54 protein-coding genes (1 of these 54 only partly in view) are annotated in these 55,170 nt (G+C 73.8%); 26 read left to right on the top strand and 28 right to left on the bottom strand.

The genetic code is table 11. The annotated features are described in order from the left end of the window. The 4 genes from AB4039_RS29405 to AB4039_RS29420 form a co-directional block, all read right to left on the bottom strand. On the bottom strand, positions 1–242 hold a 242-nt coding region (locus tag AB4039_RS29405), incomplete at its 3' end, for a hypothetical protein (RefSeq protein WP_442272214.1). A gap of 187 nt (positions 243–429) precedes the next feature. After that, positions 430–1,824 (bottom strand): pentapeptide repeat-containing protein, encoded by a 1,395-nt coding sequence (locus tag AB4039_RS29410; RefSeq protein WP_442272215.1) that lies wholly within the window; start codon positions 1,822–1,824, stop codon positions 430–432. Positions 1,825–1,849: 25 nt separating this feature from the next. Next, a complete protein-coding gene (locus AB4039_RS29415; protein WP_442272216.1) occupies positions 1,850–2,110 on the bottom strand; it encodes a hypothetical protein in 261 nt (86 codons plus the stop codon). 340 nt (positions 2,111–2,450) lie between these two features. Further along, on the bottom strand, positions 2,451–2,996 hold the full coding sequence (locus AB4039_RS29420; RefSeq protein ID WP_442272217.1) for a hypothetical protein: 546 nt from the start codon (positions 2,994–2,996) through the stop codon (positions 2,451–2,453). Between the two features lie 352 nt (positions 2,997–3,348). Here AB4039_RS29420 and AB4039_RS29425 point away from each other — a divergent pair, with 352 nt between their 5' ends. After that, positions 3,349–3,549: a hypothetical protein gene (locus AB4039_RS29425; RefSeq protein WP_266840911.1), complete on the top strand. Its 201-nt coding sequence runs from the start codon at positions 3,349–3,351 to the stop codon at positions 3,547–3,549. A gap of 14 nt (positions 3,550–3,563) precedes the next feature. On the opposite strand, the gene AB4039_RS29430 is transcribed toward AB4039_RS29425, so the two are convergent. Together AB4039_RS29430 and AB4039_RS29435 are read right to left on the bottom strand one after the other, a co-directional pair. Continuing rightward, the gene (locus tag AB4039_RS29430) at positions 3,564–4,355 is read right to left on the bottom strand and encodes a DUF2785 domain-containing protein (protein WP_442272218.1); all 792 of its coding nucleotides are present in this window, start codon (positions 4,353–4,355) and stop codon (positions 3,564–3,566) included. Positions 4,356–4,422: 67 nt separating this feature from the next. Next, complete coding sequence (locus AB4039_RS29435; RefSeq protein ID WP_442272219.1) at positions 4,423–5,352, bottom strand: cyclase family protein; 930 nt, start codon at positions 5,350–5,352, stop codon at positions 4,423–4,425. 108 nt (positions 5,353–5,460) lie between these two features. Between AB4039_RS29435 and AB4039_RS29440 the strand changes: the two genes are divergently transcribed. From AB4039_RS29440 to AB4039_RS29450, 3 genes are read left to right on the top strand one after another with little or no spacing between them, the layout of a single operon-like run. Further along, a complete protein-coding gene (locus AB4039_RS29440) occupies positions 5,461–6,372 on the top strand; it encodes an SDR family NAD(P)-dependent oxidoreductase (RefSeq protein ID WP_266840913.1) in 912 nt (303 codons plus the stop codon). Positions 6,373–6,382: 10 nt separating this feature from the next. Further along, the gene (locus AB4039_RS29445; protein WP_442272220.1) at positions 6,383–7,582 is read left to right on the top strand and encodes an acyl-CoA dehydrogenase family protein; all 1,200 of its coding nucleotides are present in this window, start codon (positions 6,383–6,385) and stop codon (positions 7,580–7,582) included. Continuing rightward, complete coding sequence (locus tag AB4039_RS29450; protein WP_266840915.1) at positions 7,579–8,646, top strand: Zn-dependent alcohol dehydrogenase; 1,068 nt, start codon at positions 7,579–7,581, stop codon at positions 8,644–8,646. The genes AB4039_RS29445 and AB4039_RS29450 overlap by 4 nt, the downstream gene beginning before the upstream one ends. Positions 8,647–8,887: 241 nt before the next feature. Here the strand turns inward: AB4039_RS29450 and AB4039_RS29455 are convergent, their stop codons facing one another. Continuing rightward, complete coding sequence (locus AB4039_RS29455; RefSeq protein ID WP_442272221.1) at positions 8,888–9,514, bottom strand: flavin reductase family protein; 627 nt, start codon at positions 9,512–9,514, stop codon at positions 8,888–8,890. Between the two features lie 163 nt (positions 9,515–9,677). Between AB4039_RS29455 and AB4039_RS29460 the strand changes: the two genes are divergently transcribed. Then, positions 9,678–10,472, top strand: coding sequence for a VOC family protein (locus tag AB4039_RS29460; protein WP_442272222.1), 795 nt, complete (start codon positions 9,678–9,680; stop codon positions 10,470–10,472). An 8-nt stretch (positions 10,473–10,480) separates the two neighbouring features. Here the strand turns inward: AB4039_RS29460 and AB4039_RS29465 are convergent, their stop codons facing one another. The 3 genes from AB4039_RS29465 to AB4039_RS29475 all read right to left on the bottom strand — a co-directional run bounded on the left by AB4039_RS29465 (position 10,481) and on the right by AB4039_RS29475 (position 15,011). Next, a complete protein-coding gene (locus AB4039_RS29465; protein ID WP_442272243.1) occupies positions 10,481–11,218 on the bottom strand; it encodes an enoyl-CoA hydratase/isomerase family protein in 738 nt (245 codons plus the stop codon). 213 nt (positions 11,219–11,431) lie between these two features. After that, entirely contained in the window at positions 11,432–13,666 is a 2,235-nt protein-coding gene (locus AB4039_RS29470) for an acetate--CoA ligase family protein (RefSeq protein ID WP_266840920.1), read from the bottom strand. Between the two features lie 169 nt (positions 13,667–13,835). Beyond that, the gene (locus AB4039_RS29475; protein WP_266840921.1) at positions 13,836–15,011 is read right to left on the bottom strand and encodes a flavin-containing monooxygenase; all 1,176 of its coding nucleotides are present in this window, start codon (positions 15,009–15,011) and stop codon (positions 13,836–13,838) included. A 169-nt stretch (positions 15,012–15,180) separates the two neighbouring features. Here AB4039_RS29475 and AB4039_RS29480 point away from each other — a divergent pair, with 169 nt between their 5' ends. The 3 genes from AB4039_RS29480 (at position 15,181) to AB4039_RS29490 (ending at position 16,931) form a co-directional block, all read left to right on the top strand. Beyond that, a complete protein-coding gene (locus AB4039_RS29480) occupies positions 15,181–15,951 on the top strand; it encodes a maleate cis-trans isomerase family protein (RefSeq protein WP_442272223.1) in 771 nt (256 codons plus the stop codon). A 117-nt stretch (positions 15,952–16,068) separates the two neighbouring features. Continuing rightward, complete coding sequence (locus tag AB4039_RS29485; protein WP_266840924.1) at positions 16,069–16,521, top strand: DoxX family membrane protein; 453 nt, start codon at positions 16,069–16,071, stop codon at positions 16,519–16,521. Next, a complete protein-coding gene (locus tag AB4039_RS29490) occupies positions 16,518–16,931 on the top strand; it encodes a Zn-ribbon domain-containing OB-fold protein (RefSeq protein WP_266840925.1) in 414 nt (137 codons plus the stop codon). Before AB4039_RS29485 ends, AB4039_RS29490 begins: the two co-directional genes overlap by 4 nt. Positions 16,932–16,952: 21 nt before the next feature. On the opposite strand, the gene AB4039_RS29495 is transcribed toward AB4039_RS29490, so the two are convergent. After that, positions 16,953–17,612 (bottom strand): pyridoxal 5'-phosphate synthase, encoded by a 660-nt coding sequence (locus tag AB4039_RS29495; RefSeq protein ID WP_266840926.1) that lies wholly within the window; start codon positions 17,610–17,612, stop codon positions 16,953–16,955. A gap of 62 nt (positions 17,613–17,674) precedes the next feature. Between AB4039_RS29495 and AB4039_RS29500 the strand changes: the two genes are divergently transcribed. Together AB4039_RS29500 and AB4039_RS29505 are read left to right on the top strand one after the other, a co-directional pair. Next, positions 17,675–18,250 (top strand): hypothetical protein, encoded by a 576-nt coding sequence (locus tag AB4039_RS29500; RefSeq protein ID WP_266840928.1) that lies wholly within the window; start codon positions 17,675–17,677, stop codon positions 18,248–18,250. 138 nt (positions 18,251–18,388) lie between these two features. Continuing rightward, a complete protein-coding gene (locus AB4039_RS29505; protein WP_266840929.1) occupies positions 18,389–18,871 on the top strand; it encodes a RidA family protein in 483 nt (160 codons plus the stop codon). A gap of 53 nt (positions 18,872–18,924) precedes the next feature. Here AB4039_RS29505 and AB4039_RS29510 read toward each other — a convergent pair whose 3' ends face one another. From AB4039_RS29510 to AB4039_RS29530, 5 genes are all read right to left on the bottom strand, one after another. Beyond that, the gene (locus AB4039_RS29510; RefSeq protein ID WP_266840930.1) at positions 18,925–19,764 is read right to left on the bottom strand and encodes a PhzF family phenazine biosynthesis isomerase; all 840 of its coding nucleotides are present in this window, start codon (positions 19,762–19,764) and stop codon (positions 18,925–18,927) included. A gap of 89 nt (positions 19,765–19,853) precedes the next feature. Continuing rightward, entirely contained in the window at positions 19,854–20,687 is an 834-nt protein-coding gene (locus AB4039_RS29515) for a 2OG-Fe(II)-dependent halogenase WelO5 family protein (RefSeq protein ID WP_266840932.1), read from the bottom strand. A gap of 104 nt (positions 20,688–20,791) precedes the next feature. After that, the gene (locus AB4039_RS29520) at positions 20,792–20,983 is read right to left on the bottom strand and encodes a hypothetical protein (RefSeq protein ID WP_266840933.1); all 192 of its coding nucleotides are present in this window, start codon (positions 20,981–20,983) and stop codon (positions 20,792–20,794) included. A gap of 121 nt (positions 20,984–21,104) precedes the next feature. Further along, positions 21,105–24,092 carry an alpha/beta fold hydrolase gene (locus AB4039_RS29525; protein ID WP_442272224.1) on the bottom strand — a complete coding sequence of 996 codons (2,988 nt, stop codon included), beginning with the start codon at positions 24,090–24,092 and terminating at the stop codon, positions 21,105–21,107. Between the two features lie 746 nt (positions 24,093–24,838). After that, positions 24,839–26,062: a thiolase C-terminal domain-containing protein gene (locus tag AB4039_RS29530; protein ID WP_266840936.1), complete on the bottom strand. Its 1,224-nt coding sequence runs from the start codon at positions 26,060–26,062 to the stop codon at positions 24,839–24,841. Positions 26,063–26,234: 172 nt separating this feature from the next. Between AB4039_RS29530 and AB4039_RS29535 the strand changes: the two genes are divergently transcribed. Beyond that, positions 26,235–27,509: an acyl-CoA dehydrogenase family protein gene (locus AB4039_RS29535; protein ID WP_442272225.1), complete on the top strand. Its 1,275-nt coding sequence runs from the start codon at positions 26,235–26,237 to the stop codon at positions 27,507–27,509. Then, a complete protein-coding gene (locus tag AB4039_RS29540) occupies positions 27,509–27,982 on the top strand; it encodes a nitroreductase family deazaflavin-dependent oxidoreductase (protein WP_266840939.1) in 474 nt (157 codons plus the stop codon). Before AB4039_RS29535 ends, AB4039_RS29540 begins: the two co-directional genes overlap by 1 nt. Positions 27,983–28,066: 84 nt before the next feature. Here the strand turns inward: AB4039_RS29540 and AB4039_RS29545 are convergent, their stop codons facing one another. After that, positions 28,067–28,714: a TetR family transcriptional regulator gene (locus AB4039_RS29545; RefSeq protein WP_030236522.1), complete on the bottom strand. Its 648-nt coding sequence runs from the start codon at positions 28,712–28,714 to the stop codon at positions 28,067–28,069. Positions 28,715–29,008: 294 nt separating this feature from the next. Between AB4039_RS29545 and AB4039_RS29550 the strand changes: the two genes are divergently transcribed. The 4 genes from AB4039_RS29550 (at position 29,009) to AB4039_RS29565 (ending at position 33,408) form a co-directional block, all read left to right on the top strand. Further along, positions 29,009–29,809, top strand: coding sequence for a VOC family protein (locus AB4039_RS29550; protein ID WP_266840943.1), 801 nt, complete (start codon positions 29,009–29,011; stop codon positions 29,807–29,809). A gap of 131 nt (positions 29,810–29,940) precedes the next feature. Further along, the gene (locus tag AB4039_RS29555; RefSeq protein WP_442272226.1) at positions 29,941–32,406 is read left to right on the top strand and encodes an outer membrane protein assembly factor BamB family protein; all 2,466 of its coding nucleotides are present in this window, start codon (positions 29,941–29,943) and stop codon (positions 32,404–32,406) included. A 48-nt stretch (positions 32,407–32,454) separates the two neighbouring features. Next, positions 32,455–32,952, top strand: coding sequence for a peptidylprolyl isomerase (locus tag AB4039_RS29560; protein ID WP_442272227.1), 498 nt, complete (start codon positions 32,455–32,457; stop codon positions 32,950–32,952). Between the two features lie 276 nt (positions 32,953–33,228). After that, positions 33,229–33,408 (top strand): hypothetical protein, encoded by a 180-nt coding sequence (locus tag AB4039_RS29565; RefSeq protein ID WP_442272228.1) that lies wholly within the window; start codon positions 33,229–33,231, stop codon positions 33,406–33,408. Between the two features lie 11 nt (positions 33,409–33,419). Here the strand turns inward: AB4039_RS29565 and AB4039_RS29570 are convergent, their stop codons facing one another. Continuing rightward, positions 33,420–33,863 carry an SRPBCC domain-containing protein gene (locus AB4039_RS29570; RefSeq protein ID WP_266840949.1) on the bottom strand — a complete coding sequence of 148 codons (444 nt, stop codon included), beginning with the start codon at positions 33,861–33,863 and terminating at the stop codon, positions 33,420–33,422. Between the two features lie 271 nt (positions 33,864–34,134). On the opposite strand from AB4039_RS29570, the gene AB4039_RS29575 reads away from it, so the two are divergent. Continuing rightward, positions 34,135–34,761, top strand: coding sequence for a hypothetical protein (locus tag AB4039_RS29575; protein WP_442272229.1), 627 nt, complete (start codon positions 34,135–34,137; stop codon positions 34,759–34,761). On the opposite strand, the gene AB4039_RS29580 is transcribed toward AB4039_RS29575, so the two are convergent. The 3 genes from AB4039_RS29580 to AB4039_RS29590 are packed head-to-tail and all read right to left on the bottom strand — an operon-like array spanning position 34,762 to position 37,149. Continuing rightward, on the bottom strand, positions 34,762–35,538 hold the full coding sequence (locus tag AB4039_RS29580) for an enoyl-CoA hydratase/isomerase family protein (RefSeq protein ID WP_442272230.1): 777 nt from the start codon (positions 35,536–35,538) through the stop codon (positions 34,762–34,764). It abuts the gene before it with no gap. After that, positions 35,535–35,987 (bottom strand): OB-fold domain-containing protein, encoded by a 453-nt coding sequence (locus AB4039_RS29585; RefSeq protein ID WP_266840953.1) that lies wholly within the window; start codon positions 35,985–35,987, stop codon positions 35,535–35,537. Before AB4039_RS29585 ends, AB4039_RS29580 begins: the two co-directional genes overlap by 4 nt. A gap of 10 nt (positions 35,988–35,997) precedes the next feature. Then, positions 35,998–37,149, bottom strand: a complete 1,152-nt coding sequence (locus AB4039_RS29590; RefSeq protein ID WP_266840954.1) for a lipid-transfer protein — start codon at positions 37,147–37,149, stop codon at positions 35,998–36,000. A gap of 94 nt (positions 37,150–37,243) precedes the next feature. On the opposite strand from AB4039_RS29590, the gene AB4039_RS29595 reads away from it, so the two are divergent. After that, complete coding sequence (locus AB4039_RS29595) at positions 37,244–38,998, top strand: FadD3 family acyl-CoA ligase (RefSeq protein ID WP_442272231.1); 1,755 nt, start codon at positions 37,244–37,246, stop codon at positions 38,996–38,998. A 150-nt stretch (positions 38,999–39,148) separates the two neighbouring features. Here the strand turns inward: AB4039_RS29595 and AB4039_RS29600 are convergent, their stop codons facing one another. Beyond that, the gene (locus AB4039_RS29600; protein WP_442272232.1) at positions 39,149–40,294 is read right to left on the bottom strand and encodes an alpha/beta hydrolase family protein; all 1,146 of its coding nucleotides are present in this window, start codon (positions 40,292–40,294) and stop codon (positions 39,149–39,151) included. A gap of 176 nt (positions 40,295–40,470) precedes the next feature. Here AB4039_RS29600 and AB4039_RS29605 point away from each other — a divergent pair, with 176 nt between their 5' ends. Further along, positions 40,471–42,429, top strand: a complete 1,959-nt coding sequence (locus AB4039_RS29605) for an exo-alpha-sialidase (protein WP_442272233.1) — start codon at positions 40,471–40,473, stop codon at positions 42,427–42,429. Here the strand turns inward: AB4039_RS29605 and AB4039_RS29610 are convergent, their stop codons facing one another. The 3 genes from AB4039_RS29610 to AB4039_RS29620 form a co-directional block, all read right to left on the bottom strand. Next, positions 42,430–43,164, bottom strand: coding sequence for a class I SAM-dependent methyltransferase (locus tag AB4039_RS29610; protein WP_442272234.1), 735 nt, complete (start codon positions 43,162–43,164; stop codon positions 42,430–42,432). A 416-nt stretch (positions 43,165–43,580) separates the two neighbouring features. After that, a complete protein-coding gene (locus AB4039_RS29615) occupies positions 43,581–43,781 on the bottom strand; it encodes a hypothetical protein (RefSeq protein WP_266840959.1) in 201 nt (66 codons plus the stop codon). A gap of 228 nt (positions 43,782–44,009) precedes the next feature. Beyond that, positions 44,010–47,099, bottom strand: coding sequence for a BTAD domain-containing putative transcriptional regulator (locus AB4039_RS29620; RefSeq protein WP_442272235.1), 3,090 nt, complete (start codon positions 47,097–47,099; stop codon positions 44,010–44,012). Between the two features lie 155 nt (positions 47,100–47,254). Between AB4039_RS29620 and AB4039_RS29625 the strand changes: the two genes are divergently transcribed. From AB4039_RS29625 to AB4039_RS29635, 3 genes are all read left to right on the top strand, one after another. Next, complete coding sequence (locus AB4039_RS29625; protein ID WP_442272236.1) at positions 47,255–48,475, top strand: amidohydrolase family protein; 1,221 nt, start codon at positions 47,255–47,257, stop codon at positions 48,473–48,475. A 108-nt stretch (positions 48,476–48,583) separates the two neighbouring features. Further along, positions 48,584–48,814, top strand: a complete 231-nt coding sequence (locus AB4039_RS29630; RefSeq protein WP_266840962.1) for a type II toxin-antitoxin system VapB family antitoxin — start codon at positions 48,584–48,586, stop codon at positions 48,812–48,814. Next, a complete protein-coding gene (locus AB4039_RS29635; protein WP_266840963.1) occupies positions 48,811–49,227 on the top strand; it encodes a PIN domain nuclease in 417 nt (138 codons plus the stop codon). The genes AB4039_RS29630 and AB4039_RS29635 overlap by 4 nt, the downstream gene beginning before the upstream one ends. 16 nt (positions 49,228–49,243) lie before the next feature. Here AB4039_RS29635 and AB4039_RS29640 read toward each other — a convergent pair whose 3' ends face one another. Continuing rightward, positions 49,244–50,251, bottom strand: coding sequence for an alpha/beta fold hydrolase (locus AB4039_RS29640; protein WP_442272237.1), 1,008 nt, complete (start codon positions 50,249–50,251; stop codon positions 49,244–49,246). A 129-nt stretch (positions 50,252–50,380) separates the two neighbouring features. Here AB4039_RS29640 and AB4039_RS29645 point away from each other — a divergent pair, with 129 nt between their 5' ends. The 3 genes from AB4039_RS29645 to AB4039_RS29655 all read left to right on the top strand — a co-directional run bounded on the left by AB4039_RS29645 (position 50,381) and on the right by AB4039_RS29655 (position 53,722). Beyond that, a complete protein-coding gene (locus tag AB4039_RS29645) occupies positions 50,381–51,616 on the top strand; it encodes a glycosyltransferase (protein ID WP_266840965.1) in 1,236 nt (411 codons plus the stop codon). A 406-nt stretch (positions 51,617–52,022) separates the two neighbouring features. Further along, the gene (locus AB4039_RS29650) at positions 52,023–52,865 is read left to right on the top strand and encodes a trypsin-like peptidase domain-containing protein (RefSeq protein ID WP_266840966.1); all 843 of its coding nucleotides are present in this window, start codon (positions 52,023–52,025) and stop codon (positions 52,863–52,865) included. Between the two features lie 176 nt (positions 52,866–53,041). Continuing rightward, entirely contained in the window at positions 53,042–53,722 is a 681-nt protein-coding gene (locus AB4039_RS29655; protein ID WP_442272238.1) for a hypothetical protein, read from the top strand. A 19-nt stretch (positions 53,723–53,741) separates the two neighbouring features. Here AB4039_RS29655 and AB4039_RS29660 read toward each other — a convergent pair whose 3' ends face one another. Then, a complete protein-coding gene (locus AB4039_RS29660) occupies positions 53,742–54,182 on the bottom strand; it encodes an NUDIX hydrolase (RefSeq protein ID WP_442272239.1) in 441 nt (146 codons plus the stop codon). A 130-nt stretch (positions 54,183–54,312) separates the two neighbouring features. Continuing rightward, positions 54,313–54,642 (bottom strand): hypothetical protein, encoded by a 330-nt coding sequence (locus tag AB4039_RS29665; protein WP_266840969.1) that lies wholly within the window; start codon positions 54,640–54,642, stop codon positions 54,313–54,315. 352 nt (positions 54,643–54,994) lie between these two features. On the opposite strand from AB4039_RS29665, the gene AB4039_RS29670 reads away from it, so the two are divergent. Then, positions 54,995–55,170 carry the 5' end (the start) of a L,D-transpeptidase family protein gene (locus tag AB4039_RS29670; RefSeq protein WP_442272240.1) on the top strand. 649 nt of this gene lie beyond the right edge of the window, so 176 of the gene's 825 nt are visible here — the first part of the coding sequence; its start codon is at positions 54,995–54,997; its stop codon lies beyond the right edge, outside the window.

Here is a 55,170-nt window from a genome sequence, read left to right on the forward strand (position 1 = left end):
TCCAGCTGATCCGCGAAGAAATCGCTGTCCGTCTTCACCGGCTTGGTCGTCGCGAACAACTGCGCCGCCTCCGGCGCCGAGTAGAACGCCGACAGGCCCTGGAACTCGGAGTCCACGTTCGACCCCGCGTCACGGAAGGTCCCCGCCGCGGTCGTGATCGCGTTCTTGTCCTGCTCCAACGCGTCCAGGTCACCCGTGAACTGCGGAATCGTGCACGGATTGATCGGTACGTGATCCGTCACTTCTGCCCCGCCCCCGGAAGATCGATCCTATTGCCGCACTCTCATGTTTACCTCCCGGACCCGGCGAACGCCAAAGGGGAAACGGGTCGGTGGCAACGTGCGGCCGAAAGCTCGGGGCGACGACCGAGGCCGTGGGGCCCGATGGTGCTCACCCTCACCTACGCATACCACCGTCGCCGTCGGGCGGTCAACAGGGGGTGATGGCCCGTACGTCGGCGCCGCGGGCGCGGAGCCAGTTCTCCAAGTCCCGTCCGGCCAGAGGGTGTCGGGTGCCGTCCGGGGTTAMGAGGGTGGCCGGGCCGAACACCGTTCCCGTCAGGCCCGTCACGTGGGTGGAGTCGTCCAGGATCACGTGGAAGGAGTTCTCCCGTAGCTCCGCGCCACTGAGGTCCGCCCCACGCAGGTCGGTGTCCAGCAGCGAGGCGCCGAGGATGCGGGCGCCGCGCAGGCGGGCCCCGCGGGCGTCGGTGCCGTAGAGCTCCGCCCGGACGAGGTCGGCCCCGTCGAGGACGGCTCCGCGCAGGTCGGCCCCGTCCAGGTCGGCCCGTACGAAACAGGCCCCGGTGGCGTCGGCGCCGCTGAGGTCGGCCCCGGCGAGGTGGGCGCGGTAGAACTCGGTGCCGACCAGCCGCGCGCCGGCGAGTCGGGTCCCGGCGAACCAGGACTCCGCGAAGTCGGCGCCGTCCAGGACCGCCCCGCCGAGGTCGAGCCCCGCCATGTCGGTGCCGCCGTGGGCCCCGGCGCCCTCCCGCACCCACTCCCACAGCCGGTCGGCGGCCTCCGGGTCGGCGGGCGGCAGCACCCGCCAGGGCAGGACGGCGGGGCGCCGGTGCCAGTACCAGCCGCCGGCCGCCGGCCCGGGGCCGATCTCCTCACCGCCGTCCGCCACGGTCACGGCCCGGAACCGCGCGTCGAGCGCTCCCAGCTCCGGATCCCCTTCGAGATCCGCCAGCCCGTCCCGGCCCGCGAGGTCCTCGCGGTACTCGTCCAGCCCGTACCAGCGCAGGGGCGGCCAGTCGGCCTCCATGCGGCAGATCAGGTCGGCCCAGCCCCACAGCCGCCGGTCGGTAGCGGCCGGGGCGGCCGGCGCCGCCCGGACCAGCTCGGGCAGCCCGCGCACCTCGGCGCGCGGGAAGGCGTCGACCCGGGCCTGCGTGGCCGTCACCCGCAGACCCGCCCAGTCCTCCCCGGGGTGGTCGGGCTCCTCGACGCGGGCGAACGTCGCCCCGCCGGTGGGGGTCAGCACCCGGGCGATCCAGGGCAGGACGTCCCCGAAGTCGATCAGTACGGTCATGCCCAGTCCGTGCGCCAGGGCCCGGCCCACCTCGGCGGTGCCGGGCGCCCGGGGGACGGCGGGGCCCGCGTACACCTCCAGGGAGCACGGGACGTCGCCCCGCGCGTGCCACCGGACCCCGCACTGGACGGGGGTGTCCCACCGCCAGCCGTCGCTTTCCCCCTCGGGCCCGACCTCCACACCGGCGGCGCCCACCCCGAGCGCCGCTCCGAGCACCCGGGCCAACTCCTCGGCCTCCGGCCGCCCGGCGACCAGGAACCCGTACGCGGTCCCTCTCAGCTCTGCCATGGGGCCACGTTAGACGGGCCCGGTGTCAGCGGGCCGGGCGGTGTGCGGCGTCCAGGGTGAGGTGCCTGACGGGGCGGACGCGCCATTCGGGGCGGGTGCCGTCGCGCAGGACGATGCTGAAGCCGGCGGGTTCGCCGCGGTGGAGGGCGGCCAGGGCGTGGATCCGGCCGCCGCCGTCGGCCCAGGCGAGGGCGCGRGTCACCTCGTCGGGGTTCAGGGCGAAGGGGTGCGTGGCCCGGATCTGGTGGCCGATCAGCCGGATGGCGCGCTCAGGGGTGTCCAGCATGACCCGGTAGAGCAGTTCAGGGGGCGCGTCGTACGCGTCGTGGCGGCACCGACAGCCCCGAGATCGCCGTCGAGGTCGTGCTGGGGGACCGGCGGGTCACCGTCCACGTCTACGACTGCGCGCCCGAGCGGCGGCCGCAGAGCGGCAGGCCCGGGCTCCTCGGCACCCGTGGTCGCGGGCTCGGGCTCGTCGCCGCCTGTGCCGACGACTGGGCGGCGGTGTCCCAGGGGAGTGCGTCAAGGTCGTCTGGTTCGGCTTCGTGGCCGGGGCGCGGGAGTGAGGCCCGCGCGGGGAGGCGCCCCGGCCCGGGGTGGGGCGGGGGCGCCGGGGAGGGGACGGGTCAGCAGGGGCGGATGTGGAAGACGGGGGTCCAGGAGGCCGTGCCGGTGGACTTGGCCACGTTCGACCAGCGCTCGCTGCCGTCGGAGTTGTAGAAGCGGGCCCGGGTGCCGGAGGTCTGGTTGTTGTTGAAGGTGCCGTTGCCGACGCCGTCGAAGTCGTAGTAGCCGCACCGGTAGTAGTCGTAGGAGTAGCCGCGCCCGTCGACGATGCACAGGTGGCCGTTGTCGCAGGCCAGGGCGGTTTCGGGAGAGGCGAGGTCGCGGGTTTCGGCGCGGCCGGGGACGGCGACGGTCACGGTGCCGCCTGCGGTGGCGAGTGTGTTCGCGGAGACCTGGCGGGCCTGCGGGTCCTTCGCGAGGACGGCGTCGACCCGCTGCTGGAGCTGCCCGGCCTGCCGGCCGGAGAGTCCGGCGGCCCGTGCCTGCCCGGCGTAGACGGTCTGCTGGTCGGTCGGGGTGGTGGTCGAGGCGTGGGCGGACAGGACGGGCCCCGCGAACAGGGCCGCGGTGGCGGTCATGATCGCCAAGGTCTTGCGCGCTGACATGGTGGTTCCCCTCTGCATCGGCGACCGGAGGGCGGCCTCTGGGTGAGGGGCGGCCCGGTGTCGAGGCCCATCCTTTCGAAGGCAGAGCGGCCCAAGAAGGGTGGAATCGGTCTTGATGGGGTTCTCCTACGCCTAACACCCATAACGGCCGGTACCGTCGACCTCAGGCGTCTCGCACGTGCGTACGCGCATGTCGGTGTAACGGGCAACGGGTTTGCCCTTCTGGCGTGCGCGTTCCTCCGGACCCGGCCCTCCCCCCGGGGCCGGCCCGGCCGGGTGGCGTGAAAAAGGCGCTGGTGCCGTGAGTACGGGTACTCATGCGGGAAGGGTGAGCGCCGCCTAGGTTCGCGGGGTGTCCACCGACCCGACGGCGGAGCCGTCCCCTTCCACCCGCGGCGGTTGGTGCTGCCTGCTTTTCGCCGCCCTGCCCCTCGTCTGGTTCGTCGCCGTCCTGATCCAGCCGGAGTGGGCGTTCTGGTATCCGGTCTGGGTGGGGGCCGTGGTCTGGAACGGCGCGGACGGACACGGCGGCATCAGCCACCTGTTCGGCTGACGGCCGCCAAGGGCTCAGCGTTTGACGATGCGGTCGAGGGTGTCGGCGAGCCGGTCCTTGAGCGCCTCGCGGTGGCGCAGGGGGGTCCGGGGGGACGTCTGGTCCGGGCGTGCCCCGCGGTCCGCGAGGACGTAGAGCAGGCGCAGGGTGCGCAGGCAGTTGCTGATGTGGGCGGGGACCGGGGTGCTGATGCCGTCGGCGCCGAACGCGGCGGCGATCGGGTCCAGCCATGCCGTCGCGGCGTCCTCGTCCAGGTCCGGCCGGGTGAGGACGCGGGCGACGCCCCGCGCCAGCCGGTCGTCCTCCAGCTGGTCGTACACGTGGGCGGTGGGGGCCGTCAGCCGGGCGGCGGCCAGGCGCAGCATCCGCGCCGGGTCCACCTCGGGGTGACCTCCGAGCGTGCCCAGCAGGTCGGCCCCGTGCGCGACGGCGTGGAGCCAGCCCAGCTCCGCGTCGTGGCCGCGCAGGTCCTCCTCCGCGGGGTACCAGCGCTCGAAGGCGTCCACCCAGCCGGCCCTGAGGTCCCCCCTGGTCACGAGCATGTCGAGGACGAGGGGGGCGAAGGTGCGGGCCTGGACCTGCGGGTGGCGGAAGCGGGCGGCCATCTCGTCGCCCAGCTCCAGCCGCCGGGGCGCGCCGATCACCCCGCCCGCTATCCAGGACGCGAGGACGGAGTACGGGGCGCCGTCCCGGATCCGCGGATCGGGGTCCGCCAGGGCCTCGGAGAGCTCTCGTACCAGTTCTTCCAGGGGGCGGTCGGCGGGCGCGGCGCAGCCGGCGGCTTCGATCTCTGTCCAGTCGGTCACGTGCCGGGACGATAGGGCCCGCCGCCGCCGTGCACCACGGAATATCGGCCGCGGGCGGGAGGAGCGGTCAGAGGATCGCCACCGGGGCGACCGGTGTGCCGGTGCCGCCGACGAAGGGTTCCGGCATCGCGGACAGGAGGAAGGAGTGGCGGCCCGCTTCCGCACAGGCTGTGGACAGTTCCTCCAGGTTCCAGTTCTGGCCCTGGTGCATGCCCATCTCGACCAGGTGGAGGGCGTGCACCGGCAGCCACAGGTTCTCGATCTCCGGCGGGAAGATCTCGAAGGTCAGGGTGTCGTTCGCGACCGCCGCCACGTCGCGGGCGTGGAACCACTGCGGGGTGCGCACCGAGAGCCCGGGGGACGGGAAGCCGTAGCCGTGCCTGTCGCCCGCCAGGTAGGCCTGGATCTGGCCGGTGCGGACGAGGACGACGTCGCCCGCTCGGACCTCCACCCCCGCGAACTCCTCCGCCTCCGCCAGGTCCTCCGGGGTGACGGCGTGGTCCCCGGGCAGCCGGTCCAGGCCCTTCGCGCGGGCGACGTCGAGGAGGACCCCGCGCGAGACGATGGGGGTGGCCTTGTCGATGCCGCTGAACTCGGCGCGCGCGTGCGCGGTGATCGTGGACGCCGGGCGGCCGTTGTAGATCCGCCCGGAGTGGGAGACGTGCGTCAGGGCGTCCCAGTGGGTGGCCGACTGGAGCCCCATCGTCACGGCGTCGTCGCTGCACGCCACCGTGCCCGGCCCGAACAGCTCCTGGTTGATCTGGACCATCGTGTGCAGCGGGTTGATCCGGCCGGGGATCATCCCGGCCTGCACCCCGTCCTCCTTGAGCGGCAGGGCGAGCGGGACGCGGCGGCCCGTGCGGACCTCGGCGGCGGCCGCCCGGACGACCTCCCCGGTGATCAGGTTCAGGGTGCCGATCTCGTCGTCGGCGCCCCAGCGGCCCCAGTTGTTGACGCGCTTGGCGATCTCGTGGAACTCGGCGGGCAGGCTGCTCATGGTTTTCATCAGCTCCTGGAGGTGCGGGGGCAACGGGGGCTTGTGCGAAGGGATCTGACTGGTCATAGAATCTAACGGACCGTCAGAAATCGCGGGAAGGGGCCGGACGTGGGGAACTTCTTGGCAGGCAAGGTCGTCGCCGTCACCGGCGCGGGCCGGGGCATCGGGCGGGCCGTGGCACTCGCCGCCGCCGCCGAGGGCGCCCGGGTCGTCGTCAACGACTACGGCGTCGGGATCGAGGGCGGCGAGCCCACCAGCGAGGTCGCCGAGGCCGTGGTCAAGGAGATCACCGCCGCCGGAGGGCAGGCCGTCGCCGTCGCGGACGACATCTCCACCATGGAGGGCGGACAGCGCATCGTCGACACCGCCCTCGCCGAGTACGGGCGCATCGACGGCGTCGTCTGCGTCGCCGGCATCCTGCGCGAACGGATGCTGTTCAACATGTCCGAAGCCGAATGGGACCCGGTCGTCGCCACCCACCTCAAGGGCACCTTCACCGTCTTCCGGGCCGCCTCCGCCGTCATGCGCAGGCAGGGCACCGGCACCCTCATCGGCTTCACCAGCGGCAACCACCAGGGCTCCGTCGCCCAGGCGAACTACAGCGCCGCCAAGGGCGGCATCATCTCCCTCGTCCGCAGCGCCGCCCTCGGCCTCAACAAGTACGGGGTCACCGCCAACGCCGTCGCCCCCGTCGCCCGCACCCGCATGTCCGCGAACGTCCCCATGGAACTCAAGGAGATCGGCGAGCCCGAGGACGTCGCCGCCCTCGTCACCTACCTCCTCAGCGACCGCGCCAAGGACGAGGGCATCACCGGGCAGGTCTACACGATCGCCGGACCCAAGATCGCCGTCTGGGCGCAGCCCCGCGAACTGCGCGCCGGCTACGCCGAAGGCTCCTGGACCCCCGAGAAGATCGCCGACTTCCTGCCCGGCACCGTCGGCACCGACCCGATGCCGATGCTCGCGCAACTGGAGGCCATGGCACGGGCGGCGGCCGCCAAGGACCGCCCCAACGCGTGAAGGGAAGCCGGTGGACTTCAGCTTCGGGACCGAGGACGGGGAGCTGCGACCCCGCGCCCGCGCCTGGCTCGCACAGCACCTCACGGGCCCCTACGAACGGGCCGTCGGTCTCGGCGGGCCCGGCAGCGAGCACCAGGAGGTGGCCACCCGCCGCGCCTGGGAACGGGAACTCGGCCGCGGCGGCTGGATCGGTACCGGCTGGGACCTGCCCGCCGGGACCTACGGACAGCAGCGGCTCTCCCTCACCGGCCAGGTCGTCTGGGCCGAGGAGTACGCGGCGCTGCGCGCACCCGGCCGGGTCGGCCACATCGGCGAGAACCTCCTCGCCCCCACCCTGATCGCCTACGGCACCCCCGAACAGCAGGCCCGCCACCTCCCCGCCATCGCCCGCGGCGAGGAACTGTGGTGCCAGGGCTACAGCGAACCCGGCGCCGGATCCGACCTGGCCGCGGTGCGCACCACCGCCGTGCGCGACCCGGCCGACGGGCTGCTGCGCGTCACCGGGCAGAAGATCTGGACCTCCCTCGCCCACGACGCCGACCGGTGCTTCGTCCTGGCCCGCACCGAAGCCGGCTCGCGCCGCCACAGGGGCCTGTCCTTCCTCCTCGTGCCCATGGACCAGCCCGGCCGGATCGAGGTCCGGCCCATCCGCCAGATGTCCGGCACCGCCGAGTTCAACGAGGTCTTCTTCGACGGCGCCGTCGCCACCGACGTCGTCGGCGGGGAGGGCAACGGCTGGACCGTCGCCATGGGCCTGCTCGCCCTCGAACGGGGCGTGTCCACCCTCGTCCAGCAGATCGGCTTCGCGGCCGAACTGGAACGGGTGATCGACGCCTACGCGGCCTCCGCCGCCCCCGACCCCGCCCTGCGCGACGACCTCGTACGCCAGTGGGCCGAGCTGCGGACCATGCGGTGGAACGCCCTGCGCACCCTCGGGACCGCCGGGGATGGGGGCGCGCCGAGCGTGGCGAAGCTGCTGTGGGGCCGCTGGCACCGGCGCCTCGGCGAACTGGCCGTGGCCGTACGGGGCGCGGCGGCGACCGCCGGCCCCGGCCCGTGGTCGCCGCAGGTCCCGTACGGGACGGGGCTCGACGAGGAACAGCGCCTGTTCCTGTTCACCCGCGCCGACACCATCTACGGCGGCTCGGACGAGATCCAGCGGAACATCATCGCCGAGCGGGTGCTCGGCCTGCCTAAGGAGCCCAGGTGAGAGGCGTCGTGTTCGACGGCAAGCAGGCCCAGGTGGTCGCGGACCTGGAGATCCGGGATCCGGGGCCGGGGGAGGTGCTCGTCGCGATCGGTGCGGCGGGGCTGTGCCACAGCGACCTGTCGGTGATCGACGGGACGATCCCGTTCCCGCCGCCGGTGGTGCTCGGGCACGAGGGCGCGGGGGTGGTGGAGGCGGTCGGCGCGGGGGTCACGCACGTGGCGCCCGGCGACCACGTGGCCCTGTCGACGCTCGCGAACTGCGGGGCGTGCGCCGACTGCGACCGGGGCCGGCCCACCATGTGCCGCAAGGCGATCGGGATGCCGCGGCAGCCGTTCTCCCGCGGCGGGAAGCCGCTCTACCAGTTCGCCTCCAACTCGGCCTTCGCGGAGCGCACGATCGTCAAGGCCGTCCAGGCGGTGAAGATCCCCCAAGACATCCCGCCGGCCTCGGCCGCGCTGATCGGCTGCGGGGTGCTCACGGGCGTCGGGGCCGTCCTGAACCGGGCGAAGGTGGACCGGGGCGAGTCGGTGGTCGTCATCGGCACCGGCGGCATCGGGCTCAACGTGCTCCAGGGCGCGCGGATCGCGGGGGCCGGCACCATCGTGGCGGTGGACGCGAACCCGGCCAAGGAGGCGGTGGCCCGGCAGTTCGGCGCCACCCACTTCATCGACGCCTCGGCGGCGGCGGACACCACGGCCGCCGTCCGCGAGATCCTGCCGACGGGCGCGGACCACGCCTTCGAGTGCGTGGGCAGCGTCAAGCTGATCCGGCAGGCGATCGACCTGCTGGACCGGCACGGGCAGGCCGTCCTGCTCGGCGTGCCGGGCTTCAAGGAGGAGGCGTCCTTCCTCGTGTCGTCCATGTACCTGGACAAGACGATCATGGGCTGCCGTTACGGGTCCTCCCGCCCCCAGCGCGACATCGCCCTGTACGCCGAGCTGTACCGGCAGGGGAAGCTGCTGCTGGACGAACTGGTGACGGAGACCTACCCGGTGGAGGACTTCGCGAAGGCCGTCGACGACGCCCGCCACGGGCGGGTGGCGCGCGGGGTGCTCACCTTCTAGGCGCGCCGTACGGGGTGGCGGAGAGCAGCGGGGAGCCGGTCACGCCCTGCGGCGGCGCAGCCCTCGGCGAGGAACGCGGCCGGCCCGCCCAGGGCGTCGAGAAACCATTCGGCGAGCCCGCCCGTCACCACGATCCGGTGCCGGGCGGGCCCGCCCCACAGCGCGTCGACGGGCGCAGCGCCTCTGCGTCAATGGCCCTGTGGTTGGAGGGACCTGAGGCGGCGGGCGGGGCGGGGTCCGGTCAGTCGGCCAGGCGGCCGAAGCGGCCCTTGTGGAAGAGGAGCGGGTCGCCCTCGCCGGCCGCGCCCATGGCCTCGACCCGGCCCACCACGATCAGGTGGTCCCCGCCGGTGTGGACGGCGTGGATCCGGCAGTCGATCCAGGCGGGCACGTCGTCGAGCTGGGGCGATCCGGTGACGGGTGCGGGCCGGTGGGCGACCCCCGCGAACTTGTCGGCGCCGCTCACCGCGAACGACCGGCACAGCTCGCCCTGTTCGGCCCCGAGGATGTTGACGCAGAACACCCCGGCGCGGGCGATCCGCGGCCAGGTGGTCGACGTACGGGCCACCATGAAGGTGACCAGGGGCGGGTCCAGGGAGAGCGAGGCGAAGGACTGGCAGGCGAAGCCGGCCGGGCCCTCCTCGCCCTCCGCCGCCGGGGCGGTGATGACGGTGACCCCGCTCGCGAAGTTCCCGAGGACGGCACGGAACTCGGCGGGGCTGACGGGCGCGCGCTCGTCGGCCCCGACGGCCCGCAGGTCGGGGCGGGGCAGGGCGTCGACGCGGTCGGGCTCCGCCCCCGTGGAGGTGGGGGAGCCGACCGACCTGAGGTATCGGACGACGGTGGCCGCCATCCCTGCGTGTCCCATCACACGGACGATTGAACCTGACGGCACGTCAGATAGGAAGAGGGGCACCCGAACGGGTGAAACCCCCCGGCCCTCGTGCCCCGTACGGGCCACCGCGGGCGGGGGCTCGGCATGGTGGCGGGTGGACTCGTACCGGCGTTCCCGTACTCCAGGAGGAGAAGCCATGCTCGGCACCGACTTCCGCACCGGATCCCCCAACTGGCTCGACCTCGGGAGCCCCGACACCGCGGCCGCCGCCGCCTTCTACGCCCGGGTCTTCGGCTGGAAGTTCGTCTCCGCCGGGCCCGAGGCCGGCGGGTACGGCTTCTTCCAGCTCCAGGGCAAGACCGTCGCCGCGCTCGGCCCGCTCACCGAGGAGGGGGCCCGGTCCGCCTGGATGGTGCACTTCCAGACCTCCGACGCCCGCGCCACCGCCGAAGCCGTCCGGGCCGGGGGCGGGAGCGTACGGATGGAACCCATGGACGTCATGGGGGAGGGCTGGCTGGCCCAGTTCACCGACCCGCAGGGTGTGGAGTTCGCCTGCTGGCAGCCCGGCAAGACCGGCGGTCTGGGCCTGGCCTCCGACGTGAACTCCCTGGTGTGGGTGGAGCTGCACGTGCCCGACCCGGTCGCGGCCATCGCCTTCTACCGCGGCCTGTTCGGGTGGCGGGCCGCGGAGATGCAGACCCCCGGCATGCTGTACCGGGTGCTCAGCGTCGCCGACGGCGACCAGCAGGAGGGCTCCTTCGGCGGCGTCGCCCCGCAGGGCGAGGGCGCGGGCGGGGGATCGTCCATCGTGCCGCGCTGGGTGCCCTACTTCCACGTCGCCGACGTGGACGCCACCGTCACGGCCGTCGAGGGCGGGGGCGGCGAGGTCCTGATGCCGCCCGTGGACGTGCCGGCGGTCGGGCGGATCGCGTGGGCCTCCGACCCGGCCGGGGCGGTGTTCGCCCTGCTGAGGCCGGACCCGCAGATGTAGGCGGGGACTCAGCGGCCCCGGTACTCGGGCGTGCGGCGCTCCTTGAAGGCGGCCACGCCCTCGTTCGCGTCGGCCGTGGTCATGTTCAGCTCCTGGGCGGTGGCCTCGGCGGCCAGGGCGGTCGCCCGGTCGCTGTCCAGGGAGGCGTTGACCAGCTGCTTGGTCAGCGCCAGGGCGCGGGTCGGGCCCTGGGCGAGGCGCTCGGCCCAGGCGCGGGCGGCGGCCTCCAGCCCGTCGGCGGGGACCACCTTGTTGACGAGGCCGAGGCGGGCCGCCTCCTCGGCGGGGACGGCGTCGCCGAAGAACAGCAGCTCCTTGGCCTTCTGCGGGCCGAGGAGGCGGGGCAGGAGGTAGGCGCCGCCACCGTCGGGGACGAGGCCGCGGCGGACGAACACCTCGATGAAGCGGGCGCCTTCGGCGGCGATCACCAGGTCGCAGGCGAGCGCGAGGTGGGCGCCGATGCCGGCGGCGGTGCCGTTGACCGCGGCGATGACGGGCTTCTCGCAGTCCAGCACCGCCGTGATCAGGCGCTGTGCGCCGAGGCGGATCATGCGGGATACGTCGCCGGCCATGCGGGGGGCCTGCGGCGGGGTGGGGGTGGCGGGGGGCGGGCTGCGGAGGTCGGCGCCCGCGCAGAAGCCGTTGCCGGTGGCGGTGAGGACGACGGCCCGTACGGCCGGGTCGGCGGAGGCTTCGGCGAGCAGGGCGATGACGTGCTCGCGCTGCTCCCAGGTGACGGCGTTCATGGCCTCGGGGCGGTTGAGGGTGATCCAGGAGACGCCGCCCTCCAGGCGGTGCAGGACCTCGTCCACGGGGGCTCCGTTCGGGGGGTTGGCGGGGGTCGGGGGTGGCCGGGGTCGGGACCGGCCGAAATCCAGCCCCGCCGGCGTTTGAGGCGCGGGGGTCCGGGGGCGGAGCCCCAGGGGTCGGGGTGGGGCCCCGGGGAGCGACCGGCCAGGTCAGCGGCATGCGGCCAGGGCGTCCAGGGCCACCGCCCCCTGGCCCCGGGGGAGGACCATCAGGGGGTTGATGTCCAGCTCGGACAGGACGTCACCCAGTTCCAGCGCCATCCGCTGGACCCGGAGGATGACCTCCACCAGCGCGTCCACGTCGGCCGGGGGTGCGCCCCTGACCCCCTCCAGGAGCGGGTGGCCGCGCAGTTCGGTCAGCATGTGGCGGGCCTGGTCCTCGCCGAAGGGCGGTACGCGTACCGCCGCGTCGTGCAGGACCTCGACCAGGACGCCCCCGAGGCCCACGGTGACGGTGGGGCCGAAGAGGTCGTCCTGGGTGACGCCGACGACCATCTCGACGCCCCGCTCGACCATCTGGCAGACGAGGACGCCGTCCAGGGGGATGTTCTCGTAGCGGGCGATGTCGGTGAGTTCCCGGTACGCGTCGCGGATCTGGCTCGCCGAGGTGAGGCCGATCTTGACGAGTCCCAGCTCGGTCTTGTGCCCCAGCTGGGGGCCCGAGGCCTTCATGACGACCGGGTAGCCGACCAGGCCGGCGGCCCGGACGGCCGCCGCCGCGCTGGTGACGAGCTGCTCGCGGGGGACCCGGATCCCGTAGGCGCGCAGGAGCTGCTTGGCCGCGTGTTCGCTGAGCTGCTGGCCGGGCCGCATCAGGGCCTGGGCCTTGCGGAAGGACGGGGAGGGGGTGCGGGGGGCGTCGTCGAAGGGGGAGCGGTAGGAGGCGGTGAAGCGGTGGTGGCCGAGGTAGGCGCGGACGGCGGTGATGCAGTTGCCGAAGGTGCGGAAGGTGGCCACGCGGGAGGAGCCGAGCAGGGTGGTGCGGTAGGCCTCCTCGGTGCCTATGGGGGAGCCCCAGATGACGCAGACGAGTTTGTCCGTCTGTTCGGCCGCGTCCACCAGGTCCTGGGCGAGCCTGTCGCTCATCGGGGGGAAGGGGCCGGTGATCGGGCAGATCAGGACGCCGACGGAGGGGTCGGCGAGGATCGCGTCGATGATCTTGCGGCCGCGCCAGTCGCCGACGGGGTGGCCGCCGTTGTCGACGGGGTTGGCGACGCCCAGGTAGTCGGGGATCCACTGGTGGAGTTCCCGCTGCTTGGCCTCGGAGAGGGTGGGCAGGGTGAGGCCCGCCTCCGTGGCGAGGTCGGAGAAGTGGGCGCCGGTGCCGCCGGAGATGGAGTAGACGACCACTCCGTCGGCCCGGGGCGCACGGGCCCGTGCGAGGAGGGCGGCGGTGTCCTGGAGTTCGTCGAGCCCGTCGACGCGGATCACGCCGAACTGCCGCATGGCGGCGTCCACGACGGTGTCGGCCCCGGTGAGCTTGCCGGTGTGGGAGGCGGCCGTACGGGCGCCGGTCTCGGTGCGGCCCACCTTGACGGCCACGACGGGGACGCCGTTGCGGGCGGCCCGGTCGGCGGCCAGGAGGAACTGGCGGCCGTCCTTGAGGCCCTCGACGTAACAGGCGATGGCCCCCACCTCGGGCTGCTCGGCGAAGTACGAGATGAAGTCGGAGGTCTCCAGATCGGCCTCGTTGCCCGTCGGCGCCCAGTGGGACAGGCGGATGCCGAGCTCCTGGAGGGTGTAGACGGGGCGGCCCTGGTGGCCGGACTGGGTGATGAGGGCGATGGCGGGGCCTTCGAGGTCCTCGCGGAACTCCTCGAAGGCGTTGAGGTTGGTGTTCGGGCCCAGCAGCCGCAGCCCCGAGCGCCGCACGGCGGCGCTCAGGCGGGCCTGCGCGGCGGCGCCCGCTTCGCCGGTCTCGGCGAAGCCGGAGGCGAAGGCCACCGCGAACTTCACCTTGGTGTCCGCGAGTTGCTCGATGACGGGGACCGGGTCCGAGACGAGGAGGACGGCGAGGTCCACCTCTTCGGGCAGGTCGGCCACGGAGGCGTGGCAGGGCAGCCCGAAGACGGTGGCGCGGGTGGGGTGCACGGGGTGGATGCGGGCGCCGACGCGGCCGGCCCAGGCGATGAGCTGGCGCGTGATGCCGGTGTTGGGTCTGCCGTCGGCGTCGGAGGCGCCGATGACCGCCACGGACTCGGGCCGGAAGAACCGGTCCAGGTCGGGCACATCGGAGTGCAGGGGCCGGCCGCTGACGTCCAGTTCGGCCGCGTCCCCGTCGGAAGGCGCCGCCGTGGAGTGGACGGCCGTCCTGGGGGTCTCCCCGCAGGCCTCGACACGTGCGCGGAAGTCGGTGGTGAGGGTGCCGTGAGTAGATCCAAGCATCGTTCCGCCCGCTCCTGCTCGATGAACCTCGATGAAATCCATAGCTGACGCGTTGTCAGATTACTGAACTGACGCGCCGTCAGGAACAGGGATGCGCAGGAAAGGTGGTGGAGGTGGTGTGCCTGAACGGTGACAGAGGTGCTCGGGTGCGGTCCAGGCCCGTTTCGGCCTAGACGGAGGGCCGCCGCCCCTGGCGCCGGGACAGGGCCCTGGCGATCCGCTCCGCGTCCCGGGCGAGCTCGCGGAGCATGCCGCTGATGGGGTTCGTGAACCCGGTGAAGTACAGGCCGGGGGCCCCGGCCGGGGTGCGGGGCCCGTGGACGAGGGGGCGCCCGCGCCCGTCCAGTACGCCGAGGTGGCCCACCAGGCCCTCCAGGGCGCGCCCGTAACCCGTCGCCGCGATCACCGCGTCCGGGGTGATCCGCGCACCGTCCGCCAGTACCACCCCGGCCCCGTCGAAGGAGGCGACGGCCGCCACCGGCTCCACCCTGCCCCGGCGCACCGCGTCGATCAGCCCCACGTCCTGCACCGGGATCGCCCCCTGCCGCACCCTGCTGTACAGGCCGGTCGAGGGCCGCGGCAGCCCGTACGCCGACAGGTCCGGGACCGAGGCGCGCGCCACGAGCGCCCCCAGCCGGTCCACGAACCGCACCGGCAGCCTCCGTACGAGGATCCCCGTGCGCTGCGCCGGCCACCCGGCCGTCGAGCGGCGCACGATGTGCGGGGCGGTGCGCACCGCGAGCCGCACCCGGGCGGCCCCGCCCTCCACGAGGTCCACCGCTATCTCGGCGCCGGTGTTCCCGGCCCCGACGACGAGCACGTCCTGCCCGGCGTACGGCCCCGGCTCCCGGTAGGCGGCGGCGTGCAGCAGCCGCCCCGTGTACTCCTCGCGACCCGGCCAGTCGGGGAGCGCCGGCGTGTGGTTGAAGCCGGTGGCCACGACCACGGCCCCGGCGGCCAGCATCCGCCCGCCCGAGGCGTGCAGGGTCCAGCCGTCCCCGTCGGCGGCCCGTTCGATCCGGGTCACCTCGACGCCCGTGACCAGCTCCAGGGCGTGGAACTCCGCGTACTTCTCCAGGTAGCGCACCACGTCCGCCCGCGCGACCCAGCGCCCGAACCGCCTCGGTATCGCCAGTCCCGGCAGGGCCGACAGGCGCCGGGTGGTGTGCAGGCGCAGCCGCTCGTAGTGCCCCCGCCAGGAGGCGCCGACGGAGCCGGACTTCTCGACGACCACCGCGCGCACCCCCCGGGCGCGCAGCGCGGCGGCGACGGCGAGGCCGCCGGGGCCCGCGCCGATCACGTACACGGGGCGGGGCTCGGTGGTGGTCAGGTCGGGCTCGGACATGAGCAGTGATCGTATCGACACACAGCGTTGATGGGTCTCGGACGAGGAGGGAATCGATTGCGGATCGATCACGGCCGCCCGGACGCCCCTCCCGGCGTTGCTGCGCGACCGCCGGGCCGCCGCACTGCCACAGTGGAGGGCCCCGGCCCGTCCCCGAGAGGAACGCGCGATGTGGCAGCCCGACGGGTGGGACGTGCGCGTCCGCCTCGGAATCCTCACCCCGCACGCCGACGTCGGCCCCGAGTCGGAGCTGCGCGCCATGGCACCGGCCGACGTGGGCCTGCACGCCGCCCGGGTGCCGTTCGCGGCGATGGGGCGCGGGGGTGCGATGGACCCGGTCCTTCCGCTGGCCCCCGTGCGCGCCTTCGCCGAGCCCCCGGGCGTGGACGAGGCCACCGGGCTGCTCGCCGCGGCGCCGGTGGCGGCGATCGCCTTCGCCTTCACCTCCTCCGCCTACGTCATCGGGCCGCGCGGCGAGGGGCACATGCTGGCCCGGCTGGGGGAGCGGGCCCGCGGCCTGCCGGTGGTCGCCACCTGCGCCGCCGCGGTCGAGGCCCTGCGGGCGCTGGGGGTCGGGCGGATCGCCCTCGTGGACCCGCCGTGGTTCGACGACACCCTCACCGACCTGGGGCGCGGCTACTACGAGGACTGCGGGTTCGAGGTCGCGTACGCCGCCCCGTGCGGGCTCCCCAGCGGCCAGACGCTGATCGGCCCCGCGGCCCTGCACGACTGGGTGGCGGCGCGCGTGCCCGACGCCGCCGAGGCGGTGGTGATCGGCGGGAACGGCTTCCGCGCCGTCGGGGCGATCGGGGCCCTGGAGGCCACCCTCGGCCGGCCCGTCCTGAGCGCGAACCAGGTCCTGCTGTGGGCCGCGCTGCGCGCGGCCGGCGCGCAGGCGGGCGGTATCGCCGGGTACGGGCGGCTGTTCGCCCACCCCTGAGCACGGTCCGCCGCGCACGGTCCGCCGCCCCGCCCCGCAGCCCCCTTGCGGGATCGCCGCCGATCCGCTGAACTGACGTACCGTCAGATCAGTGGGTCGAGTGGGGGTGGGTGAGGGATGCAGACCATCTGGCTCAGCGGCGCCGAATGGCTCGCCGTGCTGCGCATCGGGCTCGGCCTGTGGTGGCTGGAGAGCTGGCGCCACAAGGACAAGAAGGGCTGGTTCGAGCGCGGCACCGGCATCGCCTGGGCCGCCGACGTCGCCGGGAAGCACCGCTGGCCCTTCGTCAGGAGCGGCTTCGCCACGGTCGTCCGGCCCCGCCCGAAACTGATGGCGTACATCGTCGTCTACGCCGAACTCGCCCTGGGTCTGGGCCTGGTGCTCGGCTTCCTGACCCCGGTGGCCCTGATCGGCGGACTGCTGCTGAACCTGCTCTACCTGGTGCTGATGATCCACGACTGGGCCGAGCAGGGCCAGAACGCGATGATGGCGCTCATCTCGCTCGTCGCCCTCTTCGCCATGGCCTGGCAGACCTGGTCCCTCGACGCGACGATCGGAATCCTCCTGTGAGCACCCCGCGCCACGACCTCCCGGAGCCGGACGAGTTCACCCGCCCCTACTGGGACGCCGCCGCGGCCGACCGGCTCCTGCTGCGCCGCTGCGCCGACTGCGGGCGCGCCCACCACTACCCGCGCGAGTTCTGCCCCTTCTGCTGGGCCGGCGAGGACCGGGTCGCGTGGGAGGAGGCGAGCGGCCGGGCGAGCCTCTACACCTGGTCGGTGGTCCACCGCAACGACCTCCCGCCCTTCGGCGGGCGCGTCCCGTACGTGGCCGCCGTCGTCGACCTCGCGGAAGGGCCCCGGATGATGACGGAGGTCGTCGACTGCCCGCACGACGCCCTCCGCATCGGCATGCCCCTGGAGGTCACCTTCCGGGAGGCGGCGGAAGGCGTCCGCGTGGCCGTCTTCCGCGCGGCCTGACCCCGTAGCGCGGGAAGGCGTCTACGGCCAGAGCAGCTCGCGCTCCCACGTCCCGCCGGCGGTGCGCCGGTAGCGCAGGCGGACGTGGCGCCGGGCGGCGTCCCCCTGGAAGAACTCCACCTCGGCGGGATCGAGTACGTACCGGGTCCAGGTCGGCGCGGGCGCGTCCGGCTCGGCTCCGGCCCGCTCCCACGCCGCCGCCGAGGCCCGCGCCAGCTCCTGGGCCGAGTCCAGCACCTCGCTCTGCCGCCCGGTCAGCGCGGCCGCCAGCGCCCCGCGCGAGCGCACCGCCAGGTCCGCCCTGCTCTCCTCGGGCCCGCACGCCCCGACCCGGCCCCGGATCCGGACCTGCCGGCCCACCGCGGGCCAGTAGAAGCAGAGCGCCGCCTGCGGGTGCCGCGCCAGCTGGCGCCCCTTGGCGCTGGTGGCGTGCGAGGCGAAGTGCCAGCCGCGCTCGTCTGCGTCGTGCAGCATCAGGATCCGGACGTCGGGCCGCCCCTCGGCGTCCACCGTCGCCAGGCTCATGGTGTGCGGCTCGGTCTGCCCCGACCGGGCGGCCTGGACGAACCACTCCCGGAACAGGGCCAGCGGCCCGTCGGGAGCGGCCGCCGGGTCGAAGGCGGGGAGCTCGGTGTCCCATACCCGCAGGGAGTGCAGGGTGGTGTGGAAGTCGCTGGTCATGCGGCCAGGCTAAGGCCGTGACCCGGTGGCCCGTCCGGGTCCCGGCGGTAGGGTGCTCGGCCATGGACATGCACAGAGTTGCGGCGCGGGCGCTGGTGGCCCTCGCCGTGACGGCGGGCGCCGCGGCGGCCGTCGTCCCCTTCTGCGACCGGCCCGGAGGCCTGGCCCTGCTGGCCGAGACGGACCACCCGGCACTGCTCGCCCTCCTGGCCGCCGCCTTCCTCGCCGGAGCGGCCCTCCTCGCCTCCCGCCGGCCCGGCGTGCGCAAGGGCGCCGCCCTCGCCCTGGCCGGGACGGCCGTCCTGGGCGTGCTCGCCGTCCCCGCCTACGCGGTGGTCGCCGATCCCTTCCCGGACCGGGAGTGGGACGTCCCCGCCCCCGACGGGTCCGGCCGCCGCCTGGTCGTGGAACGGGGCATCGGCCTGACCGACCCGGTCTGGCGGATCTACGTGGACGCGGGCCGCTTCCCGACGACCCGCCGGCACCCCGTCGCCGAGTACGCCGGCACCTCCTCCCGGGGCGTCCTGGAGGCCACCTGGACGGACCCCTCCCACATCAGGCTGATCGACCTCGACCACACCCACCACGACCTCCGCGTCACCCCCGACGGCCGCCCGCTGGACCCACTGACCTGGTAGCGGGGCCGAGCGGCGGGCGTGGTCCGCGGGGGTACGCAGCAGACCGGGCCCCCGGCGTCAGCGCAAGGGCCGAGACCGTCCGGTGCGGCCGCGGCGGTGGGAGCATGGGCCGGCTGGACGAGGCCACCAGGGGGTGCCATGAGCGACGACGTACGCAAGAGGCTTGCCGGACTCGGGCTGCGGCTGCCGGAGGTGAGTCCGCCCAAAGGGGCGTACGTGCCGGCCGTGCGCAGCGGGAGGTACGTCTTCGTCGCGGGGCAGATCCCCCTGACGGACGGCGAGTTGACGCAGACCGGCCGGGTCGGCGCCGAGGTGTCGCCCGAGCGGGCCAGGGAGCTCAGCCGGCAATGCGCGCTGGCGGCCCTGGCGGCCGTGGACTCGGTGGCCCCGCTGGAATCGGTGACGCGGGTGGTGAAGGTGGTCGGGTACGTGTCCTCGGCGCCCGGGTTCACCCGGCAGGCCGGGGTGGTGGACGGGGCGAGCGAACTGTTCGTGGAGGTGTTCGGCGACGCCGGCCGGCACGCGCGCAGCGCGGTCGGGGTGGACATCCTGCCGCTGGACTCGCCCGTGGAGATCGAGATCGTCGTGGAGATCGCGCCCGGAGACGGGGACCCCGCGTAGGGGCGCGTGCGGCCGGGGCGCCCGCGGGGGCGCCCCGCCGGTCCGGCGTCCCGTCAGGGGATGGGGACCGCCGTGCCGGTGACCTCGATGCCCGCCGCGGGGTCCGTCGGCACGCCCACCGTGATCAGGCTCGGGCGCCCCATGTCCACGCCCTGGTGGACGGTCAGGCGGGCCGGCGTGGCGATCAGGCCGAGGGCGCGCAGGTAGCCGCCGAGGGCGGCGGCGGCCGCGCCCGTCGCGGGGTCCTCGACCACGCCGCCGGGCGGGAACGGGTTGCGGGCGTGGAAGACGGACTCCGACTCGCGCCGCACGAGGGTGATCGTCGTCCAGTTTCGCCGCGCCATCAGCTCGGCGAGCGCGGCCCGGTCGTAGTCCAGGTCGGCGAGCCGCTCCCGGCTCGCGGCCGCGATCACCGGATGCCAGGCACCCGCGTACGCGGCCCGCGGCGGCAGGGCCGGGTCGAGATCGGCGGGGGACCAGCGCAGCGCGGCCAGCAGCTCGGTCAGGTCGGCCTCCGCGAGGGCCTCCGTACGCGGCTCCACACTCACCAGCGTGGCCGTGACGGCGCCGTCCGGACCGACCGAGGTGGTCACCGGGACCGGTCCCGCCTGGGTGTGCAGCAGCAGGTCACCGGCGCCGTGCCGACGGGCGTGGGCGACGGCGGTGGCGATGGTGGCGTGCCCGCAGAAGGGCACCTCGGCCTTGGGGCTGAAGTAGCGGATGTCGAACGCGCCGTCCTGGCGCGGAACGACGAACGCGGTCTCCGAGTACCCGACTTCCGCCGCGGTGGCTGCCATCGTCGCCTCGTCGAGGCCGGTGGCGTCCAGCACCACCCCCGCCGGGTTGCCGCCCCGCGGGTCGGTGCTGAAGGCCACGTAGCGCAAGAGGTCCATCCCCCGAACGTAGCCGCCTGGCCACGGACCGTCAAAATCCGGTGTACACGATGACGTTGCCGGTCGGTCCGCCGGCCCGGCGGCCCGTTTCAGGCCCAGGTGAGCAGCCGGCCCGACGCGGAGACCCCCACCGCGAACCCCAGTGCGATCCTGCGGTCCCCGTGGCTGGGCCGTACCGCGTGGAAGAAGCGCGGGTCGATCAGCAGGCCCTCGCCGACCTCCGGGGTCAGCTCGATGGACTCGGTGCCGCGCACCACCGCCTCGTCGTACCCGTAGGAGGCGTTCGGCAGCCGGTACGCCTCGTCCTCCGGCTGCCAGCGGTGCCGCCACAGCACCGTCTCACCGCCCGACGGCGGCACGCTGAGGTAGAGGTTGAAGGCGAACTGGCCGATCAGCGGGGTGTCGAGCAGGTCCTCCGCGTACTCGCGCAAGGCGTCGTCGAAATGGACCTGGAAGCCCTGGTTCGGCTCCCGGGCCACTCCGTCGCCCATCTCCCGGCCGCCCCGTCGGCCCACCGCCATGCCCGGCGGCCAGTGCCTGGCGATCCCCTCCCGGCAGGTGCGGAAGGGGTCGAAGGACAGGCCCAGCCCCTGCCAGGCCTCGCGGTGCCCCTCCAGGGCCTTCCAGTAGCCGTCGGCGACCCCGCCGTCCGCCATGTGGTCGCTGACGCCCACCCCGAACCGCATCACCGGCGGGTGGATGCGGTTCGTCCCGTAGGAGTCGAACTCCCGCTCCTTCAGGGCGGCGAGCACCTCCTCGCAGCGCTCCCGCGACAGGAAGCCGGGCACCCGGACCGCCGCGTACCGGCCGGCGGCGAGGCCGGCCAGCAGCTCGTGCGAGAACGCCGGGGCGGTGACGGCCCGGAAGAAGGGATCGTGCGGTGGAGTCGGTAACAGGTGGTCCGTGGATTGCGCTGACGTCATTCGATCGCCCCCCGGTCATCGAGAACAGATGAAGAGAACGGAACAGGAAGCAGCGGCGGTACGGATGTGCGGTGGTACGACTGGACGGCCCTACGGAGGTACGACTAGCCCGGATGCGCCCCGCTGGTGGCACGGAACGCGGTCTTGGCATCGAGTTCGAGCGCCTGCCGCCCCGCCTCCAGCGCCTCCAACGCGATGCGTCTGCCGACCTCCGCCTGCATCTCCTCCAGGTCGCTCCCCGGGGCGCCCCAGTGCAGGGACTGGTCGTCGTTCGTATCGGTGGGGAGAGCATTCATCGGCGGACCTCCGAGCATTTCGGTGTGGGACGCGTCACACAGAGTGAGGCACGGCCAGGCTACGCGCAAGCCCGCAACGACCGGTGGAATTCGGCACAACCGCCCACGAAAGAGGGAGGTTTCAGCCCGGCATCTCCCGCTCCAGCTTCTCCAGCAGCGCCTTGGCCTGCACGGACAACGGATGCTCCGAAGCCACCACCCGGTCGAGGTCGTGCACCAGCGCCCGAAGGCGCTTCACCGCTTCCGGCGTGCGCCCACGGATCCCCAGGAGCACCAGGACGTAGGTGAACCGGAACCGCATCACCAGATTGGAGTCCGCAGGCTGCGACGCGTCCCGCAGCGCCTCCCGGATGACCTGCTCCGCCTCGTCCTCGCGGGCCTGCCCCAGCAGGGCGTGCGTCAGTGTCTCGCCCACCCGCAGGATCTCGGGCGTGGACGGCGGCCAGTGGTTGCGGCGGCTGATGTCGAGGATCTGCCGAGCCTCCGCCTCGGCGTCCTCGTACCGGTCACGGGCCAGCATCGCCCGCGCCAGCGTGTGGCGCACCACGAGGGTGTCGTAGTTCTCCGGGCCGCGCACCAGGGTCTCCGCCTCGACGATCGAGCGCAGCATCAGCTCGACCCGCTCCTTCTGGTCCTTGTCCCCCTTCTGCTCGTTGATCGCACGGGCGAGCTTGTGCCGACTGGCGAGGGTGTCGGCGTCGTTCTCGCCGAGGATCCCGGTGCGCGCCTCCACCACCAGCCGCAGCTCCTCCTCGGCCTCCGTCAGCTGTTCACGGTCCAGGTGGATGCGGCCCTTCTCGTGGCGCAGCCCCAGGATCTCCCGGTCGTCGACGTCGAAGCCGTAGGAGCCGCAGCCCGTGATCAGGGACTGGACCAGGTCGTACGCGGGCACCAGCAGGCCCATCGCGATCAGGTAGCGCGCCGTCAGACGGGCCAGCTCCAGGGCCGCGGTGCGCACGGTGCGGTCGTCCGGCCGCTGCTCGCCGAGCAGGATGGCCCGGGAGACCTCCAGCGCGTGCGGGGCGAGCGCGGACCACAGCGGCCAGTTGGCGGGGTGGTCGGGATTGCGGTGGAGGGTGGCCGACAGCACCATCCGCACGGCCAGCCCGTAGTAGTCCGCGGACCGGTTCCGTACGTCCTCGTTCTCGCGCAGCACCCCGTGCACCACCGGGTGCAGGGTCAGTACGTGGGCCAGGTCGCGCTCCGCCACGCCCTCGCGCTCGTAGGCGTCGACCAGCCCGAAGTCCTCCAGCCCGGCCAGCGCGGCGTCGGTCCGCGCCGGGGTGGCGCCCGGGAACAGCGGCGACTGGCCGAGCACGGGGCCTGCGAGCAGGCAGCGGTAGGGGATCGGGGAGATGCTCAGGCAGGCCAGGACCTTCAGCAGCGTCGCCGACTGGTTCAGCCGGCGCTCGACCAGCAGGTCCAGCGCTATCCCGCAGACCTTGTCCACGATCTCCCGTCCCAGCAGCTCGCTGAGGACGGGCCCGGTGCGGTCCTCGGTGGTCTCCACCCGCGCCGCGAAGGCCCGGCGGAAGGTCTCGAAGTCCCGGATCTCGCTGTCCAGGGAAACGTGGTTGACGGCCTTGATCGCGTCGGCGGCGTGCCGCAGGGCGAGCGGGAGTCCGCCCAGCTCCCGCGACAGCCTGCGGGCGTCCTCGTTCGTGCCGCCCAGCCCCCCGGTCCGCTCCAGCAACAGGGAGGCGCCGTCGTCCTCGTGCAGCGGCAGGACCTTGTGGACGCCGACCCAGTCGCCCCACTTCTGCCGGTTGCCCACCCGGCTGGTGACCAGCACCGTGCCGTTGGCGTTCTGCGGCTTGCGCAGCCAGCCGGTCCCGTCGGAGACCAGGCCGTCACGGGGGCCCAGCCGGGCGGGGTCGTCGGCGTTGTCGAAGATCAGCAGCCAGGGGTCGGGGCAGTCGTTGAGCAGCTTCCACACCAGGTCCATGGCGCTGCCCAGCAGCCAGGCCCGCTCCACCGTGATCGAAGGGGCGCCGAGGTCGTGGGCCATCATCCGCATACGCAGGCTCAGCTCGGGCATCGACACCCACCACACCCGGTGCCCGGCCCGCTGCGCCCGGTCGGCGACCTCCAGGGCCAGCCGGCTCTTCCCGGAGCCGCCCAGGCCCGCCAGGACGTGCACCTGCTGTCGGGCCTGCCCCGACAGCAGCTCGGCGACCAGGCTCAGCCGGTCCTGCCCCTTGAACTGCCCCTCCTCCAACTGCCCGTACGGAGGCGGCGGGAAGGGTGCCAGGTCCGCCTCCCCGGCGGCAGGCGCCGGAAGCCGCGGCCGCCCGGAATCCCCGCCCGCACCGCGGGGGGAGCGGGCGGAGGGGAGCACGATGCCCGTGACCCCCAGCCCGCCCCCCTCCGCCTTCTCCGCCTCCTCCTCGGCGGCCTCCCGCGCCACCTCCAGCAGGGCGCCGCGCACGGCCATGTAGGAGGCGGCGGAGCGGTCCTCGGGCTGGATGATCGAGAAGTGGTCGGCGGTGACCACCCCGCCCTTGGGGAAGACCCCGCGGGCCACGACCGGCGGCACGACGTCGTCGGCGGAACCCCCGTAGGCGCGGACCGGGATCGGGCACTCCTGGTCGCCGTACTCGCGGCCGTGGACCACCGCGCTCAGGACGGTGCGCTGCGCCTCGGTCACCGCCCGGTCGAAGGGCCGCAGCTGCTTCTCCTGCGGGTTGCGCCACAGCTTGAGGGCCTTGCGGACCGTGAGGAAGAAGCCGGAGCCGGTGTTGGGGCAGGAGAACATCGTGAAGTGCTTGATGCGGGCCAGGTCGCGGCCCTCGCCGGTCCAGAGCTTGCGGGCCAGGAACCGCTGCACGACGAGGCCGCCCTGGCTGTGTGTGACCAGCACGATCCGCTCGGCGTCGGCGAGCTCGGTCTCCAGGAAGGTCCCGAGCTGGTCGGCGACGTCGTCCGTCTCGGCGACCCGGCGGTCCGGTCGCAGACGCACGAAAGGGGAGTCGTACTGGAAGGGGTGGACGCTGACCCAGTCGCAGAGGTCCGGATCGGAGGCGATGAGCGCCTGAAAGGCCTTCCACACCTTCGCCGAGGAGAACAGGCCGTGCACCAGGACGAGATGGACGCGAGTCCGTACCGCCATCGCGAACCTCCGCAGCCAGAAGGTGTGTTGGAGCAGAACGATTTCGGTCGCAGGTGAAGAAGCAGCCGCCGTCAATGATGCACGAGGGGCGACCGAAGGGGCCAGAAACAGACACCGCCGACGCGGGTACCGGACGGCGCGCCGGGCGCGCGCCGGGGCGCACTCCTCGCGCACGCCTGCGCCACTCCTGCTGGGGTGCGTCGCGAACGCGACGTTTGCGCCGCTGGATGGTGGGCGGTGGGTGGCGCCGCGGCGTTGACGCCATGGGTGCGGTCGGAGCAATCGCGGGGGCTGCGGACGCGGGGGTTGTGGACGCGGGGGTTGTGGGCGCGGGGCTGTGGAGAGGGTCGGTCGGGCGGGCCGAGGGTGGCCACCCTGATCGCCTGGGCGAGACCGAGCCGCCGCTGCTCGCTGATGTCCATCCCGCGCTGGTGTCGTTCTGGGGCCCGCCCCAGCGCTCGATCCCGACCGGCCTACCGGCACGGGATGACTCTCCGGCGACGGGTGGGTCGGGGTCGGGGGGTGGGGGGACTTTGGCTGGTCCGTGTCAGGGAGGGTTTGGGGGCTTCCCGTCAGTCTCATCGTCCTTCCGCGACGAAGGAGCGCCCTTGAGGGACCGGCCCGACGCGGAAGGACAGTGGACTGGCGGGACGCCCCCAGCCCACCCCTGATCCGGATCAAGGGTGCACCGCCCACCCCCGACCCCACCCAGCACGCGAAGCCCCCGCCCGACAGCCCCCGCCCCCCTACCCCCGCCCCAGGATCACCGTGCCCGAGGAGCAGAACCAGCCTCCCGTGCCCGATGCCAGGGCCACCTCCGGCAGTCGGCCGCCCCGCTTGGTGACCTGGCGGTCCGGGCCCGCTTCGCCGCGGAGTTGGCGTACGGCCTCGACCAGCAGGAACAGTCCGCGCATCCCCGGATGGCAGGCCGACAGTCCGCCCCCGTCCGTGTTGACGGGGAGCTCGCCCTCCCGCAGCAGGCGGCCCTTCTCCACGTAGGCCCCGCCCTCGCCCTTCGCGCAGAAGCCGAGGTCCTCCAGGGTCACCAGGGTCATGTACGTGAAGGCGTCGTAGATCTCCGCCAGGTCCACGTCCGCCGGGGTCAGGCCGGCCCGTTCGAAGGCCAGCCGGCCCGAGACGGCCGCCGGGGAGACGGTGAAGTCCGCCCACTCCGACATCGTGGTGTGCGAGACGGAGGTGCCCGTGCCCAGCACCCACACCGGGGTCTTCGCCGTGTCGGGCACCAGGTCCTCCGCCACCAGGAGCACCGCGCAGCCGCCGTCCGAGCGGATGCAGCAGTGCAGCTTGGTGAAGGGGTCGGCGATCATCTCCGAGGAGAGGACCTCGTCCACGGTCAGCGGCGTGCGGAACATCGCGTCCGGGTTGGTGGCCGCGTTCGCGCGGGCCTGGACGGCCACCGAGGCGAGCTGTTCCAGGGTCGTCCCGTACTCGTGCATGTGGCGGCGCGCGGCCATCGCGTACTTGGAGATCAGCGTGTGGCCGTACGGGACCTCGAACTGGAGCGGCCCCCGGGCGCCGAAGGAGAGGTTCGAGGTGCGGCGGCGGGCCTTGATGTCGGCGCGGGCGGTGGATCCGTAGACCAGCAGCACGGCGTTGGCGTGCCCCGCCGCGATGGCGTCTGCCGCGTGGGCGGCCATGACCTCCCAGGTCGAGCCGCCGACCGAGGTGGAGTCCACCCAGGTGGGGCGCAGGCCCAGGTACTCGGCCACCTCGACGGGCGCGAGGGTGCCCAGGCCGGCCGAGGCGAAGCCGTCGATGACGGAGCGGTCCAGGCCGGAGTCGGACAGTGCCCTCCGGGCGGCCTGCGCGTGCAGGGCGTAGGGGGTCGGGCCGTCGACCCGGCCGCATTCCGAGAGCGCGACGCCGGCCACCGCGACCCGGCGGCGGGGGCGGGGTTCGGGTGCGCGGGACAGGGGGCCGGAGGCGGGTCCGGATGTGGGTCCAGGCATGGGGGGACCGTACATCTGACGATACGTCAGATGCTAGACCGCGTGCCGCCCGGCCCGATCCGTGTCCGGGCCGACCGACCCCTGTGCTTCTCGATCCCGGGGTCCTAACATGACGCCCCGTCAGATACGCCCCCGGCCGCCGCCGGGAGGTGCCCCCGGGAGGAGCCCGACGATGGACGCCGCCTTCACCGCGGAGCAGGACGAGATACGCCGTACCCTGCGCGAGATCCTGGGCAAACGCTGCGGCCCTGACGAGGTCAAGGCCGCCGCCCGGACCGACACCGGATACGACCGGGAGCTGTGGCAGYGGCTCGCCCGGGAGCTCGGCCTGCCGGGCATCGCCGTCGCCGAGGAGTACGGCGGCGTCGGCTGCACCCCCGCCGACCTGGCCCTGGCCTGCGAGGAGACCGGCCGCGCGCTGCTGCCCTCCCCCCTGCTCGCCACCGCCGGACTCGCCGTCCCGCTGATCGCGGCCCTCGGCACCGCGGCCCAGCGCGCCGCGCTGCTGCCCCCGCTGGCGGCGGGGGAGCGGACGGCGGCGCTCGCGGTCGCGGGCCCCGCCCTGGCCACCGCCCTGGGGCTGACCGGCGAGAACGCCCCGGGCGACTGGGCGGGCGGGGGCCGCGCGGGCGGGGTCCAGGCGCGCGCCGCCACGACGGCCCCACCGGGAGCCGCCGGACCGGCCGACCCCGCCGGGGCCGTTCCCGCGGGGGCCGACCCCGCCGGGAGCGCCTCCGCCTGGCGGCTCTACGGCGAGGTCGCCCAGGTGCTCGACGGCCACAGCGCCGACCTGCTGCTCGTCGCCGCGCACACGGGAGGCTTCGCCCGCAGTCGTACCCTGCTGTTCCTGGTGCGGGCGGACGCGCCCGGCCTCGTACGCACCCGGCAGCCCACCCTCGACGAGACCCGCCCCCAAGGCCGGGTCCAACTGCGCGACGTACCGGCCGAACTGCTCGGCGACGAAGGCGTCGACCCGCTGCCCGCCCTCGCCGCCACCGGACGCACCGCCGCGGCCGTCCTGGCCGCCGAGGCGGTCGGCGCGGCGGACCGGGCGCTGGCCCGTACGGTCGAGCACGTGTGCCGGCGCGAGCAGTTCGGCCGGCCCATCGGCTCCTTCCAGGCGGTCAAGCACCGCCTCGCCGACCTCTACGTACAGATCCAGGCGGCGCGCTCCGCCGCCTACTACGCCGCCTGGGACCCGGACCAGGGCGCACTCGCCCTGGCCCAGGCCCTGGAGGCCCTGCGGGCCACGGCGGGCGAGGCCGTCCAGTTGCACGGCGGCATCGGMTTCACCTGGGAGCACGACGCCCACCTGTACTTCAAGCGGGCGGCCGCCGACGACCTGCTCTTCGGCCCCGTCCACCGGCTCCGCGCCCATGCCGCGCAGCGGTCCGGGCTCTTCACCTCGACCTCCGGCACGGCCGGCAACGAAAAGGTGGCCGTCTGATGGCTCCCGGCGTCAAGCTGATCCAGAAGGTCTCCTCGACCCTCCTGTTCGCCAGGATCGCACCCCACTTCATCCCCGCCATGGACAAGGCGGTGCACCGCCTGACCCGTGGAAAGGTCCTGCTCAGTGCCCGGATGCTGCCCGGGGTGATCCTCACCGCGAAGGGTGCGAAGACGGGTGAACCACGGACCACGCCGCTCGCGTGCATGCCGGAGGACGGAGGCGTGAGCTGGCTGCTGATCGGCTCCAACTTCGGCCGCCCCGGCCACCCGGCCTGGACCGGGAACCTGCTCAGGCATCCGGACGCGGACGTGAACTGGCAGGGGCGGGACATCGCCGTGCGGGCGCGGCTGCTGGAGGGGGCCGAGCGCGCGGCGGCGTGGCAGGCGGTGCTGAGGTTCTGGCCGCCGTACGCGACGTACCAGGCGCGCATCGAGCGCGAGATCAGGCTGTTCCGTCTGGAGCGGCGCTGACGGCGCTGATCGCGGACGGGGCGGACGGGGCGGACGTGGTGGACGGGCGGGCAAGGCCGGCGGACCCTCGGTGAGGGTCCGCCGTCACTTGGTGGGCTTCTTCCCGGTGATGCCCAGGTGCACGAGCAGCGCCAGGTTGGGCTTGAGTTCGGCCTGCTTGACGCCCCAGGTCTGGAAGCCCTTCTGGTGCGAGGCGACCGCGGCCAGCATCGCGACCAGCGACCCCGCCATGGCCGCCGGGCTGAGGTCCTTGTCGACCTTGCCCTTGGCCTGGAGCTCCTTCATCGACTCCGTGAGGGAGTTGGTGACGGAGTTCAGGATCTTCATGCGGATCTTGTAGAACCGCTTGTCGCCCTCGGCCGCGCCCAGGTCGACCACCCGCAGGATGGCGTCGTTGCGACGCCAGAACTCCAGGAATCCCTCGACGAGTTCCTCGGCGGTCGCCCAGCCGGCCTTGCCGACCCAGTTGCGGCCCTCGACGAGCGCGGTCAACTGCGCGCCCTCCGTGGCCATTTCCTCGGCGATCTCCAGGACGGCGCCTTCGACGTCCGGGAAGTACTGGTAGAAGGTCGCGGGGGAGGTACCGGCCTTGCGGGCGACGTCGATCACTTTGACGTCGCGGTACGGCGAGGAGCTGAGCATCTCACTGAGGCAGTCGAGCAGCTTCTGCCGCGTCGCCTGGCCGCGCCGGCCGGCGACACGCCCGTCGACGGTGCGTACTTGTCCTGTCATGCCGTCAGCTTACCGAGGGGGGATCGGCGCGCTATTCGGCCGCCTGCAAATGGGGTTACGCACCCGCCGACCTGGTGGGAAGCGCCCGTGCGGAGCGCCGGGCGGCGAATTTCGGCCGGGGCGGGACCGCCGGTGCGGGCGGCGGACCCGGGCGTGCGGTCCGTACGGGTCCACCCGTATCGTGGCGTATCCCCCGAATAGTCTTATCAACAGGCTGTGGACAAGTTTTCGTGCGGATCATGTCTGATACGCACGAAAACAGTACGATCCCGGCAACGGAAGGGAATCCGCCCCATGGCCGCATTCGCGGAAGGCTCGCCCTGCTGGGTCGACGCCTCGCTCCCCGACGTCGAGGCGGGCAAGCGGTTCTACGGTGAGCTCTTCGGGTGGACCTTCGGCGACAGCGCGGGACCCGCGTACGGCCACTACACCCAGGCCTACAGCCGCGGCCGCAACATCGCCGCCCTCGCCCCCAAGCCCGACGGCCGCATGCCCACCGTCTGGGGCGTGTACCTGTACACCACCGACGCCTACGCCTGCGCCCAGCGCATCCGCGCCGCCGGCGGCCAGATGGTCATGGACCCGCAGCCCGTGGGCCCCTACGGCACGGCCGCCATGGCCGCCGACCCCGGCGGCGCCGTCTTCGGCCTCTGGCAGCCCGGTACCCACCACGGCTTCGAGGCCCAGCAGGAGCCGTACACGTACTGCTGGTCCGAGGTCTACACCCGGGCGCGCGACGCCGTCGACGCCTTCTACGCCAAGGTCTTCGGCTACGTCCCCGAGGACCAGGACGACCCCGAGAGCGGCATCGCCTACCGCGTCTGGTCCCCGCCCGGCGCCGCCCCCGGCTCCGACACCGCCGTCCTCGGCCGCACCCTGATCACCGACGCGTTCCCGGAGATCATGCCGGCGCACTTCCTCGCCTACTTCGCCGTCCCCGACTGCGACCAGAGCGTCGCCACCGTCCAGCGGCTCGGCGGACGCGTCACGGCCGACCCGTTCGACACGCCGTACGGGCGGATCGCGGTCGTCGCCGACAATCAAGGAGCCGTGTTCGGACTGCTGTCGGAGCCCCGGGTGAAGACCGGCGCGTGAAGGCGGGGGCGGGAGCCGGGGCCGGACCGGGCGCGGGCCTGACAGAATCGGGCATGCGCCACCGCGGGCCCCGCCCGCGGTGAGGTGGAGCGGGTCCGGCAGGTGACCCGTACGGGGAGGTGTGGAGGCGAGTGGTGGAGCAGCTGACGCAGCACGACCCGAGACGGATCGGCCCCTTCGAGGTGCTGGGACGGCTCGGCGCCGGCGGCATGGGGCTGGTCTATCTCGCACGGTCGGCATCCGGCCGCAGGGTGGCCATCAAGACGGTGCGCACCGAGCTCGCCGAGGACCAGCTGTTCCGGGTGCGCTTCACCCGCGAGGTGGAGGCGGCGCGCGCCGTCTCCGGCTTCTACACGGCCGCCGTCGTGGACGCCGACCCGCGGGCCGCCGTCCCGTGGCTGGCCACCGCGTACGTCCCGGCGCCCTCCCTGGAGGAGATCGTCAACGAGTGCGGGCCCATGCCCGCCCAGGCCGTACGGTGGCTCGCGGCCGGCATCGCCGAGGCCCTCCAGTCCATCCACGGCGCCGGCCTGGTCCACCGCGACCTGAAGCCCTCCAACGTGCTCGTCGTCGAGGACGGCCCGCGCGTGATCGACTTCGGCATCGCGAGCGGGGTCTCCAACACCCGCCTGACCATGACGAACGTGGCCGTCGGCACCCCCGCCTACATGTCGCCCGAGCAGGCGAAGGACTCGCGCAGCGTCAAGGGCGCCAGCGACATCTTCTCGCTCGGCTCCACCCTCGTCTTCGCCGCGACCGGGCACCCGCCGTACCACGGGGCCAACCCCGTCGAGACGGTGTTCATGCTGCTGCGCGAGGGTCCCAACCTGGAGGGCCTCCCCGACGAGCTGCGCCCGCTCATCGACTCCTGCATGCAGATGGACGCCACCTTGCGTCCCACCCCCGCCGACCTCCAGGCGCAGCTGGCCCCGCACCTCTTCGAGGGCGGCGACGAGAGCGGCACCGCCTCCGCGTGGCTCCCGGAGCGGGCCGTCGCGATGATCGAGGCCCGCCGCGCGGGCCACCGTACGGCCGCCACCGTGCCCGTCGTCCCGGCCCAGCCCCCGGCCGGGCCCCGCTCCGCTCCGCAGTCCGGGCCCCGCTCGGGGCCGCAGTCCGGTGCGCAGTCCGGGCAGGCGTCCGAGGACGCCACCCACCGCCGGCCGCGCGGCGCCGCCGACCCCTGGGTCGACCCGCGCACCGGGCAGGCGCTCCCGCCGCGCCCGGACCGTCCGCCGATGGCCCCGGTCGCCGCCTCCTCGGCGCCCGGCGCGCCCGTCCTGGTCGGGGGTTCCCCGGTCCCGATCGGGCCCGGCCCGCGTGCCGCGGCCTCCGCCTCGGCCGCCCCCACCGGCGCCGATTCCGCCACCGGCTGGGTCCGGCCGCCCGCGGGCACCCCGGCCGCCGCCTCGCAGGCGCCCGTCTCCCCGGCCTCGGTGCCGGCCCCCGGGCCGTCCCCGGACAGCGGCCGCTGGCGCCCGTGGCGCTTCCGCATGTCCAACGAGGTGTGGGGCACCCCGACCGTCGCGGGCGACCTGCTCTACGTCACCTCCTTCGAGGTGCACGCCCTGGACGTCGGCAGCGGCCGCCGCCAGTTCAAGACGCGCGACGTCGCCTGGTCCATGGCCGTGGCCGACGGCCGCATCCACGCCTCCGACGGCCCCTCCCTCTACGCGCTCGACGCCACCGACGGCTCCGAGCGGTGGCGGCTGTCCACCGACGCCTGGGTGTACGCCCTGCGCGCGGAGCGGGGCACCGTCATCACCGCCACGCGCGGCGGCGGCGTACAGGGCTGGGAGGCCTCCAACGGCCAGAAGCTGTGGGAGCTGACCGGCGCGCAGTCCGACTTCGAGACCCCGGAGGCGGCGCCCGTCCTGCGGGACGGCACCGTCTACGTCTGGCAGGACGCCCGGCTGCGCGCCCTCGACGCCCGCTCCGGCCAGGAGGCCTGGTCCTACCCGGTCGGCGACGCGGCCTCCTGCGGCAACGTCCCCGTCCGCGTCACCCCGGCCCCCGACGGCAACGTCTACGTCAGCGCCGGCACCCGCGTCCTGTCCGTCGACCGGGCCTCCGGCCGGGTCCGCTGGCACTTCGAGGCCCCGGCCGTCTTCCTGGCGCCCCCGGCCTTCGCCCCCGGCCCGGCCGTCACGGGCGGCGGGGTCTACCTCGCCGACTACCTGGGCACCGTCTACGCCCTGGACGCCGCCACCGGCAAGGACCGCTGGCGCATCGCCACCGAGCCGCGCCCGGCCGCGGACCCGGTGCTGGTCGCGGCCGGCAACGTGCACCTCGGCGCGGGCAGCGCCCTGTACACCCTCGACGCGGTCACCGGCACCCCGAAGTGGCGGTTCGCCGCGGGCGGCGAGATCACCGGTTCCCCGGCGGTCGCGGACGGCCGGGTCCACTTCGGTTCCGCCGACCACTGCCTCTACACCCTGGACGCGGCGGGCGGCCAGCTCCGCTGGAAGCTGGCCACGGGCGGCGAGATCACCGGAGCCCCGGTCGCGGAGGCGGGCGTGGTCTACGCGTGCAGCAAGGACCGCTGCGTGTACGCCCTGGACGCGGCGAAGGGCACGGGCACCCGTACCTCCTCCTGAGCTCCCGGCGGGTCCGACGGGGTCGCCTTACGCGGTGCGCGTAAGGCCATGAGCAACGTCTTCTTCGACATCACCATCAACGGCGCCCCGGCCGGACGCATCGTCTTCAACCTGTTCGACGATGTCGTCCCGCAGACCGCGCGCAACTTCCGCGAGCTGGCCACCGGCCAGAACGGCTTCGGCTACGCCGGCTCCGGCTTCCACCGCATCATCCCGCAGTTCATGCTGCAGGGTGGCGACTTCACCAACCACAACGGCACCGGCGGCAAGAGCATCTACGGCGAGAAGTTCGCCGACGAGAACTTCAACCTGAAGCACGACCGCCCGTACCTGCTGTCGATGGCGAACGCCGGCAAGAACACCAACGGCTCGCAGTTCTTCATCACCACCGTCGTCACCCCGTGGCTCGACGGCAAGCACGTCGTCTTCGGCGAGGTCGTCTCGGGCCAGGAGCTCGTCGACCAGATCGAGGCCCTGGGCTCCCAGTCCGGCGCCCCCAAGGGCAAGGTCGAGATCGCGGCCTCCGGCGTCGTCGACGCCGCCTGACCCCACCCCTCCCCGGCCGGCCCCGCCCCCCTCACCGGGGGCCGGGGCCGTCGCCGTTTCAGGGCGGCGAGGGGGCGGATCCGTGGATGCCGCCCTCCCGGCATCCGGTCGTGGTCACCGTCCCTTCACGGACAGCTCGGCCCAGACCTGCTTGCCGGGACCCCCGCGAGCCGCGACGGCCCAGCGGTCGGCGATGGCCGCCACCAGGAACAGCCCGCGCCCGCCGTTCGCGTCGGGCTCCGGCAGCTTCGCCTGCGGCTGTCCGGCGCACGCGTCGTGTACGGCGTCGAGGGCCCGGCCTGGTCCGCGCTGAAGGCGGCCGAACAGCACAGCGGGGACGGCCTGGCCGGCTCGAAGCTGTTCGACGCGGCCCTGACCGCCGCGCGTCTGGCCGAGCCCCACCCCGACCTGCTCGCCGCGAGCTCGCACATGCTCGCCGTGGCCACGGTGCCGTAGCCGTCGCCGTTTTACGGGGTGCTGCGGGCCGATTCGACGCGGGTGCGGAGGGCCTCGTTCATTTTTGTGAGGTTGCGGGCCGTGGCGTTCAGGGTCTTGGTGCGGAAGGGGACCAGCGGGCCGCGGAAGCGTTCGCCGTGTTCCAGGCGGGTGGTGCGGTTCGGGCCCTCGGCGAGGCGGAAGTAGTGCTGGCGGTCGAAGAGCCCGCGGACCGGGAGGCGGTGGGCCCAGCGGAACTCGACGTTGCGCGCGACCAGCAGGACGGTCGGCCGGAAGGTGGCCGGCTTCCCCGACTCCGGGTACGCCGTCAGCTCCAGCCGGGCGCCGGGCACGGCCTCGCCGACGGCCTGGCGGATGTACGGGTTCCAGACGCAGTAGCGGGGCAGGTCGATCAGCGTCGCCCAGACCTCTTCGGGCGTCGCGTCGATGGTGATCTCGGTGGCGATGGTGCGCACTGGTGCCGTGCTCCTCGTGGTGGTCGGTGCTCACCGAAGGGACGCGGGGTGGTGCGGGTGCCGCCGGGTTCGGGTGTCCCGGGATGGAACCACGGTTTCCGGGGTGGGGAGGTGCCTCTCGGGTGCGTCTTCGCTGGTGGCGCAGAGAGTGGAGAAAGGCGCTCCGGTTCTGGGGTGGGTGTGTGCCGATACGTCGGGCGGGCGTTCGAACCGGTCCGGGCCGGGCTTGATAGCGTGACCCGCCATCGGTCTCAGGGGGAGGGTCCACGTCATGCTGGCTGGAACGGCACGCCGCATCAGGTTCGGCACGGTGCTCGCGGTGGCGGTCCTGAGCCTGACCGGGTTCTCCACGCACGGCGGGAGCAGCGGCAACAGCGGCGGCGGCTGCTCCAGCTCGAAGAGCTCCGGCACGGCCAAGAGCAGCGGCAAGAGCAGCAGCAAGACCACCAGGAAGAGCTACGGCGGCGACACCGACGCCACCCCGGTCGCCTCGGCCTCGCCCACCGGAGCCCCCGCCACGACCACCCTGATCTCCTGCGGTGACGTGACCCAGCCGTCCACCACCATCGAGGTGACCTCCCTGCTCGACCGGGCGGCCACCTTCGAGGTGTCGATGTACCGCGAGGAAGCGGGCGGCGCCGTCATCGAGACGGCCACCGGCAGGATCACCCTGAAGGCGCGCGGGACCGGCAGGACCGTCATCGCCATGGAGAACCGGGCCCGGGCCGACGCCGTCGCGGCGTGCCGGATCAGCTCCGTGCACGTGGTCGCGGACCCGAGCGCCACCCCCAGCCCCGCGCCCACTCCCGCGCCCGGCACGGTCACGTCCGGCTCCAGGTCCACCCCGAAGCCCGGGCCGAAGGCCACGGGCAAGACCGCCGCCCCGCCCCGCCCCTGATCAGCGCAGCCGGAACCCCGCCCCCGCCCGTCGGGACCCGAAGAGCTCGGCCTGCCGCTCCGGCGGCAGGTTCCCCAGCGCGATCAGCGCCGGCGCCTGGTCCAGGGCCTGCGCCAGCGCGGCCCGCTTCGCCGACCACAGCGCCCGCACCGTCCCCTGCACGGCCTCCGTCGGGAACCCGGCCAGCGTCCGCGCCGACCGCAGCGCCGCCTCCAGCAGCTCGCCCGGCTCCGCCAGCTCCGAGACGAGGCCGATCTCGTGGGCCCGCCGCGCGGAGAGCCGTTCCGCCGTGCCCATCAGGGACATCCGGGCGGCCTCCCCGAACGGCATCCGCTGCGCCATGTACACGGCCTCGTAGGCGCTGACCATCCCGTAGGAGGTGTGCGGGTCGAAGTAGGTGGCCGCGGTGGAGGACACGATGAACTCCGCCTCGCCCAGCAGGTAGAAGGCCCCGCCGCAGGCCATGCCGTTGACCGCGGCGATCACCGGCTTCCACAGGTCGCAGGCCTTCGGCCCGATGGTGAGCAGCGGGTCGTCCGCCGAGTACGGGGAGGCGGGCTGCGGCACGCGCGCCGAGCGGTCGATCCCGGTGCAGAACGCGGCCGTCCCCGCCCCGGTGAGCACCACCGCCCGTACGTCCTGGTCCGAGCGGAACTCCCGCCACGCCGCCACCAGTTCGGCGGCGGTGTCGAGGTCGATGGCATTGTGCCGGTGCTCCCGGTCCAKGGTGACGACGGCGACCCCGGCCTCCTTCTCCCGCTCCACCCGCACCGTCACGCCTTCTCCAGGATCCAGCGCGGCACGCTCACCCCGCCCGTCTCGGCGAAGACGACCTGGACCCTGGCCCCGATGCGCAGCCGGGCCGGGTCCACCGAGTCCAGCGGTGCGTCGGCGGAGGTGACCAGGTTCCCGGCGAGCCGGATCCCGGGGGCCTCGGCGAGCTCCACGAGGATGACGTTGTACGGGGCCTGCGCGGCGTACGCGGGCAGCAGCGGGGGGTGCGGCCGTACGTAGGACCAGATCCGGCCCCGCCCGCTCATCGGGCGCCACTCGCTCTCGAAGGACTGGCAGTGCGGGCAGCAGGGGCGGGGCGGGAACCGCAGGCGGCCGCAGGCGGCGCAGGCCTGGACGCGGAGTTCGCCCCGGGCGGCGTACTCCCAGAAGGGAGCGCCGTCCTCGTCGGGGACGGGCAGGAGCAGCCCGTCGGCGGGCACGGTCGTCGTCATGATCGGCTCCTCAGGCTCGCAGCAGGATCGCGGACGTCGGGACACCCTCGCCCGCCGTCACCAGGCAGGTCGCGGCGTCCGGCACCTGGGCGGTGGAGATGCCGCGCAGCTGCTTGACGCCCTCGTTGATCAGGTTGAAGCCGTGCACGTACGCCTCGGAGAGGCCGCCGCCGCCGGTGTTGATCGGGAGCCGGCCGCCCATCTCCAGGGCGCCGCCCTCGGTGAAGGCCGCGCCCTCGCCGCGTCCGCAGAAGCCGTAGCCCTCCAGGGAGAGCGGGATCAGGGGGGTGAAGGCGTCGTAGATCTGGGCGACGTCGATGTCCTGGGGGCCGAAGTCGGCCTGCTTCCAGAGGTGGCGGGCGGCGGTCCAGGCGGGGCCGGAGAGGGGGTCGTCGTTCCAGTAGTTGACCATCCCGTGGTGCTGGGCGGGCAGGCCCTGGGCGACGGAGTGCACGTAGACGGGCTTCTGGCGGCAGTCGCGGGCCCGCTCGGCGGAGACGATCACGCAGGCCAGGGCGCCGTCGGTCTCCAGGCAGTTGTCGAAGAGGCAGAGCGGCTCGCTGATCATGCGGGAGGTCATGTACATCTCGCGGGTCAGCGGGCGCTCGTACATCATCGCGGCCGGGTTCTCGTTGGCCCGGTTGCGGCAGGCCATCGCCACGTTGAAGAGGTGGTCGCGGGTGGCGCCGTACTCGTGCATGTAGCGGCGGGCCAGCATGCCGATCTCGTCGGCGGGGCGCAGCAGGCCGAAGGGGCGGGTCCACTGGCCGGGGGTGGGGAGCTGGACGGCGGTGTTCTTCCAGGGGCGGGGGCCGGAGCCGCGCTTGCGGGAGCGCCAGGCGACGCCGACGGTGGCCTGGCCGGTGGCGACGGCGGCGGCGAGGTGGCCGACGGTGGCGCAGGAGCCGCCGCCGCCGTAGCCGACCTTGGAGAAGAAGGTGACGTCGCCGGCGCCTATCGCCTTGGCGACCTCGACCTCGTCGGTCTCCTCCATGGTGTAGGAGGCGAAGGCGTCCACCTCGGCGGGGGTGATGCCGGCGTCGGCGAGCGCCGCGAGGATGGCGCGGCAGGCCAATTCCTTTTCGGACGCGGGCAGTTGTTTGGCAAAGGCGGTCTGGCCGATGCCGACGATTGCCGTAGCGTCCTTGAGCGTTGCCGCCATCGCCACCTCCGGGGTGTGCCAGTACTGACAGCCGCGAAGGCTACAGCTAATCTGACGGATAGTCAGCTACTGGGATCGCGGGGAGGGGCGGGCGATGGGCGAAGTCGCGGGCGCGGAGGGGATCGGACACGACCGGGGGGCCGGGGCGGCGGGGCGCGGAGCGGGGGCGGCCGGAGCCGGGGCGGGGGCGGGGGTGACGGCGGACGCCGGGGGAGGGTGCCACGTCGACGCCCCCGACCCCCGCGGCGACCTCCGCTGGGGCACCGTCGCCGGCCTCGTCCGGGACGCCGCCGCCCGCTACGGCGACCGGGAGGCCGTCGTCGACGGACGCCTGCGCCTCGACTACGCCCAGCTCGGCGAACGGGTCGAACGCGCAGCCGCCGCCTGCCTCGCCGCCGGCGTCGAACCCGGCGACCGCGTCGCCGTCTGGGCGCCCAACACCCTCGACTGGATCGTCTGCGCCCTCGGAGCCGTCAGCGCGGGAGCGGTGCTCGTCCCCCTCAACACCCGCTTCAAGGGCGCCGAAGCCGCCTACGTGCTCCAGCGCAGCCGCGCCCGCCTGCTCTTCGTCACCGGCACCTTCCTCGGCACCTCCTACGTGGCCTCCCTGCGCCGCGCCGCCGCCGAAGGCACCGGCACCGGACCCCTGCCCGGCCTGCCGCACCTGGAACAGGTCGTGGTCCTGGCCGACGACGCCCCCGAGTCCTTCCGCACCTGGAAGGACTTCCTCGCCGCCGGCGACGCCGTCCCCGCCGAGGCCGTCCGCGCCCGCGCCGAGGCGATACCGTCCGACGCCCCCTCCGACATCATCTACACCTCAGGCACCACCGGCAGCCCCAAGGGCGCCGTCATCACCCACGCCCAGACACTGCGCTGCTACGCCGTCTGGAGCGAACTCGCAGGCCTGCGCGAGGGCGACCGCTACCTCATCGTGAACCCGTTCTTCCACACCTTCGGCTACAAGGCCGGGATCATCGCCTGCCTGATGCGCGGCGCCACCATGGTCCCGCAGCCCGTCTTCAACGTGGACACCGTCCTCGCCAACGTCGCCGCCGAGCGGATCTCCGTACTCCCCGGCCCGCCCACCCTCCACCAGTCCCTCCTCGACCACCCCCAGCGCGACCACCACGATCTGTCGGCCCTGCGCCTGGTCGTCACCGGGGCGGCCGTCGTCCCCCTCCGGCTCGTCGAGCGGCTCCGCGCCGAACTGCACATCGCCACCGTGCTCACCGCCTACGGGCTCTCCGAGGCCAGCGGCATCGTCACCATGTGCCGCCGGGGCGACCCGGCCGAGGTGGTCTCCGAGACCTCCGGACGCCCCATCCCCGGCACCCGCCTGCGGATCGCCGCCCCCGACGGCACCGCACGGCCCGCCGGCACCCCCGGCGAGGTGTGGGTCGGCGGACACCACGTGATGCGGGGCTACTTCGAGGACCCGGACGGCACCGCCGGCGCCATCACCCCCGACGGCTGGCTGCGCACCGGCGACGTCGGCGTCCTCGACGCGGACGGCAACCTCCGCATCACCGACCGGATCAAGGACATGTTCATAGTCGGCGGCTTCAACGCCTACCCCGCCGAGATCGAGCAGCTCCTCGGCCTGCACCCGGACATCGCCGACGTCGCCGTCGTCGGCATCCCCGACCCGCGCCTCGGCGAGGTCGGCAAGGCGTACGCGGTCCGGCGCCCCGGCTCCACCCTCACCGCCGACGACCTGATCGCCTGGTCCCGCCGGGAGATGGCCAACTACAAGGTGCCCAGGGAGGTGGAGTTCGTCGCCGGCCTCCCGCGCAACGCGAGCGGCAAGGTCCTCAAGACAGAACTGCGCTCCCGCCGCCGACCGGTGTAGAAGAAGGCCGACCCGTCGGTTCCGAAACGGTGATGGCAGGCCTTCAGGACTCGTCAGACCCGGCCGCGTCGGCCTCCCGGACCCCCTCCGGGAAGCCGCCCGGCACGGTCGAGTCAGGGGCCGGATCCGCGGGGTGACGGCGTACCCGCCCTACGGCCGGTGGAAGCGGACCTCGGGGAAGCCGGCCGACGGGCCGTCCAGCAGCGGGGCGTTCCTTCCCCGCAGGTGGGTGTCGACGAACGCGGCCACGTAGCTGCGGGTGATGGTGTCGACGCGGTTGCCGTCCAGCGCCTGCAGGGGCCTGCCGAGCTGCCCGGCCAGCGGCGCCAGGTCCGTGAAGGAGAGGTGCTGGGTGTCGTCGACGCTCAGCCAGCGCTTCCAGCCGGTGAACTGCTTCCAGGTGCTGTCCCAGGTCGGGTCGCCGCCACCGGGTACGTGGCCCGGGTTGCCCAGCATCAGGAGCGGCCGGTCCACGGGCGTCTCGTGGTCCGGGTAGCGGAAGTTGCCGTCCATGTTGACCCCCGCCTTGACCCGGCGGTCCTTCAGCATGGCCGGGACGGTGCTGAAACCGCCGGCCGAGTGCCCGACGACGGCGATCCGGCCGGGGTCGAGGGCCACGCCGTGGTCCCGGGCCGCCCGCTTCCCGGTCAGCTCGTCGATCACGAAGGAGATGTCCTCGGCGCGGACGGCGCCGACCTTCTCGAAGACCTTGTCCCGGTCCTCCTCCCCGCACGCCACGCAGGAGGTCGTGTGGCCGTCGGGGAAGGTGATGCCGTCGGCCTCGTAGTTGTGCCCGATCCCGGCGACGGCATAGCCGCGGCTCGCCAGCTCCTCGGCCAGGCCCGTCAGGGTGGCGCGCGGCATGCCGAAGCCCGGGGACAGGATGACCAGGGGCAGCCCGCCGCGCACCCGCGCCGGCCGGGCGTCGACCGACGCGTGGGTCACCACCGTGGTGAACAGGTCCTTCGGTACCCCCAGCTGACCGGCCTCGACGTACCGCTCGGACTCCCCGGACGTCATGTACGGCGCGGGCGTGCCCGAGGGGGCGACGGCCGGGTACCAGAGGGAGACCATCAGCTCCCGCTTCTCCGAGGGGACCCACGGGTCGGGCCGGCCCTCGTCCTTCAGGTGGACCGTGGTCCTGCCGACCGGCTGGTGCCCGGAGGGCGCGGGCAACGCCGGTGCGCCGACCGCCGGTTGTGCCGCAGGGGTGTCGGCGTGGGCGGTGGTGGTGCCGAGGGCGCCGGCCAGGGCGGCGGCCACGGCCGCGCCCGCCAGGAACGAGCGTCGCTTCACGTTCTCTCCGTCCGTGTTCCGTGGAGTCCGGCCCGGTCCGGGCCGACACCTCGAACGCTAGGGCGCGCGGGCGCGGCTGCCATCGGCCTGTGGATCTACGTCCGCACCGGCCGTACATCCCCGGGGTGACATCCCCGGGGCGCTTGTGGTGATCGCACCCGCGTTAGCCTGCACGGGTGAGCGCGAACCAGCCGGTTGTCCGATTCCCCCGAGGTCCGCGGGCCCGGCTGTGGGCGGCGGCCGGGGCCGTCGCCGCCCTCGCAGTGGTCCTGCTCCTCGCCCTCCTGCCCGGCACACCCGCCGGCCCGGACGGCCTGGGCGCCGACGGAGACGACGGCGACGGCGGGGGCGGCCGCCGCGGGCTGACCGCCGCCGTGTCCGCGCCCTTCAGTGCCTTCACCGAGGGCTACGACTGCTACCGCATCCCCACCCTCACCACCACCAAGGACGGCACCCTGCTGGCCATCGCCGAGGCCCGCACCGCGAGTTGCAACGACATCGGCGACATCGACCTCGTGATGAAGCGCTCCACCGACGAAGGCCGCACCTGGGGCCCGATGGAGGTCATCCGCGGCTCCGGCGACCCCGGCGCCTACGGCAACCCCGCCCCGGTCGTCGACGCCGCCTCCGGCCGGATCTCCCTCCTCTACGCCTACAGCACCTGGGCCCCCGACGCCGCGGGCATCCGCGTCCGCGGCCCCCGCGAACTGCGCCTGGCCCACAGCACCGACGACGGCGTCCACTGGAGCACCGAACCCAACCCGCAGCCCCAGCTCAAGGGCGCCGACTGGGCCTGGGTCTCGGTCGGCCCCGGGCACGGCATCCAGCTCACCCCGACCCGCCCCGACCGCCCCGGCCGGCTCGTCGTCGGCGCCGACTACCGCACCGAGTCCAACGAATCCGGAGCCCAGCTCCTCTACAGCGACGACGGCGGCCTCACCTGGCAGGCCGGTGCCCGCTGGGGCGCCCCCGAGGGCACCCCCGCCCCCAACGAGCCCGCCCTCACCCAGCTCCCCGACGGCCGGATCTACGTCAACGCCCGCTCCACCGCCACCTGCGGCACCGACGACCACCGCATCGCCGCCCTCGTCGACGACGCCGCCGCCCCCGCCTTCCCCGCCCCCGGCTTCGAACCCGTCACCGGGCTGATCGCACCGCCCGCCTCCGGATCCGTCCTCCAGCTGCCCGGCGGCCCCCTCCTGCTGTCGGCGCCCAGCCGTCCCGGCGCCGAGTTCTCCGACCGCTGGACCCTGGCCGTACGCACCTCCGAGGACGGCGGACGCACCTGGTCCAAGCGCGGCGCCGTCGTCCTGCGCGAACGCGCCGGCTACTCCGACATGGCCGTCCTGCCCGGCGGCCGGATCGGCATGCTCTACGAGACCGCCAACGGCACCCCGCACGGCTACATCAAGTTCACCGCCTTCGGCCCCCAGGAACTGCGCGCCGCCGCCGAGGACCTCACCCCCCGGCACACCGCCGACACCAGCGCGGGCCACCACGACGCCGTCGTCCACGGCGCCCCCCGCCTCGGCAACCGGCCGGACGGCGGCAAGACCATGCGCTTCGACGGCAAGGACGACTTCCTGCGCCTCACCGACTGCCCGGACGCACTGCGCGTGGGGGACGGGGACTTCGCCGTCGCCACCTGGGTCAAGTACAAGACCCGCGGCCAGGACCGGGAGAGCGGCCTGCGCCAGCCGCTGCTGTGGGCCTACGGCCAGGGCCCGACCGCCAGACAGCTGCGCATCGAGGCCGACCCGGAGACCGGCCGCCTCGAAGCCACCGTCAACGACGGGACGGGACCCGTCTCCGTGGCCGCCGTGACCCGGACCGACGACGACGCCTGGCACCACGTGGTCTTCCAGCGCAGGGGCGACCGCCTCGAACTGTCCGTGGACGGCGGACGGGCCGCCACCGCGCCGCTGGGCCCCGGCCGGCCCGACTTCCGGCCCACCGGAGCCTTCACGATCCACATCGGCACGCAGCCCGACTACAAGGCCTTCTACGCGGGTGCCCTGGACGACGTACGGATCTACGGGCGGGCCCTGTCCGGCAACGACACGGCCCGGCTGCGCGACGGCAGCGACGTCACCGACCAGGAGCGGGTCCGGCTCGCCTTCGACGGGATCCGGTGATCAGCCGGCCGGGCCGGACTTGCGGGCCAGCAGCAGCCGCCACCGCGGGCTGCCGTCCTCCCGGTACCCGAAGTGCTCCAGCGGGACCGTCTCCACACCGAAGCCCGCCGCCGCCAGGTCCGCGCGGACGGGGCCCAGCGGGAAGGTGCGGTAGTACATGACGAAGGGCGGCCGCCACACGGCGTTGCGCACCCGCATCGCCGCGTCGAACCCGGCCACCGCCCACCACAGGGGCGAGGAGAGCGGGATCGGGGCGCCCACGGGGAAGGCGAAGACCCCGCCGGGCCGCAGCGCCCGGTGCACGCCCGAGAAGAGGGCGGGCCGCTCGGCCGGCAGGAAGTGCCCGAAGGCCCCGAAGCTCACCGCCAGGTCGTACGAGTCCGTGAGCGCCTCCGGCAGCGCCAGCGCGTCGCCCCGCAGGAGGTCCACCCCCTCGGGGTGCCGGCGCGCGGCCTCGGCGAGCATGCCCGCGCTGAGGTCGACCCCGGTGACCCGCTCCCGGCACAGGCGGCGCAGCATCGGCAGGCCCGCCCCGGTGCCGCAGCACAGGTCGAGGCCATCGGAGAAGGAGCCCTCCCGCTGGGCGAGGGCCTCCTCGACGGCGTCGAGCATCCGGTCCGGGGTGCGGAACGGGGTGCGGTCGAACTTCGGGGCGAGCAGGTCGTAGCCGTGCTCGACGGAGGAGAGGGCCTGGACGGCCAGTTCGCGCAGGCTCGGGCCCTGGGAGGTGAACACGCTGCCAGCGTAGTCACCGGCGAGCCGCGGGGGCCGGTTTCCGTGAGGGTGCGGCCGTCCCGGAGGTGGCGCTCTGTTGCCGAGCGGCAGGAATCACCCCTTTTCCGGCCGGACCCCGGCCGGCCCGGCACCCCGCCCGGACGCGGGCGTGCGACGGCCGCGGTGGTCCCCCTCCTGGCCACCGCGGCCGCCGTTCCCCCGTGTTGCTCCCCCGTACGTTTCCCCCGTGGGTCCCCCGTACGTTCCCCCGGGGGTCCCCCGTACGTCCCCCCGTACGTTCCCCCGGGGGAGGATCCCCCGTACTTCCCCCGTACGTCCCGCGAGCGGCCCCCGTACGTTCCCCCTGTACGCCCGCCCGCGGGTCCCCCGTACGTTTCCCCCGTACGTCGTGCCGTGCTGCCCGAAGGCCGGTGGTGCTACGGGAGGGAGCCGGACGCGTGGTTGTCCAGCGTCACGATCTCCTCGCCCGAGGCGTGGTTGTCGAGCGGCTTGTCACCCGGCTGCTTCGGGGCCGGAGGGTCGAGCGGATCCAGAGGATTGATCTCGACGCCCGAAGCGTGGTTGTCGAGCGGTCTGATGTCGCCGTCGAGCGGCAGGCTGTTCTCGTTCGTCGTCATCGGATCTCCTGATGGATGAGTCGGGCCCGTTCGGCGATTCCCCCGCGGACCGCCGAACGGGTAGTCCTCCAGCCGGCCCGGGCGTCCCCCCGACGCACCGGGTCGATGCATCCATCGTGACGGGTGGCGATAAACGAACGATGAACGCGGCCGTCCATCCGGTCAGGCTCCGGCCCGGCTCCGGTCCGGGAGCGGCCCAGGGCCGGCCCGGGACCCGCATCCGCCCCGTCAGGCGGCCAGCTCCGCCGCCAACAGGGCCTGCACCTCGGCCAGTTCGGACGAACCCAGCTGCGTGAACACCGTCTCCGCGTCCCGCCAGCAGGCCTGCGCCCGGTCCGGCTGGCCGAGCCGCCGCAGCGCCTTGCCCAGCACGGTCAGCACCGTCGCCCGGCGCCACTCCCCGCCGATCCCGCGCAGCGCGATCGCCTGCTCGGCGTGCTTGGCGGCCAGGGTGGGCCGCCGGGCCGCCAGGTGCGCCTCGGCGAGCCGGAAGTGCGTCACGCCCTCCCACAGGGGCTGGCGGTTGTCGTGGAACAGCGACAGCGCCTCCCCGAGCTGCGTCAGCGCCTCGCGCAGCCGTCCGGCCTGGGTCAGCGCGATGCCCAGCGCGTAGCGGCCGTTGGCCAGGCGCAGGGTCAGGCCCATCCGGTCGTAGATGGCGATGCCCTGCTGCGCCAGGTCGATGGCGCTGGGCAGGCGGCCCAGCTCCACGTGGATCCGGGACAGGTTGCACAGGGCGCTGGCCTCGCCGATGACGTTCGCGTCGGCCCGGAAGTTCTCGATGGCCTCCAGCAGGTAGCGCTCGCCGTCGCGGTGCCGGCCCTGGTACAGGGCGATGATCCCGCGGTCGTTGGGCGCCCAGCAGCTGGGCAGCGGGTCGCCGGCCTCGCGGGCCAGGTCCATGGCCTGGCGGGCCTCCTCGTCGCCCTCGGTGAAGCGGCCCGCGACGAGGTGGACCATGGTGAGCGTGGTCCGGGCGCGGCCCTCGGCCCGAGGGTCCTTCGCCGCCCGCGCGGCCTCGCGCAGGGTCAGCGCGGCGGACTCGTACTGCTTGGAGTTGGCGCCCGACTCGGCGAGGTCCTTGGCCGCCCACAGCAGGTCCACGGCCCGCCGCAGCGCGGCGGGCCGCCCGGCCGCCTGCCGTACGCAGGCCAGCAGCGGGTCGGCCTCGGCGAACAGCCAGTCCAGGGCGGCGCGGGGTTCGGTCAGGACCAGGCCGGGGTGGCGGGTGGGGGAGAGGTGGGCCGGGAGCCGGTCGCCGGGGCGCTCGACCGCGTAGACCCGGGAGGCGGTGGCCAGGTAGAAGTCGAGGAGCCGGTCGAGGGCGGCGTCCTGCCCCCGGGAGGGCTGCTCGTCGCGTTCGGCGCAGGCACGCGCGTAGAGGCGGACGAGGTCGTGGAAGCGGTAGCGGCCGGGCGCGGCCGATTCGAGCAGGGAGCAGTCGACTAAAGCTTCGAGGAGGTCCTCGGTGTCGTGCTCGGGCAGGTCCAGGACGGCGGCCGCGGCGGAGAGGGAGATGTCGGGGCCGTCGGCGAGGCCGAGGAGGCGGAAGGCGCGCTGCTGGGCGGGCTCCAGCTGGCCGTAGCCCAGCTCGAAGGTGGCCTTGACGGCGAGGTCGCCGGCCTGGAGCTCGTCGAGGCGGCGGCGTTCGTCGGCGAGTTTGGCGGCGAGGACGGAGACGGTCCAGGTGCGGCGGGCGGCGAGCCGGGAGGCGGCGATGCGGATGGCGAGCGGCAGGAACCCGCAGGCGCCGACGACGTCGAGGGCGGCCTGGCGTTCCGCGCCGACCCGCTCGGCGCCGACGATGCGGGTGAACAGCTGCAGGGCCTCCTCGGGGCTCATCACGTCGAGGTCGACGAGATGGGCCCCGGCGAGGCCCGACATCCGGACCCGGCTGGTGACGAGGGCGGCGCAGCCCGCGGTGCCGGGCAGCAGCGGACGGACCTGGGCGGCGTCGCGGGCGTTGTCGAGCAGCACCAGGACGCGGCGGCCGTCGAGGACCGTGCGGTAGAGGGCGGCCCGGTCGGCGGCCGAGTCGGGGATGGAGCTGTCGGGGGTGCCGAGGGCGCGCAGGAAGGAGCCGAGGACGGCCTCGGGCTGCGCGGGGCGGGGGTCGGTGCCCTGGAGGTCGGCGTAGAGCTGGCCGTCGGGGAAGTGGGGCCGGGCGGCGTGCGCGACGTGCACGGCGAGGGTGGTCTTGCCGACACCGCCTATGCCCGCGAGCGCCGAGACGGCCATGACCTGTCCCCCGGCGCCCGCGAGGATCTCCCCGAGCTCGCTGACGAAGGGGGCGCGGCCGGTGAAGTCCGGGACGGTGGCGGGCAATTGCGCGGGCCTTACGGGTGCGGGGGCGGCGGCGGTGGCGGGGTCCTCGGCGCGGGCGAGCTCGGCGTCGGCGTTCAGGATGCGCTGCTGGAGGGCGGAGAGTTCGGGCCGCGGGTCGACGCCCAGTTCCTCGGCGAGGAGGCGGCGGGTGTCGGCGTACACGGCGAGGGCCTCGGCCTGGCGGCCGCTGCGGTACAGGGCCAGCATCAGCAGTTCGCGCAGGCGCTCCCGCAGGGGGTGGGCGGCGGTGAGGGCGGTGAGCTCGGAGACGGCCTCGGCGTGGTGGCCGACCTCCAGGTCCAGGTCGAGGCGGGTCTCCAGCAGTTGGAGGCGCCATTCGGCGAGGCGGGTCCGCTCGGTGTCCGCGTGCGGGCCGGGGACTCCGGCGAGGGGTTCGCCGTCCCAGAGGTCCAGGGCGCGGGCGAGGAGGGTGCGGGCCAGGGCGCGGTCGCCGGCGGAGCGGGCCGTTTCGGCGTCGGTGGCGAGGCCGCGGGCGATGCCGAGGTCGAGGGCCTCCTGGTGGCGCAGCCGGATCGCGTAGCCACCGGCGTCGCTGACGAGCAGCCCGGGGTGGAGCACCTTGCGCAGCCGGGAGGCGTACGTGCGGATGGTGGCCAGGGCCTGCGGAGGCGGGTCCTCGCCCCAGATGGCGTCGATCAGCTCGGGGGCGGTCGCGGTGCGGCCGTCGCGCAGCAGCAGTACGGCGAGCAGGGCGCGCTGCTGGGGGCTGCCGGAGGGCAGCGCCTCGGGGCCGCGCCAGGCGCGGACGGGGCCGAGGACGGCGAACCGGTTGTCGGCGGGGGAGGGCTCCGGGGGCCGTGGGGCGTGCGGGGGCTCCGCGGCGTGCGGGGCCGCGGGGGCCGGGGCGGGCGGGGCCGCGGGGTTCCCGGGAGGGGCGGGGGGCTCGGGGGCTGCGGGCACGTCGGCGGAGTTCCGGGACCGGGCTGCCTCGGGGTGGTTCCGCTGGTGCGGGATGGCCGGTATGCCGTCCATCTGTCGTCCCCCCTGCCTTCCGTCGGTTTAAGGGTCAGTCTGCCCTGTCTTGCGCGCACACGTCAGCCCGCAGCGGAGGCGGTCACTCCTCGTCACAACGGCGAGTGTAGGACAGGTAGCTGACGGTTCGTCAGATCAGCGCTACGGTGGAGGGCATGGAGACCTTCCCGAAGATCATCTCGGTGGACGACCACACGGTGGAGCCCCCTCACGTCTGGCGGGACCGGCTCCCGTCCAAGTACCGCGACACCGGGCCCCGGATCGTCCGTGCCCCCCTCAAGGAAATGACCTTCCTCGGCGGGAAGTTCGCCCCCGTCATGGGGGCCAAGGGGGACGACGGCCCGATCGGTGACTGGTGGGTGTACGAGGACCTGCACCGGCCGCTCACCCGCCTCGACACCGCGGTCGGGTACGACCGCGACGAGATCAAACTGGAAGTCATCACCTACGAGCAGATGCGCCCGGGCTCCTTCTCGGTTCCCGACCGCCTCGCCGACATGGACGTCAACCACGTCCAGTCCGCCCTCTGCTTCCCCACCTTCCCGCGCTTCTGCGGCCAGACCTTCACCGAGGCCAAGGACCGCGAGCTCGGACTGCTCGGCGTGCGGGCCTACAACGACTGGATGGTGGAGGAGTGGTGCGGCCCCGAGGCGCGGGGCCGGCTCATCCCGCTCACCCTCGTCCCGCTCTGGGACGCCCGCCTCGCCGCCGCCGAGGTCCGTCGCAACGCGGCGCGCGGGGTGCGGGCGGTCGCGTTCTCCGAGATACCGCCGCACCTGGGCCTGCCGTCGGTCCACACCGACGAGTGGGACCCCTTCCTCCAGGCCTGCGACGAGACCGGCACGGTCATCGCCATGCACATCGGCTCCTCGTCGCGGATGCCCTCCACCTCGGCGGACGCCCCGCCGGCCGTCGGGTCCACCATCACCTTCGCCAACTGCTGCTTCTCGATGGTCGACTGGCTGATGAGCGGCAAGTTCGAACGCTTCCCGAACCTGAAGATCATGTACGCGGAGGGGCAGATCGGCTGGATCCCCTACATCCTGGAACGCGCGAACGTGGTCTGGGAGGAGAACCGGGGCTGGGGCGGCGTGGCCGACAAGGTCCACCGCCCGCCGTCGGAGCTCTTCGCGGAGCACGTCTTCGGCTGCTTCTTCGACGACGCGTTCGGCCTGCGGAACCTGGACGCGATCGGGGTCGGCAACGTCCTCTACGAGACCGACTACCCCCACTCGGACTCCACCTGGCCGAAGTCCCGGGAGGTGGGCGAGTCCCAGATGGGCCACCTGGCGCCGGACGTGGTCGACCGGATCGTGCGCGGCAACGCGATCGACCTGCTCGGTCTCACGGGTGAGGGGCTCTGGGCGGGGGCTTAGGGGAAGTGTGGGACCTCCTCGACCCGCAGGAACGATATCTCTCGACGGTGGTTTTGATATCGTTTAATGGTGACCAGGGCAGGTCGCCCCGCGCTGAGGAGGTTTCCCATGGCCAGAACCGTGATCGACGTGGACGATGCCCTACTCGCGGAGGCCGCCGAGCTCTTCGGGACGAAAACGAAGGTTGCCACCGTCAACGCCGCGCTCCAGGACGTCGTCAACCGGCGTAAGCGGGAAGAGTTCCTGAAATGGCTGGCCGAGGGCGGGCTGCCGGACCTGACGGGCCCGGTGGAGCAGTCTCCGGCCGAGGCTGAACGAGTGCACGAAAGGGCAGCGTGAACGGGCGCTTCCTGATCGACAAGTCCGCCCTCGCGCGCTATCCCAAGCCGGCCGTGCACGCTGTCGTCAATCCGCTGCACACTGCGGGCGTGCTGGCCGTGTGCGGCGCGGTGGAGCTGGAGGTGCTCTACAGCGCCCGTTCGAAGTCGGATGCGGACCGGGTGCGGGCGGGTCTCGGGGCCTTCGCCTGGCTCTCGACGCCGGACGATGCGTGGGACCGTGCCTTGGAAGTGCAGGAGCAGCTCATCGTGGCGGGGAAATGGAAGGCGGTGTCCCTTCCGGATCTGATCATTGCGGCGACCGCCGAGCGGCACGGCGCCACCGTGCTGCACTACGACGGCGACTACGACATGATCGCCGAGGTCACGGGCCAGCCGACGCGATGGGTCGTGCCGCCGGGGACGGCCGACTGACCTGCCCCCGGAACGCTCAGACGGTGGCGTTCCGCCCCGCCGTCACCACCGGGCGGACGTGCTGGAGCAGCAGCTCCAGGAACCGCTCCGGGCGGCGCAGCGCCGCGAAGTGGCTCGCGTCCCCGATCAGCTCGAACGCCTTCACCGGTGCCTCGACCGCGTCGAAGAACTCCCGGACGCGGGCGGCCGGCGTGATCACGTCCCGCTCGCCCTGGAAGATGAAGAACGGCACCTCGAAGCGGGTCCCGTCGGCGCAGTCGTCGAAGTCCCCCGTCCCCTCGGTGACGGACTCCGAGAAGCCCTGCCCCTTGAAGTAGGCCTTCACCCGCCCGAGCGAGTACAGCGGCGACAGCCACAGCGAGCCCACGATCACCTTCTTCACGGTGTCCAGCGTCAGCGGGTCGCTGCCCGCGCACAGCTTGTCGTACGAGGACCGCTGCGACGAGGTCCACCGGCGGGGGTCGGACCCCATCGCCTCGACGGTGGCCACGTCCTTGGCCTTCCCCGCGGCCCGCAGTCGCTCCAGGGTGGCGTCGTAGGCGGAGGTGTCCCGGCCCGCCTCCTGGATGTTCTGGTCGGTGCCGACGTAAGCGGAGTACAGCTCGGGGTGGTTGCGGGCCAGCCGCAGCCCGAAGACCGTGCCGAAGGAACTCGGCATGAGTACCACCCGCTCCACGCCCAGCCGCGCCAGGACGTGCCGGGTGACCTCGACGGCGTCCTCGTAGAGCCGCTCGAAGGTGACCTCCCCCTGACCGTCCGCGCCACCGTGCGCGAAGGTCAGGCCGGCGCCGCGCATGTCCCAGCGCACCAGGGTGAAGTGCTTCTCCCATGACCGGGTGCGGGCGCCACAGGGGGAGTTGGCCGCGCCCGGCCCGCCGTGGATCTCCAGCAGGACGGGGTTGGCGCGGTCCTCGCCGCGCACCGAGATCCACTGCTCGATCCCGCCGATCCGGACGAAGCCCTGCTCGTCGATGCCGTCCGGCGTCCCGATCCGCATCAGCCGGGCATTGCCGACCCGGCGCACGGCCCGATGGGAAAGTGGTCACGCCCTTCCACTCTCAAGGTATAGCGGGCAGGGGGGATTGCGGCAAGGCCCCAGGTGTGCTGCAGAATCGCCAACCTGAGCCGCAGTCAAGGGAAATGGGCGTCACGGATGCGTGTGTTGTTGTCTGCGTACGATTCGCGCGGGGGAGTCGAGCCGCTCGTGGGACTCGCGGTGCGGTTGCTGGAACTCGGTGCGGAGGTGCGGGTGTGCGCGCCGCCGGACGAGGAGTTCGCGAAGCGGCTGGCGGCGATCGGTGTGGAGATGATCCCGACCGGACAGTCGGTGCGCGACTTGGTGACCGGAAAGACGCCGCCCTCGGCGGGGGGCGTGCCGAGGCGTGCGGCCGAGCTGGTCGCCGCTTTCTACGAGCAGGCAAGCGTCGCTGCCGAGGGGTGCGACGTATTGCTGGCGACCGGCCTCGTGCCGGCCGTGGCCGGGGTGAAGGCCGTCTCCGAGAAGCTGGGGATCCCCTACGTCTACGCCAGCTACCAGCCGGTGAGCCTGCCGTCCCCGCACCACCCGCCGATGGCGCGCCCGGGACGTCCGCTCGCGCCTGACGTGACGGACAACGGCGAGCTGTGGGAACAGGACGCCCGGGACGCGCAGGAGGTGTTCGGGGAGGCGATCAACACCCACCGGGTGTCGATCGGCCTGGCGCCGCTGGACAACGTCCGCGACCACGTCTTCACCGACCGGCCGTGGCTGGCCACCGACCCGACCCTGGCACCGTGGGAGCAGCCGGCGGATCTGGATGTCGTGCAGACCGGTGCCTGGGTCCTCCCGGACGAACGCCCCTTGCCGGCCGACCTGGTGGAGTTCCTGGACGCCGGTACGCCGCCGGTCTACGTGGGCTTCGGAAGCATCCCCATGCGCGATCCGCAGGACGTCGCCCGCGTGGCCATCGAGGCCGTCCGCGCGCAGGGCCGCCGCGCGGTCCTCTCCCGTGGCTGGGCCGACCTGGCCCTGATCGACGACCAGGACGACTGCTTCGTCGTCGGCGAGGCCAACCACCAGGCCCTGTTCCGCCGCACGGCCGCCGTCGTGCACCACGGCGGTGCGGGCACGACGGCCACCGCCACCTGGTCCGGCGCACCCCAGGTGATCGTGCCCCAGGGGGCCGACCAGCCCTATTTCGCCGGCCGCGTGGCCGACCTGGGCATCGGCGCGGCCCACGACGGCCCGACCCCGACGGTCGACTCCCTGTCCGCCGCGCTCAAGACCGCCCTCACCCCCGAGACCAGCGCCCGAGCGACCGCAGTGGCCGCCGCCTTCCAAGCCGACGGAGCAGCGGTAGCCGCCAGACTCCTCTTCGAAACCGCCCACCGGACCCCTGCCGGACCCTGAAGACGACGAACTCGTCCTCACACTCCGACAGGCCCCGCCGCAGTCCCTTTGGAGCCCATCCAGCACCCCAAAAGGGGCAAATACCCTGTGCTCGCGTGAGAGACCGAGGCCCCCGGACCGTGGGCGGCTTATGTCCAGCCCCAGACGGCCGCCGGACGCTATGCCGTGCGAAGCGCGTAGCGATCCGGTGCGTGTGGGAGCGGCCGGGCGGTCTGGTCGCCCTTTCATGCGGCCTGGATTCCCCGGGCCGTGGACCGATGGCCATTCGGGTCCGGATGCGGGACTGGGCGGGGAGGGGTCGGGGGTCGCTGATGTGCCCGCCCCCCCCGACCCGCCCGACCCCGTCTCCCCTTGCACCCCGCCCCGCCCCCGGGGCATGCTTCGCGAGGGCGAAGCGGGAGGGATCATGGCGGTGGACAAGCGGACCGTGGTGACGGCGGTGCTGTGTGCGGTGGCTGCCTTGGGCGCCTCGGCCGCGGTGGCCGAGCTGGTGCCGCCGCCCGACGGGGCCGACGCTCCCGTACACGCCAAGTCGGGCACGCAGTCCGGCTCGCCCACCGGGCCCCCGCGGTCGAAGGCCTCCAAACCTCAGCTCGCCTCGCCGCCGCCGGCCGCCGCGACCCCCAAGCCCGGCGGGCCCGCCGCCTTCACCGGCGCCCTGTTCACCGGCGGCCTGGACGGCGATCACTTCTGCACCGCCACCGTCGTCCGCAGCCCCGGCAAGAACCTGCTGATCACCGCCGGTCACTGCCTCATGGAGGGCGAGCAGGCGCGCGACGGCGGTGCGGTCTTCGCGCCCGCGTACGCGAACGGCGTCGCCCCGTACGGGACCTGGAAGATAGAGCAGGTCTACGAGGACGAGCGCTGGGCCGACGGCACGGACGACGACTACGACCTCGCCTTCGCCCGCGTGGCACCCGACGCCAAGGGCCGCAACATCGAGGACGTCATAGGCGGCGCCCCCCTGGACACCTCCGGCCGCGCGGGCGAGGAGGTCACGGTGACGGGCTACCCCGCCGACCGCAAGGTCCCCCGCACCTGCACGGCCGTCTCCGTCCGCCTCAGCCAGACGGAACAGCGCTTCGACTGCTCCGACTTCCCGGGCGGCACCAGCGGCAGTGCCTGGATCGGCCGCGACGGGAAGATCATCGGCATCCTGACGGGCGGGGACACGGACGACGTGTCCACGAGCACCGTCCTCGGCGACTACGCGGCGCAGCTCTACGCGAAGGCCACCGCCAAGCGCTGACCCCCGCGAGTCCGTCCACGCGCTCCCGGCCGACCGCGCGTACAGCACGCCGCAGGAGTGGCGGACCCTCCCCCGGCCGGGGGAGGGCGGGTAGCTCCCGGGCGCGATGGCGGGGACGCGGCGGCCCGACAGGATCGGAGGCGACCGCACCACCGCTTCCGGAGGGGAACACCACCGTGATCCAGTCGACCCTGCGCCGTACCGTTCCGCTCGTCCTCGTCCTGGCCGTGGCGGCGGCCGCGCCGATGGCCACCGCCACCGCTGCCGCTGCCGCCCCGGCCCGGTCGGCACCCGCACCCGCCCCCGCACCCGCACCCGCACCCGCCCCCGCACCCGCACCTTCCCCCGCCCCCTCACCCGCCCCCGGCCTCGCCGGCATCCGCGGCTGGGCCCGTATGGCGTACGGGGATCCGCGGGACGACGTCCGGATCCTCGTCGACGCGCACGGCTTTTTCGACGGCCGCGATCCGGCCGTGGCGGCGCGCTCCTGGGGGACGTTCCGCATCCAGCACTTCATGGGCGGCCCGTCCGACGGCTCCGACGGGCCGCGGCCGGCCTTCAACTGGGGTGACTTCCGGGTCGACTGCGTACGCGTCGACGGCGCCGACGTGGCCGTGACGGGCAGGCTCGTCGACGCCGGACCGGACTGGCAGGAGTTCCTGCGCCGTACGCCGCCCGCCCGGATGGGGGTGAGTTTCCACGTCGCCGCGCCGGGGACCGGGGAGACCCGGATCGGGATCACGGCTCCGCCCCCGGCCGGTGCACCGGAGCTGGCGCCCTGCGCGGCCGGGCCCGCCGACGCCGGTACGACCGCGGGCGGCTACACCCTCATGGACACCCGCCGCCGGTCCGGGTGATCCGGGAGGGGCGCCGGGGCTACGCCAGGAGCCCCAGGTGGACCGGTTCGGCCGGGGTGTCGGCGAGGAGTTCGGCCAGGCGCGGGGGCCAGAGGGGTTCGCCGAGGGTGGCGAGGCGCTGCGGGGAGAGCCACTGCCAGTGGATGTCGGGGGCTTCCAGGCGCGGTTCGCGGCGGGGACCCGTGGTGACGTAGATGTGCTCGTGCTGGCGGACCGGGACGCCCTGGTGGGTGAAGTCGTGCTCCCAGGTGCACAGCAGCCGCTGCGGCTCCAGGTCGGTCCACCCGGTCTCCTCGCGCAACTCGCGCCGCACGCACTCCTCGGGGCTCTCGCCGGGATCGATCCCGCCGCCCGGCGGCAGCCAGTGGATGCCGACTTCGACGTTGTTCTCCCGGAACAGGAACACCGATCCGCTGGGGGAGAGGACGACAATGCGCGCTGCCTGACGAGGAGTTCTCATCAGTTCAGGGTACGTCCGGGCCCCTGCGGGCGGGAGGGGGCGGCGGGGTCGTCGGGGCCGGCGGGAGGGGGGCCGACCGGTCCCGCCGGCCCCCCTCGCCCCGTCCGCCCCGCCCTCCCCTCCCCAGGGGTCAGATGGTGACGCAGATGCCGTCCTCGATGGTGCGGCCGTCGCGCTCCAGACCGCCGCAGACGAGCTTGGCGCCGGCCTGTTCGTATCCGACGCCCCACCGGTGGGAGGCGGCGGTGACCCGTCCCGAGCGGAACTCCCCCCAGTAGGCGCGCAGGACACCGGGGTTGCCGTCGCGGGTCTGGACGGTGATGTCCTGCACGAACCGGTTGTGGTGTGCCGTCATGACGCAGATGTACTGACCGCACTGGCTGTCCACCGCGGCGTTGGCGGGCGATGCCCCCACGAGGGTGAGGGCGAGGGCGGCGAGCACGGTCGCGGACTTCCGCATGACAGATCCTCCTGAATCGGGACGGCGCGCACCCCCGTGCGGCCGGCCCGCCCAGTAGATCGCCCCGTGGCCCCGGGAAGGCCGTTCCGGCCGTCATTTCCCCTGATCAGGTGGCCTTTGCCGTCTGATCATGCGACCGGCGCGCCGACCGAAACGTTCCTTCCTCGCGCTCGCCCTCTTCGCCGTCCTGTCGGCCCGGCTCGCCTGGGCCCCGGCCGGGGTGCTGACGGTGTCGAACACCGGGCCGGTGATCGTCCGGGGGCAGCCGCACGGCGTCGGGTCGGCGTCCGGTCGGCGTCGGGTCGGTGTCCGGTCAGCGGAAACGAAGATCGCCTCCTGTACGGTCGGTTCAATGAGCAAGCACGCCCGAGCCCGCTCCCGTGGCCGTACCCGTACGCGCTCCCGTTCGGCCGCCCGCCGGCCGCGGGCGTTGACCGCCGTCGCCACCTTCGGCCTGCTGGCCTTCGGCGCCGGCTGGGTGCAGGCCCTCCACGAGCAGCCGGGGGCGCCCGTCCCGCCGGTCCGCTC

The organism is Streptomyces sp. M-16 (assembly GCF_052114405.1).
Classification (GTDB): Bacteria; Actinomycetota; Actinomycetes; order Streptomycetales; family Streptomycetaceae; genus Streptomyces.

Excerpts from the sequence above, each read along its gene's own strand:
- AB4039_RS29420 (WP_442272217.1), bottom strand. The coding sequence starts at position 2,996 with ATGTCAGCGCGCAAGACCTTGGCGATCATGACCGCCACCGCGGCCCTG.
- AB4039_RS29435 (WP_442272219.1), bottom strand. The coding sequence starts at position 5,352 with ATGAGCAGCCTGCCCGCCGAGTTCCACGAGATCGCCAAGCGCGTCAAC.
- AB4039_RS29455 (WP_442272221.1), bottom strand. The coding sequence starts at position 9,514 with ATGGGACACGCAGGGATGGCGGCCACCGTCGTCCGATACCTCAGGTCG.
- AB4039_RS29460 (WP_442272222.1), top strand. The coding sequence starts at position 9,678 with ATGCTCGGCACCGACTTCCGCACCGGATCCCCCAACTGGCTCGACCTC.
- AB4039_RS29465 (WP_442272243.1), bottom strand. The coding sequence starts at position 11,218 with ATGAACGCCGTCACCTGGGAGCAGCGCGAGCACGTCATCGCCCTGCTC.
- AB4039_RS29470 (WP_266840920.1), bottom strand. The coding sequence starts at position 13,666 with ATGCTTGGATCTACTCACGGCACCCTCACCACCGACTTCCGCGCACGT.
- AB4039_RS29475 (WP_266840921.1), bottom strand. The coding sequence starts at position 15,011 with ATGTCCGAGCCCGACCTGACCACCACCGAGCCCCGCCCCGTGTACGTG.
- AB4039_RS29480 (WP_442272223.1), top strand. The coding sequence starts at position 15,181 with ATGTGGCAGCCCGACGGGTGGGACGTGCGCGTCCGCCTCGGAATCCTC.
- AB4039_RS29485 (WP_266840924.1), top strand. The coding sequence starts at position 16,069 with ATGCAGACCATCTGGCTCAGCGGCGCCGAATGGCTCGCCGTGCTGCGC.
- AB4039_RS29495 (WP_266840926.1), bottom strand. The coding sequence starts at position 17,612 with ATGACCAGCGACTTCCACACCACCCTGCACTCCCTGCGGGTATGGGAC.
- AB4039_RS29500 (WP_266840928.1), top strand. The coding sequence starts at position 17,675 with ATGGACATGCACAGAGTTGCGGCGCGGGCGCTGGTGGCCCTCGCCGTG.
- AB4039_RS29505 (WP_266840929.1), top strand. The coding sequence starts at position 18,389 with ATGAGCGACGACGTACGCAAGAGGCTTGCCGGACTCGGGCTGCGGCTG.
- AB4039_RS29510 (WP_266840930.1), bottom strand. The coding sequence starts at position 19,764 with ATGGACCTCTTGCGCTACGTGGCCTTCAGCACCGACCCGCGGGGCGGC.
- AB4039_RS29515 (WP_266840932.1), bottom strand. The coding sequence starts at position 20,687 with ATGACGTCAGCGCAATCCACGGACCACCTGTTACCGACTCCACCGCAC.
- AB4039_RS29520 (WP_266840933.1), bottom strand. The coding sequence starts at position 20,983 with ATGAATGCTCTCCCCACCGATACGAACGACGACCAGTCCCTGCACTGG.
- AB4039_RS29525 (WP_442272224.1), bottom strand. The coding sequence starts at position 24,092 with ATGGCGGTACGGACTCGCGTCCATCTCGTCCTGGTGCACGGCCTGTTC.
- AB4039_RS29530 (WP_266840936.1), bottom strand. The coding sequence starts at position 26,062 with ATGCCTGGACCCACATCCGGACCCGCCTCCGGCCCCCTGTCCCGCGCA.
- AB4039_RS29540 (WP_266840939.1), top strand. The coding sequence starts at position 27,509 with ATGGCTCCCGGCGTCAAGCTGATCCAGAAGGTCTCCTCGACCCTCCTG.
- AB4039_RS29545 (WP_030236522.1), bottom strand. The coding sequence starts at position 28,714 with ATGACAGGACAAGTACGCACCGTCGACGGGCGTGTCGCCGGCCGGCGC.
- AB4039_RS29550 (WP_266840943.1), top strand. The coding sequence starts at position 29,009 with ATGGCCGCATTCGCGGAAGGCTCGCCCTGCTGGGTCGACGCCTCGCTC.
- AB4039_RS29560 (WP_442272227.1), top strand. The coding sequence starts at position 32,455 with ATGAGCAACGTCTTCTTCGACATCACCATCAACGGCGCCCCGGCCGGA.
- AB4039_RS29575 (WP_442272229.1), top strand. The coding sequence starts at position 34,135 with ATGCTGGCTGGAACGGCACGCCGCATCAGGTTCGGCACGGTGCTCGCG.
- AB4039_RS29585 (WP_266840953.1), bottom strand. The coding sequence starts at position 35,987 with ATGACGACGACCGTGCCCGCCGACGGGCTGCTCCTGCCCGTCCCCGAC.
- AB4039_RS29590 (WP_266840954.1), bottom strand. The coding sequence starts at position 37,149 with ATGGCGGCAACGCTCAAGGACGCTACGGCAATCGTCGGCATCGGCCAG.
- AB4039_RS29595 (WP_442272231.1), top strand. The coding sequence starts at position 37,244 with ATGGGCGAAGTCGCGGGCGCGGAGGGGATCGGACACGACCGGGGGGCC.
- AB4039_RS29615 (WP_266840959.1), bottom strand. The coding sequence starts at position 43,781 with ATGACGACGAACGAGAACAGCCTGCCGCTCGACGGCGACATCAGACCG.
- AB4039_RS29620 (WP_442272235.1), bottom strand. The coding sequence starts at position 47,099 with ATGGACGGCATACCGGCCATCCCGCACCAGCGGAACCACCCCGAGGCA.
- AB4039_RS29625 (WP_442272236.1), top strand. The coding sequence starts at position 47,255 with ATGGAGACCTTCCCGAAGATCATCTCGGTGGACGACCACACGGTGGAG.
- AB4039_RS29630 (WP_266840962.1), top strand. The coding sequence starts at position 48,584 with ATGGCCAGAACCGTGATCGACGTGGACGATGCCCTACTCGCGGAGGCC.
- AB4039_RS29645 (WP_266840965.1), top strand. The coding sequence starts at position 50,381 with ATGCGTGTGTTGTTGTCTGCGTACGATTCGCGCGGGGGAGTCGAGCCG.
- AB4039_RS29650 (WP_266840966.1), top strand. The coding sequence starts at position 52,023 with ATGGCGGTGGACAAGCGGACCGTGGTGACGGCGGTGCTGTGTGCGGTG.
- AB4039_RS29660 (WP_442272239.1), bottom strand. The coding sequence starts at position 54,182 with ATGAGAACTCCTCGTCAGGCAGCGCGCATTGTCGTCCTCTCCCCCAGC.
- AB4039_RS29665 (WP_266840969.1), bottom strand. The coding sequence starts at position 54,642 with ATGCGGAAGTCCGCGACCGTGCTCGCCGCCCTCGCCCTCACCCTCGTG.